This is a genomic window from Streptomyces sp. LaBMicrA B280, assembly GCF_049222185.1.
GTDB classification, from domain to species: Bacteria; Actinomycetota; Actinomycetes; order Streptomycetales; family Streptomycetaceae; genus Streptomyces; species Streptomyces murinus.
Map to the genome: position 1 here is coordinate 57,260 of NZ_JBMJCT010000006.1, position 55,716 is coordinate 112,975.

The 55,716-nt window shown below is 70.7% G+C and carries 53 protein-coding genes and 3 pseudogenes (2 of these 56 only partly in view); 35 read left to right on the forward strand and 21 right to left on the reverse strand.

The features are described 5' to 3' along the window. The 3 genes from ACLF5H_RS05840 to ACLF5H_RS05850 all read left to right on the forward strand — a co-directional run. On the forward strand, positions 1–617 hold the 3' portion of the coding sequence (locus tag ACLF5H_RS05840) for a TerD family protein (RefSeq protein ID WP_421674985.1). 1,246 nt of this gene lie to the left of the window's left edge; the window shows 617 of its 1,863 coding nt (coding positions 1,247–1,863); the start codon falls outside the window, past its left edge; its stop codon occupies positions 615–617. 224 nt (positions 618–841) lie between these two features. Continuing rightward, the gene (locus ACLF5H_RS05845) at positions 842–1,846 is read left to right on the forward strand and encodes a TerC family protein (RefSeq protein ID WP_421674986.1); all 1,005 of its coding nucleotides are present in this window, start codon (positions 842–844) and stop codon (positions 1,844–1,846) included. Positions 1,847–2,038: 192 nt separating this feature from the next. Further along, positions 2,039–3,139 (forward strand): calcium:proton antiporter, encoded by a 1,101-nt coding sequence (locus tag ACLF5H_RS05850; RefSeq protein ID WP_421674987.1) that lies wholly within the window; start codon positions 2,039–2,041, stop codon positions 3,137–3,139. Here ACLF5H_RS05850 and ACLF5H_RS05855 read toward each other — a convergent pair. Continuing rightward, positions 3,129–4,445 (reverse strand): MFS transporter, encoded by a 1,317-nt coding sequence (locus ACLF5H_RS05855; RefSeq protein ID WP_421674988.1) that lies wholly within the window; start codon positions 4,443–4,445, stop codon positions 3,129–3,131. The genes ACLF5H_RS05850 and ACLF5H_RS05855 overlap by 11 nt on opposite strands. 173 nt (positions 4,446–4,618) lie before the next feature. Between ACLF5H_RS05855 and aroQ the strand changes: the two genes are divergently transcribed. Then, positions 4,619–5,092: a type II 3-dehydroquinate dehydratase gene (aroQ, locus tag ACLF5H_RS05860; RefSeq protein ID WP_421674989.1), complete on the forward strand. Its 474-nt coding sequence runs from the start codon at positions 4,619–4,621 to the stop codon at positions 5,090–5,092. Positions 5,093–5,099: 7 nt separating this feature from the next. Here aroQ and ACLF5H_RS05865 read toward each other — a convergent pair whose 3' ends face one another. From ACLF5H_RS05865 to ACLF5H_RS05890, 6 genes are all read right to left on the reverse strand, one after another. Continuing rightward, positions 5,100–5,852, reverse strand: coding sequence for an amino acid ABC transporter ATP-binding protein (locus tag ACLF5H_RS05865; protein ID WP_421674990.1), 753 nt, complete (start codon positions 5,850–5,852; stop codon positions 5,100–5,102). Beyond that, complete coding sequence (locus ACLF5H_RS05870; protein WP_421674991.1) at positions 5,849–6,760, reverse strand: amino acid ABC transporter permease; 912 nt, start codon at positions 6,758–6,760, stop codon at positions 5,849–5,851. The genes ACLF5H_RS05865 and ACLF5H_RS05870 overlap by 4 nt, the downstream gene beginning before the upstream one ends. Then, positions 6,757–7,641: an ABC transporter substrate-binding protein gene (locus tag ACLF5H_RS05875; RefSeq protein ID WP_421674992.1), complete on the reverse strand. Its 885-nt coding sequence runs from the start codon at positions 7,639–7,641 to the stop codon at positions 6,757–6,759. Before ACLF5H_RS05875 ends, ACLF5H_RS05870 begins: the two co-directional genes overlap by 4 nt. Positions 7,642–7,981: 340 nt before the next feature. Continuing rightward, positions 7,982–8,638 carry an MBL fold metallo-hydrolase gene (locus tag ACLF5H_RS05880; protein WP_086807233.1) on the reverse strand — a complete coding sequence of 219 codons (657 nt, stop codon included), beginning with the start codon at positions 8,636–8,638 and terminating at the stop codon, positions 7,982–7,984. A 72-nt stretch (positions 8,639–8,710) separates the two neighbouring features. Beyond that, positions 8,711–9,160: a hypothetical protein gene (locus ACLF5H_RS05885; RefSeq protein ID WP_421674993.1), complete on the reverse strand. Its 450-nt coding sequence runs from the start codon at positions 9,158–9,160 to the stop codon at positions 8,711–8,713. 73 nt (positions 9,161–9,233) lie between these two features. Beyond that, on the reverse strand, positions 9,234–9,920 hold the full coding sequence (locus ACLF5H_RS05890; protein WP_421674994.1) for a maleylpyruvate isomerase family mycothiol-dependent enzyme: 687 nt from the start codon (positions 9,918–9,920) through the stop codon (positions 9,234–9,236). A gap of 224 nt (positions 9,921–10,144) precedes the next feature. Here ACLF5H_RS05890 and uvrA point away from each other — a divergent pair, with 224 nt between their 5' ends. Further along, complete coding sequence (uvrA, locus tag ACLF5H_RS05895; protein WP_421674995.1) at positions 10,145–13,210, forward strand: excinuclease ABC subunit UvrA; 3,066 nt, start codon at positions 10,145–10,147, stop codon at positions 13,208–13,210. 117 nt (positions 13,211–13,327) lie between these two features. Here uvrA and ACLF5H_RS05900 read toward each other — a convergent pair whose 3' ends face one another. Beyond that, positions 13,328–14,239, reverse strand: a complete 912-nt coding sequence (locus ACLF5H_RS05900) for a carbohydrate kinase family protein (protein WP_421674996.1) — start codon at positions 14,237–14,239, stop codon at positions 13,328–13,330. Beyond that, complete coding sequence (locus ACLF5H_RS05905; RefSeq protein WP_421674997.1) at positions 14,236–15,375, reverse strand: LacI family DNA-binding transcriptional regulator; 1,140 nt, start codon at positions 15,373–15,375, stop codon at positions 14,236–14,238. The genes ACLF5H_RS05900 and ACLF5H_RS05905 overlap by 4 nt, the downstream gene beginning before the upstream one ends. A 230-nt stretch (positions 15,376–15,605) precedes the next feature. Here ACLF5H_RS05905 and ACLF5H_RS05910 point away from each other — a divergent pair, with 230 nt between their 5' ends. Next, a complete protein-coding gene (locus ACLF5H_RS05910; RefSeq protein ID WP_421674998.1) occupies positions 15,606–16,031 on the forward strand; it encodes a Rieske (2Fe-2S) protein in 426 nt (141 codons plus the stop codon). Between the two features lie 80 nt (positions 16,032–16,111). On the opposite strand, the gene ACLF5H_RS05915 is transcribed toward ACLF5H_RS05910, so the two are convergent. Next, positions 16,112–17,062 (reverse strand): hypothetical protein, encoded by a 951-nt coding sequence (locus ACLF5H_RS05915; protein ID WP_421674999.1) that lies wholly within the window; start codon positions 17,060–17,062, stop codon positions 16,112–16,114. Between the two features lie 348 nt (positions 17,063–17,410). Between ACLF5H_RS05915 and uvrC the strand changes: the two are divergent. From uvrC to ACLF5H_RS05980, 13 genes and pseudogenes are all read left to right on the forward strand, one after another. Then, positions 17,411–18,838 (forward strand): annotated as a pseudogene (uvrC, locus tag ACLF5H_RS05920) (excinuclease ABC subunit UvrC); the annotation flags it as partial. Between the two features lie 416 nt (positions 18,839–19,254). Next, a pseudogene (locus ACLF5H_RS05925) lies at positions 19,255–19,860 on the forward strand (helix-hairpin-helix domain-containing protein); the annotation flags it as partial. After that, positions 19,857–20,885 carry an RNase adapter RapZ gene (rapZ, locus tag ACLF5H_RS05930; RefSeq protein WP_421675000.1) on the forward strand — a complete coding sequence of 343 codons (1,029 nt, stop codon included), beginning with the start codon at positions 19,857–19,859 and terminating at the stop codon, positions 20,883–20,885. The pseudogene ACLF5H_RS05925 and the gene rapZ, both read left to right, overlap by 4 nt. Then, positions 20,882–21,954: pseudogene (locus tag ACLF5H_RS05935) on the forward strand (gluconeogenesis factor YvcK family protein). Before rapZ ends, ACLF5H_RS05935 begins: the two are co-directional and overlap by 4 nt. Next, a complete protein-coding gene (whiA, locus tag ACLF5H_RS05940) occupies positions 21,945–22,934 on the forward strand; it encodes a DNA-binding protein WhiA (RefSeq protein ID WP_358795072.1) in 990 nt (329 codons plus the stop codon). The pseudogene ACLF5H_RS05935 and the gene whiA overlap by 10 nt, the downstream one beginning before the upstream one ends. 399 nt (positions 22,935–23,333) lie before the next feature. After that, positions 23,334–24,341: a type I glyceraldehyde-3-phosphate dehydrogenase gene (gap, locus tag ACLF5H_RS05945; protein WP_037662715.1), complete on the forward strand. Its 1,008-nt coding sequence runs from the start codon at positions 23,334–23,336 to the stop codon at positions 24,339–24,341. Positions 24,342–24,486: 145 nt separating this feature from the next. Next, on the forward strand, positions 24,487–25,698 hold the full coding sequence (locus ACLF5H_RS05950; protein WP_421675001.1) for a phosphoglycerate kinase: 1,212 nt from the start codon (positions 24,487–24,489) through the stop codon (positions 25,696–25,698). A gap of 6 nt (positions 25,699–25,704) precedes the next feature. After that, positions 25,705–26,481, forward strand: a complete 777-nt coding sequence (gene tpiA, locus ACLF5H_RS05955) for a triose-phosphate isomerase (RefSeq protein ID WP_421675002.1) — start codon at positions 25,705–25,707, stop codon at positions 26,479–26,481. Positions 26,482–26,600: 119 nt separating this feature from the next. Then, a complete protein-coding gene (secG, locus tag ACLF5H_RS05960; RefSeq protein WP_078967713.1) occupies positions 26,601–26,837 on the forward strand; it encodes a preprotein translocase subunit SecG in 237 nt (78 codons plus the stop codon). 210 nt (positions 26,838–27,047) lie between these two features. Continuing rightward, a complete protein-coding gene (locus ACLF5H_RS05965; protein ID WP_003957010.1) occupies positions 27,048–27,383 on the forward strand; it encodes an RNA polymerase-binding protein RbpA in 336 nt (111 codons plus the stop codon). 124 nt (positions 27,384–27,507) lie between these two features. Continuing rightward, positions 27,508–28,776 carry an MFS transporter gene (locus ACLF5H_RS05970; RefSeq protein ID WP_421675003.1) on the forward strand — a complete coding sequence of 423 codons (1,269 nt, stop codon included), beginning with the start codon at positions 27,508–27,510 and terminating at the stop codon, positions 28,774–28,776. Positions 28,777–28,828: 52 nt separating this feature from the next. Next, positions 28,829–30,481: a glucose-6-phosphate isomerase gene (pgi, locus tag ACLF5H_RS05975; RefSeq protein WP_421675004.1), complete on the forward strand. Its 1,653-nt coding sequence runs from the start codon at positions 28,829–28,831 to the stop codon at positions 30,479–30,481. Positions 30,482–30,589: 108 nt separating this feature from the next. Continuing rightward, entirely contained in the window at positions 30,590–31,369 is a 780-nt protein-coding gene (locus ACLF5H_RS05980; protein ID WP_421675005.1) for a hypothetical protein, read from the forward strand. A gap of 79 nt (positions 31,370–31,448) precedes the next feature. On the opposite strand, the gene pgl is transcribed toward ACLF5H_RS05980, so the two are convergent. Genes pgl through tkt form a run of 5 tightly spaced genes read right to left on the reverse strand, consistent with a single transcriptional unit; the run spans position 31,449 to position 38,119 of the window. Continuing rightward, a complete protein-coding gene (gene pgl, locus ACLF5H_RS05985; RefSeq protein WP_421675006.1) occupies positions 31,449–32,231 on the reverse strand; it encodes a 6-phosphogluconolactonase in 783 nt (260 codons plus the stop codon). Further along, the gene (gene opcA / locus ACLF5H_RS05990) at positions 32,228–33,343 is read right to left on the reverse strand and encodes a glucose-6-phosphate dehydrogenase assembly protein OpcA (RefSeq protein ID WP_421675007.1); all 1,116 of its coding nucleotides are present in this window, start codon (positions 33,341–33,343) and stop codon (positions 32,228–32,230) included. Before opcA ends, pgl begins: the two co-directional genes overlap by 4 nt. Further along, positions 33,340–34,878, reverse strand: a complete 1,539-nt coding sequence (gene zwf / locus ACLF5H_RS05995; protein ID WP_421675008.1) for a glucose-6-phosphate dehydrogenase — start codon at positions 34,876–34,878, stop codon at positions 33,340–33,342. Before zwf ends, opcA begins: the two co-directional genes overlap by 4 nt. A 1-nt stretch (position 34,879) precedes the next feature. Then, positions 34,880–35,998 carry a transaldolase gene (gene tal / locus ACLF5H_RS06000; RefSeq protein ID WP_421675009.1) on the reverse strand — a complete coding sequence of 373 codons (1,119 nt, stop codon included), beginning with the start codon at positions 35,996–35,998 and terminating at the stop codon, positions 34,880–34,882. A gap of 33 nt (positions 35,999–36,031) precedes the next feature. Beyond that, on the reverse strand, positions 36,032–38,119 hold the full coding sequence (gene tkt / locus ACLF5H_RS06005; RefSeq protein ID WP_421675010.1) for a transketolase: 2,088 nt from the start codon (positions 38,117–38,119) through the stop codon (positions 36,032–36,034). 423 nt (positions 38,120–38,542) lie between these two features. Between tkt and ACLF5H_RS06010 the strand changes: the two genes are divergently transcribed. The 3 genes from ACLF5H_RS06010 (at position 38,543) to ACLF5H_RS06020 (ending at position 40,793) form a co-directional block, all read left to right on the forward strand. Further along, entirely contained in the window at positions 38,543–39,514 is a 972-nt protein-coding gene (locus ACLF5H_RS06010; RefSeq protein WP_421675011.1) for a heme o synthase, read from the forward strand. Between the two features lie 103 nt (positions 39,515–39,617). Next, positions 39,618–39,938 carry a hypothetical protein gene (locus tag ACLF5H_RS06015; protein WP_421675012.1) on the forward strand — a complete coding sequence of 107 codons (321 nt, stop codon included), beginning with the start codon at positions 39,618–39,620 and terminating at the stop codon, positions 39,936–39,938. 114 nt (positions 39,939–40,052) lie between these two features. Continuing rightward, entirely contained in the window at positions 40,053–40,793 is a 741-nt protein-coding gene (locus ACLF5H_RS06020; protein WP_421675013.1) for a nucleotidyltransferase, read from the forward strand. A 24-nt stretch (positions 40,794–40,817) separates the two neighbouring features. Here the strand turns inward: ACLF5H_RS06020 and ACLF5H_RS06025 are convergent, their stop codons facing one another. The 4 genes from ACLF5H_RS06025 to ACLF5H_RS06040 all read right to left on the reverse strand — a co-directional run bounded on the left by ACLF5H_RS06025 (position 40,818) and on the right by ACLF5H_RS06040 (position 44,466). Then, positions 40,818–41,828 (reverse strand): COX15/CtaA family protein, encoded by a 1,011-nt coding sequence (locus ACLF5H_RS06025; RefSeq protein WP_421675014.1) that lies wholly within the window; start codon positions 41,826–41,828, stop codon positions 40,818–40,820. 97 nt (positions 41,829–41,925) lie between these two features. Next, positions 41,926–42,699 (reverse strand): ABC transporter permease, encoded by a 774-nt coding sequence (locus ACLF5H_RS06030; RefSeq protein ID WP_421675015.1) that lies wholly within the window; start codon positions 42,697–42,699, stop codon positions 41,926–41,928. Then, positions 42,696–43,619 (reverse strand): ABC transporter ATP-binding protein, encoded by a 924-nt coding sequence (locus ACLF5H_RS06035; RefSeq protein WP_421675016.1) that lies wholly within the window; start codon positions 43,617–43,619, stop codon positions 42,696–42,698. Before ACLF5H_RS06035 ends, ACLF5H_RS06030 begins: the two co-directional genes overlap by 4 nt. Before the next feature lie 31 nt (positions 43,620–43,650). Beyond that, positions 43,651–44,466, reverse strand: a complete 816-nt coding sequence (locus ACLF5H_RS06040; protein WP_421675017.1) for an aminoglycoside N(3)-acetyltransferase — start codon at positions 44,464–44,466, stop codon at positions 43,651–43,653. A gap of 182 nt (positions 44,467–44,648) precedes the next feature. Between ACLF5H_RS06040 and ACLF5H_RS06045 the strand changes: the two genes are divergently transcribed. From ACLF5H_RS06045 to dapD, 11 genes are all read left to right on the forward strand, one after another. After that, positions 44,649–45,383 carry a helix-turn-helix transcriptional regulator gene (locus tag ACLF5H_RS06045; RefSeq protein ID WP_421675018.1) on the forward strand — a complete coding sequence of 245 codons (735 nt, stop codon included), beginning with the start codon at positions 44,649–44,651 and terminating at the stop codon, positions 45,381–45,383. Next, positions 45,380–46,801 (forward strand): Fe-S cluster assembly protein SufB, encoded by a 1,422-nt coding sequence (gene sufB, locus ACLF5H_RS06050; RefSeq protein WP_037656716.1) that lies wholly within the window; start codon positions 45,380–45,382, stop codon positions 46,799–46,801. The genes ACLF5H_RS06045 and sufB overlap by 4 nt, the downstream gene beginning before the upstream one ends. Before the next feature lie 57 nt (positions 46,802–46,858). Then, complete coding sequence (gene sufD, locus ACLF5H_RS06055) at positions 46,859–48,043, forward strand: Fe-S cluster assembly protein SufD (RefSeq protein WP_421675019.1); 1,185 nt, start codon at positions 46,859–46,861, stop codon at positions 48,041–48,043. Next, entirely contained in the window at positions 48,040–48,357 is a 318-nt protein-coding gene (locus ACLF5H_RS06060; protein WP_421675020.1) for a bifunctional 3-phenylpropionate/cinnamic acid dioxygenase ferredoxin subunit, read from the forward strand. Before sufD ends, ACLF5H_RS06060 begins: the two co-directional genes overlap by 4 nt. A 7-nt stretch (positions 48,358–48,364) precedes the next feature. Further along, complete coding sequence (gene sufC, locus ACLF5H_RS06065; protein WP_037656713.1) at positions 48,365–49,129, forward strand: Fe-S cluster assembly ATPase SufC; 765 nt, start codon at positions 48,365–48,367, stop codon at positions 49,127–49,129. Then, positions 49,126–50,382, forward strand: coding sequence for a cysteine desulfurase (locus ACLF5H_RS06070; protein WP_421675021.1), 1,257 nt, complete (start codon positions 49,126–49,128; stop codon positions 50,380–50,382). The genes sufC and ACLF5H_RS06070 overlap by 4 nt, the downstream gene beginning before the upstream one ends. A 17-nt stretch (positions 50,383–50,399) precedes the next feature. Then, positions 50,400–50,867 carry a Fe-S cluster assembly sulfur transfer protein SufU gene (gene sufU / locus ACLF5H_RS06075; protein ID WP_037656711.1) on the forward strand — a complete coding sequence of 156 codons (468 nt, stop codon included), beginning with the start codon at positions 50,400–50,402 and terminating at the stop codon, positions 50,865–50,867. Then, the gene (locus ACLF5H_RS06080) at positions 50,864–51,196 is read left to right on the forward strand and encodes a metal-sulfur cluster assembly factor (protein WP_086807134.1); all 333 of its coding nucleotides are present in this window, start codon (positions 50,864–50,866) and stop codon (positions 51,194–51,196) included. The genes sufU and ACLF5H_RS06080 overlap by 4 nt, the downstream gene beginning before the upstream one ends. 188 nt (positions 51,197–51,384) lie before the next feature. Beyond that, entirely contained in the window at positions 51,385–51,708 is a 324-nt protein-coding gene (locus ACLF5H_RS06085) for a DMT family transporter (RefSeq protein ID WP_046417100.1), read from the forward strand. After that, positions 51,708–52,238, forward strand: coding sequence for a TetR/AcrR family transcriptional regulator (locus ACLF5H_RS06090; protein ID WP_421675022.1), 531 nt, complete (start codon positions 51,708–51,710; stop codon positions 52,236–52,238). The genes ACLF5H_RS06085 and ACLF5H_RS06090 overlap by 1 nt, the downstream gene beginning before the upstream one ends. 108 nt (positions 52,239–52,346) lie before the next feature. After that, positions 52,347–53,333: a 2,3,4,5-tetrahydropyridine-2,6-dicarboxylate N-succinyltransferase gene (dapD, locus tag ACLF5H_RS06095; RefSeq protein WP_421675023.1), complete on the forward strand. Its 987-nt coding sequence runs from the start codon at positions 52,347–52,349 to the stop codon at positions 53,331–53,333. 52 nt (positions 53,334–53,385) lie between these two features. On the opposite strand, the gene ACLF5H_RS06100 is transcribed toward dapD, so the two are convergent. Together ACLF5H_RS06100 and dapA are read right to left on the reverse strand one after the other, a co-directional pair. Continuing rightward, on the reverse strand, positions 53,386–53,892 hold the full coding sequence (locus ACLF5H_RS06100; protein ID WP_421675024.1) for a hypothetical protein: 507 nt from the start codon (positions 53,890–53,892) through the stop codon (positions 53,386–53,388). 34 nt (positions 53,893–53,926) lie between these two features. Continuing rightward, positions 53,927–54,826, reverse strand: coding sequence for a 4-hydroxy-tetrahydrodipicolinate synthase (gene dapA, locus ACLF5H_RS06105; RefSeq protein WP_421675025.1), 900 nt, complete (start codon positions 54,824–54,826; stop codon positions 53,927–53,929). 180 nt (positions 54,827–55,006) lie between these two features. Here dapA and ACLF5H_RS06110 point away from each other — a divergent pair, with 180 nt between their 5' ends. Both ACLF5H_RS06110 and ACLF5H_RS06115 read left to right on the forward strand, forming a co-directional pair. Further along, positions 55,007–55,153, forward strand: a complete 147-nt coding sequence (locus tag ACLF5H_RS06110; RefSeq protein WP_421675026.1) for a hypothetical protein — start codon at positions 55,007–55,009, stop codon at positions 55,151–55,153. After that, positions 55,150–55,716, forward strand: the 5' portion of a protein-coding gene (locus tag ACLF5H_RS06115) for a hypothetical protein (RefSeq protein ID WP_421675027.1). It continues 147 nt past the right edge of the window; the window shows 567 of its 714 coding nt (coding positions 1–567); the start codon lies at positions 55,150–55,152; its stop codon lies beyond the right edge, outside the window. The genes ACLF5H_RS06110 and ACLF5H_RS06115 overlap by 4 nt, the downstream gene beginning before the upstream one ends.

Below are 55,716 nucleotides of genomic sequence, written 5' to 3' on the forward strand. Positions count from 1 at the left end.
CGGACTCGGCCGCGCTGCGGCAGGCGGCCATGGAGACGGCGGTGACGCTCGCGGTCCGGCTGCTCGCCGTGCACCCGGCGGGGGAGTTCACCGTGCGGATCATCGACCCGGCCGGCGCGGGGGCCCGCGCGCTGTGGCCGCTGACCGGCGCCGGAGTCCTCGCGGCACCGCCCGCGACCGGGGCGGCGGGTGTCACGGAGGTGCTGGAACGGCTCACCCGGCGGGTCGACCTGGTGCAGATGGCGGTGCGGGGTGGCGCGGCCGGGTCACTGCCGGACGACGTGGGCAGCGCACGGCAGCTGCTGATCGTCAACGACTTCCCGCACGGCTTCGACGACCGGGCCATCACACGACTGCGCTACCTCGCGGACGAGGGCCCGGCGGTCGGCGTGCACCTCGTGCTGGTGGCGGACCGTGCGGACGCCGCCGCCTACGGCCCCCTGCTGGACCCGCTGTGGCGCTCGCTGATGCGCCTCACCCCGGTCCCCGACGAGTACGTCGCCGACCCCTGGGTCGGCCATGCCTGGACCTATGAGCCCGCGCTCGTGCCGGTTGGCAGCCGGATCGTGGAACACGTGCTCGGTGAGGTCGCCAAGGCATTGATCAAGGAAAAGTAAAGCCGCTCTGACCTGGGAGTTTGAGCTTTTCTTTGCGATTCACTTTACCAATGCTTGGTGATTGAGGTACTGTCTTCGAAGCGGAGGGGAGTACTCCCTGACTGCGGCGCACCCGTCAATACGGACCGGTTCCGGTCCCGGGGCGTCGGCCCCGTGCGGGTGGAAGAGACCTCCGGCAGTGACAACGCATCTGTGCTTGCCATCTCGAAATGCCGGAGGTTGCCGTGGACGTTTCCATGACCCTGTGGGTCCTGACCATCGTGGGCCTGGCCGCCCTGATCGGATTCGACTTCCTCATAGGGCGCAAGCCCCATGAGGTGTCGATCAAAGAAGCAGGCATCTGGACCGTCGTCTGGATCGTCCTGGCCGGTCTCTTCGGCCTCGGCCTGTTCCTCTTCGGCGGCGGACAGCCGGCCGGTGAGTTCTTCGCGGGCTACATCACCGAGAAGTCGCTGAGCGTCGACAACCTCTTCATCTTCGTCCTGATCATGACGAAGTTCGCGGTTCCCGCGCTCTACCAACGGCGCGTCCTGCTCGTCGGCGTCCTCATAGCCCTGGTGCTGCGAGCGGTGTTCATCGCCGCCGGAGCCGCGATCGTCACCAGCTTCTCCTGGGTGTTCTACCTCTTCGGCGCCTTCCTGATATGGACCGCCTGGAAGCTCGTCCAGGAGGCCCGGACCGACGACGAGGGCGAGGAGGAGTTCGAGGAGAACCGGCTGCTGAAGGCCGCAGAACGCAGGTTCGGCGTGGCCGACCGGTACTACGGCACCAAGCTGTGGATCCGGCAGAACGGCAAGCGGATCATGACCCCGATGCTGGTCGTGATGCTCGCCATCGGCACCACCGACATCCTGTTCGCCCTGGACTCGATCCCCGCGATCTTCGGCCTGACCCAGGACCCGTACATCGTCTTCACCGCCAACGCCTTCGCCCTGATGGGCCTGCGCCAGCTGTACTTCCTCCTCGGCGGCCTGCTGAAGAAGCTGGTCCACCTCTCGTACGGCCTGTCGGTCATCCTCGGCTTCATCGGCGTGAAGCTGGTGCTGCACGCCCTGCACGAGTCGGGCGTCCCGGCGCCCGAGATCAGCATCCCGGTCTCGCTCGGCGTGATCTGCGCGGTCCTGGTCGTCACCACGGTCACCAGCCTCATGGCCTCCAGGAAGCAGGCGGCCGTCGCGGCGGGCGCCGGTTCCGAAGACGCCGGGAAGAAGGAGTCCGTGGACGTCTGAGGCCACGGCGCGCACGGCGGCTCGTGAGGGCCGCCGCACACGGAGGGTTCTCTGCTTGCGGAGGACCCTCCTTCGGACACGATCGGACACGCGGAGCCCGGCCCGAGCGGGCCCGGCGCGCCGCAGGGAAGGGACGGAAGCATCCGGAACGAACAGAATGCGAACCATGTGACACTCTGCGACGATCGCGGCATGATCACTTGGCTGCGATCGCTCGCCCGGCGATGGACGATCCCCGTGCCGGTGCTCGCGGTCGTCCTGCTGATCCTCACCTGGCACCGTGCCATGCCAGGCCCGGTCATCGCCCTGGTGACGGTGGTGCTCGCCGGGGCCGTCCTCGCGGCGGTGCACCATGCCGAGGTGATCGCCCACCGCATCGGCGAACCCCTCGGCTCCCTGGTGCTGGCCATCGCCGTCACCGTCATCGAGGTGGCGCTGATCGTCACGCTGATGGCCGACGGCGGTGACAAGAGCTCCACCCTGGCCAGGGACACCGTCTTCGCCGCCGTGATGATCACCTGCAACGGCATCGTCGGCATCTGCCTGCTCGTCGCCTCGCTGCGGCACGGCACCGCCGTCTTCAATCCCGAGGGCTCCGGCGCCGCGCTCGCGACGGTCGCCACCCTGGCCACGCTGAGCCTGGTGCTGCCGACCTTCACCACCAGCAAGCCGGGGCCGGAGTTCTCCACGCTCCAGCTGACCTTCGCCGCACTGTCCTCACTGATCCTCTACGGCCTGTTCGTGACCACCCAGACGGTGCGGCACCGGGACTACTTCCTGCCCATCACCCGCCAGGGCGAGGTCATCAACAGCGAGGACCACGCCAGCCCCCCGTCCAAGCGCACGGCCCTGATCAGCCTGGGCCTGCTCGCCCTCGCGCTGATCGGCGTGGTCGGCCTGGCCAAGGGCGTGTCACCCGCCATCGAGACGGGCGTGGCGGCGGCCGGCCTGCGCCAGGCCGTCGTCGGTGTGATCATCGCCCTGCTCGTGCTGCTCCCGGAGACCATCGCCGCGTTGCGGGCCGCGCGCCGGGACCGGGTGCAGACCAGCCTCAATCTCGCGCTCGGCTCGGCGATGGCCAGTATCGGACTGACCATCCCCGCCGTGGCGCTGGCCTCCCTCTGGCTGCCGGGACCGCTCGTCCTCGGCCTCGACCCCGTCCATATGCTGCTGCTCGCGCTGACGGTGGTGGTCGCCTCCCTGACCGTGGTGCCGGGCCGGGCCACCCCCTTGCAGGGCGGTGTCCATCTGGTGCTGTTCGCGGCCTACCTGGAGCTGGCGATCAACCCCTGACCGAGCCGGCCACCGGCTCCACCGCGGGCACCGGCGCCGGATGCGTCTCGGGCAGCAGCGCGAAGCATCCCAGGCTGAGCAGCGCCATGCCGGTCAGATAGCCGCCCACGCCCCAGGGGACGCGCCCGCCGTCCTGTACGAGCGCCGTGGCCACGATCGGGGTGAGCGCGCCGCCGAGCACCCCGCCGAGGTTGTAGCCCACCGCGGCGCCCGTGCAGCGCACCCGGGCGTCGAACAGCTCCGGCAGATAGGCCGAGACCACCGAGAACACGGTGACGAAAGCGAGCAGCGCGCCCAGCATCCCGAGGAACATCAGCAGCGGCTCACCGGTCGCCAGCAGCGAGACCATGGGCAGCATCCACAGGGCGCAGGCCGCGCAACCGGTCATGCACAGCGGCCTGCGCCCGTAGCGGTCGCCGAGCAGCGCCGCCGCGGGGATGAGCGGGGCCTGCACGAGCACCGCCGCCATGACGCAGGTCAGCATGACGCTCCGGCTCACGTCGAGCCGTTCGGTGGCGTACGACAGCGACCAGGTCGTCACCGCGTAGAACACCGCGTACCCGGCGGACAGCGCCCCCGCGGCCAGCAGCACCAGCCGTCTGTGGTGCCGTACGACCTCCATGAAGGGCACGCGCGCGTGGTCGTCGATCTCCAGGAACCGGGGGCTCTCGGCGAGCGACGAACGCAGCCACAGCCCCGCCAGCGCGGGCACCGCGGCCGCCCAGAACGGCACCCGCCAGCCCCACTGCCCGAACTGCGCGTCGGAGAGCCCGGTGGACAGCGCCAGCATCACCCCGTTGGCGAGCATGAAACCGAGCGCCGGCCCCAGCTGCGGAATGCTCGACCACAGGGCGCGCCGTCCGGCGGGCGCGTGCTCGACGGTGAGCAGTACGGCCCCGCCCCACTCGCCGCCGAGGCCGAGCCCTTGGAGGAACCGCAGCAGCAGGAGCAGCACGGGTGCGGCCACGCCGATCGAGGCGTACGAGGGCACACAGCCCACCGCGATCGTCGAGGCGCTGGTGAGCAGCAGCGAGGCGAGGAGCACCGGCCGCCGTCCGCGCCGGTCCCCGAGGTGCCCGAACAGCACCGAGCCGAGCGGCCTGGCCAGGAAACCCACGCCGAACGTCGCGAACGCCGCGAGCGTCCCGGTGGCCGGCGAGAAGGAAGGGAAGAACAGCGGGCCGAGGACCAGCGCGGCCGCGGTCCCGTAGGCGTAGAAGTCGTAGAACTCGACCGCGGTGCCGGCGAGGGATGCGGCGGCCAGGCGCGGCAGAGAGGCGGTGGTGACAGCGCGTACGTCGTGCATGGTGCCTCAACTACCCACCGTGATCACGAGTTACGGGGGCGTACAGGGGTGACCGAGTGGTCGAAGCGCGCGCCCGGGGCGAGTGGGGCAGGGGCCGGAGCGCACGCCGGAGCCGTGATAGACCGGGGCGAGCGGCGGTCGCGGACGCACCGCCCTGAACGACCGGAGGAACCGTGCCCCGCACCCTGGCCAACGCCCCGATCATGATCCTCAACGGGCCCAACCTGAACCTGCTGGGCCAGCGCCAGCCGGAGATCTACGGCAGGGAGACCCTCGCCGACGTCGAGACGCTGTGCGCCGAGGCGGCGGCCGCGCACGGTGGCACGATCGACTTCCGGCAGTCCAACCACGAGGGCGAACTGGTCGACTGGATCCACGAGGCACGCCTGGACCACTGCGGCATCGTCATCAACCCCGGTGCCTACTCGCACACTTCGGTGGCGATCCTGGACGCGCTCAACACCTGCGACGGCATGCCCGTCCTCGAGGTGCACATCTCCAACATCCACCGGCGCGAGACGTTCCGGCACCACTCGTACGTCTCGCTGCGTGCCGACGGCGTGATCGCGGGCTGCGGCGTGCAGGGCTACGCGTTCGGCGTCGAGCGTGTCGTGGCGCTGCTGGGGGCCGCGCGGGCCGACGCGTAGCCGGGAGCTACAGGCGGCCCGCCTCGACGATCCGCCGCAGGAAGCGCCGGGTGCGTTCCTGCTGCGGATCCCCGAACACCTGCTCAGCGGTGCCGTGTTCGAGGACGATCCCGCCGTCCAGGAAGCACACCTGGTCGGCGACGTCCCGCGCGAAGCCCATCTCATGGGTGGCCAGCACCATGGTCATGCCCTCGTCCTTCAGCCCCCGGACCACCTCCAGCACCTCGCCCACCAGTTCGGGGTCGAGCGCGGCCGTGATCTCGTCCAGCAGCAGCAGCCGGGGACGTACGGCGAGGGCCCGTACGATCGCCACCCGCTGCTGCTGGCCGCCGCTGAGCCGGTCCGGGTAGGCATCCGCCTTGCCGTCCAGCCCGAGGCGCTCCAGCAGCCCCCTGGCGCGCTCCTCGGCCTCGGCGCGGGAGACGCCGTGCACCCGGCGCGGGGCGAGCGTGATGTTGTCCAGCACGGTCATGTGCGGGAAGAGGTTGTACGCCTGGAAGACCACGCCGATCCGGCGCCGCACCGCGTCCTGGTCGGCCCGGGGATCGGTGATCTCCTCGCCGTCCAGCCAGATCGCGCCGTCGTCGATCTCCTCCAGGAGGTTGGCGCACCGCAGCAGCGTCGACTTGCCGGACCCGGAGGCGCCGATCAGCGCGGTCACCGTGTGCGGCGCGACCTCCAGGTCGACATCCCGTAGGACCACCGACTCGCCGAAGGTCTTGCGGACCGACTCCATGCGCAGCACGGGTGCGTCGCTCATAGGGATCCCCCCTGTTCCCGCTTCCGGTCCAGCCGGGCCGTCACCCAGTCCGTGAAGCGGGTCATCGGAATGGTCAGCGCCACGAACACGAGGCCCGCCACGATGTACGGCGTGTAGTTCAGGCTGCGGCCCACGATGATGTCGGCCGCCCGTACGGCGTCCACCGCGCCGCCGATCGACACCAGGCCGGTGTCCTTCTGCAGCGACACCAGGTCGTTGAGCAGCGGCGGCACCTGCCGGCGCACCGCCTGGGGCAGCACCACGTAGCGCAGGGCCTGGCGGTTGGTCAGGCCCAGCGAGCGGGCCGCCGCGCGCTGGGAGGGATGGATCGACTCGATACCGGCCCGGAACACCTCGGCGACATACGCCGAGTACGTCAGCGTCAGCGCCGTACCGCCGAGCAGCACCGGATCGACCGTCACGCCCTGGAGCCGCAGCGCCGGCACGCCCAGCACCACGATCATCAGATTGATGATCAGGGGCAGCCCGCGGAAGAAGTCGGTGTACGCCGCCGCCAGCACCCGCAGCGGGAAGAACACCGGGCCGCGCAGCGTGCGCGCGATCGCGATCAGCATGCCGAGGACCAAGACAGCGACACCGCAGATCAGCAGCAGGCGGACGTTCAGCCACAGTCCTTCGAGGACCTTCGGGAGTGCCTCGCGCGCGTACTGGGCGCTGAAGAACGTCTCCTTGGTGCGCGGCCAGCCGGGCGCGTCGACCACGACCAGGTAGAGCACGGCGGCGGTGACCAGGGTGGACAGCGCCGCGACGGCCGTCGCGCGGCGGGTCCGTGCCCGCTTGTGGCGCTCGCGCTCCAGCCGCCGCGCGGAGGGGACGTAGTCGTCGCCGGGCATGCCGTCCTTGTCGTCGGCCCCCTCTCGCGCCGACTCGCCCTTGGTGAAGGTCACTTGAGCACCGGGGCGCCGACGGCGTCGGACAGCCACCGCTGGTCGAGCCGCGCCAGCGTGCCGTCCTTGCGCAGGGCGTCGACGGCGCCGCTCACGCACGGGGTCAGCGCGCTGCCCTTGTCGAGCACCAGGCCGAACTGCTCGGGCGTGCCGCCCTGGTGCTCGAACTGGCCGACGATCCTGGCGTTCGTCACCTCGGCCGAGGTGATGTAGAACGCGGTCGGCAGATCGGTGACGACGGCGTCGACCTGGCCGTTCTTCAAGGCGGACTTGGCCTGGTCGTTCTTGGCGTAGACGGCGGGTTCCTGCTTCGGCTTCACCACGTCGGTGATGTAGTCGAGGCTGGTCGTGCCCACCTGGGCGCCCAGTTTGAGGCCGCGCAGGTCCGCGATGCTCTTCGCCTCGGCCGCCTTGCCGCCCTTGAGCGCGATGACGGCCTGGCGCACGTCGTAGTAGCCGGAGGAGAAGTCGACGGCCTTTTTGCGTTCGGCACTGATCGAAACCTGGTTGATGTCGAAGTCGAAGGTCTTCACGCCGGGCGCGAACGCCTTGTTGAAGGGCACGCTCTGCCAGACCACCTTGTCCTTGCCGTACCCGAGCTGCTCGGCCACGGCGTAGGCGACCGCGGATTCAAAGCCCTTGCCGTTGGCGGGCTTGTCGTCCTTGAACCAGGGCTCGTAGGCGGGTTCGTCCGTCGCGATGGTCAGTTTCCCGGACGTCTTGGTGGCCTGCTTGCCCTTGGCGCAGCTCGCGGCGGCCGAACCGGGCGCGGTGGCCGACGACTTCGCCTCCGGCTGCGGGGCGCAGCCGACGGCGGTGGCGAGCAGGGCGACGGTGGCGACCGCTACCGCGCGGCGCACTGTGCGAGGGACGAGGTGCATGGCGGGAGAGTGGCAGCGAACTCCGCCTTTGTCGAGGTCACGACCATTTTTGTCCGCATAGTGGGAGCGGGTGTTGCGGCCGTGTGAACGCGGGCCGGGGCGGCGGCACATGGGCCCCGGCCCGGGCCGCCGGTCAAGGGCAGGGTGGGCGGACCGGCGGCCCTGCCGCTCGGGAGCCGTCCTCCCGGGCGGGGCCGCGACCAGTTGACCGCGTGTCACTGGGTCGGGGGAGCGTGCGCGGGTGCCGGGCACGTGCGAAGCGTTCACACGGGGCGCGCGGGGCGGTGTTCACGCCGCGCGCGTGCCGGTCGTACGGCATCCCTTTACGGGCGGCCGGAGTTCACCACCCGCGCGCGTGCCACTCCGGCAGATGCGGGCGCTCGGCGCCGAGCGTGGTGTCGTCGCCGTGTCCCGGGTAGACCCAGGTCTCGTCCGGCAGCGCGTCGAAGATCTTCGTCTGCACGTCGTGGATCAGGCTGGCGAACGCCTTCGGGTCCTTGCGCGTGTTGCCGACGCCGCCCGGGAAGAGGCAGTCGCCGGTGAAGACGTGCGGATGGCCGTGCGGGTCGTCGTAGACCAGCGCGATGGAGCCCGGCGTGTGGCCGACGAGGTGGCGCGCGGTGAGTTCCACCCGGCCCACCCGGATGACGTCGCCGTCGTCCACGAGCACGTCGGTGGCCACCGGGATGCCGGGCGCGTCCTCGCGGCCGGCATGCGTGCGCGCGCCCGTCGCGGCCACGACCTCGGCGAGCGCCTGCCAGTGGTCGCCGTGCTGGTGGGTGGTGACGACGGATGCGATGCCGTCGTCACCGATCATCCCCAGGAGCGTCCGCGGCTCGTTCGCGGCGTCGATCAGGAGCTGCTCGTCGGTGGCCCGGCAGCGCAGCAGATAGGCGTTGTTGTCCATCGGCCCGACCGCGATCTTCGTGATCATCAGGTCCTTGAGCTCATGCACATCCGCCGGTCCGCCGACCCTGACCTCGCCCGTGTACGTCATGGTGATCAGCCTATGCCGTTCGCGACGGCGGCGACGCCTCACCGGCACAAGCGGTCCGAACCGCGTACATCCTCACCGGATCACGTGGATATCCGGCAGCACGGAGGCGTCGACACCCTCCCGCTCGAGCACCCGCCGGGCGAGCTCTCGCGCCCGGCCCCACCCGGCGTCCTCGAACAGGGCCGCCGTGGCCCATCGGTCCGGGGAGGGGGCGCGGGTCATCTCGTCGAAGATCGAATCGATCGCCCTCAGATCGGGCAGGGCAGCGGGGTGGAGGAGGCCCTCCTCCACCAACTGCCCGGCCATACGGAAGCCGTGATCGAGATCGAGCGCGATCTCATCCGTCACGACACCGTGTCTCTCCAGCCACGCCGCCTGCGCCGACGCGGACGCGGCGACGACGGTGAGCGCCTCTGTCAGGAGGCGACGGCGAAACGTGGCATCAGGAGTCCTCACGCCTTGATCGTCACACACCTCCGAACCGGAGCGCCCACCTTTTCGCCCGGCGTCTTCGTGCGGCACCTTCGTCCGGCACCTTCGCTCGTCACCTTCGTCCGGCGCGGGCGACCGCCCTGCCGTGCCGCGGGTTCAAAACCTAGAGCGGCGGGAGCTTCGGCAGGGTGTCGCCGTCCGTCGTCAGGGCGGAGCCGTCGCGGCGGCCGGCGAGCCAGCCCACCAGGTCGGCCGGGGTGCCCGTGACCGTGACCTCGGGCTTGTCCGCGGGCCTGCCCGTGGTCCACTCGTGTGTGCCGTCCGTCACGCGGGTCGCGGGGACATCGGGGTCGCCGGAGAAGCGCCGGGTCAGGAAGTCGCTCTCGCGCTCCAGGAACTCGGCCGGGAGGTCCTCCAGGTCGTACCCGATCCCGAGGTCCACATGGTGCAGCTCCACCTCGATCCACCGGCGGAACGGCACCCGGGCCGCGTCGTCGGTGACCCCGTTGCGCAGCTCCACCGTCCGCGTCCAGTCCGCGGGCGCGTCCCCCGCCGCCCGGAACCGCTCCGTGCTCGCGCGCAGGTCGGCGAGCTGGGTCTCCAGGGGGCGCGGGGCGCCGTTGTCGATGTCGGCGTCCCGCGCCTCGGCGCTCGCGTACATGGGACGGCCCTCGAGGACGTTCACGAGCGCGTCCGCGTTGCGGGCGAGATGGGCGAGGACATGGCCGCGGCTCCAGCCGGGAAGCCGTGACGGCTCGGCGAGTGAGGCGTTGTCCAGTTGAGCGACCGCGTTGAGCAGCCGCTCGGTCGCGTCACGTACACATGCCAGGTCATGAGCGTGATCAATCATGGGCTCGACCCTAGCCCTGTCACACATTCGGGTGAAGCTGGTGAAGCTCGTCCGTAATTCGAATGCGCGTGCTATATGGTCGAAGGCGGCGTCGGGCATGCTGGAAGGCCGGGGGTTGTTATGCAACCGAGCAATCCGACCGGCGTTGTCAGTGGCTCCCCCTAGTGTGAAGAGGCACAGGGGCTTCGCCCCTGTCACTTCCCCCAAGAAAGGTGCGGACCGGCGTGGCCGACCGTCTCATCGTCCGTGGCGCGCGCGAGCACAACCTCAAGAATGTCTCGCTCGACCTGCCTCGTGACTCGCTCATCGTCTTCACGGGTCTGTCCGGGTCGGGCAAGTCCTCCCTGGCCTTCGACACGATCTTCGCCGAGGGCCAGCGGCGCTACGTGGAGTCGCTTTCCTCGTACGCACGGCAGTTCCTCGGACAGATGGACAAGCCGGACGTCGACTTCATCGAGGGCCTGTCCCCGGCGGTCTCCATCGACCAGAAGTCGACCTCGCGCAACCCCCGCTCGACCGTCGGCACCATCACCGAGGTCTACGACTACCTTCGGCTGCTCTTCGCGCGGATCGGCAAGCCGCACTGCCCCGAGTGCGGCCGCCCGATCTCTCGCCAGTCGCCGCAGGCCATCGTGGACAAGGTCCTGGAGCTGCCGGAGGGGAGCCGCTTCCAGGTGCTCTCGCCGCTGGTGCGCGAGCGCAAGGGCGAGTTCGTCGATCTCTTCTCCGACCTCCAGACCAAGGGCTACTCCCGCGCGCGGGTGGACGGCCAGACCGTCCAGCTGTCCGAACCGCCGACCCTGAAGAAGCAGGAGAAGCACACCATCGAGGTGGTCGTGGACCGCCTCACGGTGAAGGACTCCGCCAAGCGCCGCCTCACCGACTCCGTGGAGACCGCCCTCGGCCTGTCCGGCGGCATGGTCGTGCTCGACTTCGTGGACCTCCCCGAGGACGACCCCGAGCGCGAGCGCATGTACTCCGAGCACCTGTACTGCCCGTACGACGACCTGTCCTTCGAGGAGCTGGAGCCGCGCTCCTTCTCCTTCAACTCGCCCTTCGGCGCGTGCCCCGAGTGCACCGGCATCGGCACCCGCATGGAGGTCGACGCCGAGCTGATCGTCCCGGACCCCGACAAGTCCCTGGACGAAGGCGCCATCCACCCCTGGTCGCACGGACACACCAAGGACTACTTCGGCCGTCTGATCGGCGCCCTCGCGGACGCCCTCGGCTTCCGTACGGACATCCCGTTCGCGGGCCTGCCGCAGCGCGCCAAGAAGGCCCTGCTGTACGGCCACAAGACCCAGATCGAGGTGCGCTACCGCAACCGGTACGGCCGCGAGCGGGTCTACACCACGCCCTTCGAGGGCGCGGTGCCCTTCGTCAAGCGCCGGCACAGCGAGGCCGAGAGCGACGCCAGCCGCGAGCGCTTCGAGGGCTATATGCGCGAGGTGCCCTGCCCCTCCTGCGAAGGCACCCGCCTGAAGCCGATCGTCCTCGCCGTCAGCGTCATGGGGAAGTCGATCGCCGAGGTCGCGGCGATGTCCATCAGCGACTGCGCGGAGTTCCTGGGCGAGCTGAAGCTGAGCGCCCGCGACAAGAAGATCGCCGAACGCGTGCTGAAGGAGGTCAACGAGCGACTGCGCTTCCTGGTCGACGTCGGCCTGGACTACCTCTCGCTCAACCGCGCGGCCGGCACCCTCTCCGGTGGCGAGGCCCAGCGCATCCGCCTGGCCACCCAGATCGGCTCCGGCCTGGTCGGCGTGCTGTATGTGCTGGACGAGCCCTCCATCGGGCTGCACCAGCGCGACAACCACCGGCTGATCGAGACCCTGGTGCGGCTGCGCGACATGGGCAACACGCTCATCGTCGTGGAGCACGACGAGGACACCATCAAGGTCGCCGACTGGGTGGTGGACATCGGCCCCGGCGCCGGTGAGCACGGCGGCAAGGTGGTGCACAGCGGTTCCCTGAAGGAGCTGCTCGCCAACACCGAGTCGCAGACCGGTGCCTACCTCTCCGGCCGTAAGGCCATCCCGCTCCCGGACGTCCGGCGGCCCCGCGACCCCGCGCGCCGGCTCACCGTGCACGGCGCCCGTGAGAACAACCTCCAGGACATCGACGTGTCCTTCCCGCTGGGCGTGTTCACGGCCGTCACAGGCGTCTCGGGATCGGGCAAGTCGACCCTGGTCAACGACATCCTGTACACCCACCTGGCGCGTGAGCTGAACGGCGCGCGCACCGTTCCCGGCCGCCACACGCGCGTGGCGGGCGACGACCTGGTGGACAAGGTCGTCCATGTCGACCAGTCGCCGATCGGCCGCACCCCGCGGTCCAACCCGGCGACGTACACCGGTGTCTTCGACCACGTCCGCCGCCTGTTCGCCGAGACCACCGAGGCCAAGGTGCGCGGCTACCAGCCCGGGCGCTTCTCCTTCAACGTCAAGGGCGGCCGCTGCGAGAACTGCGCGGGCGACGGCACCATCAAGATCGAGATGAACTTCCTCCCGGACGTCTACGTCCCGTGCGAGGTCTGCCACGGCGCCCGGTACAACCGGGAGACCCTGGAGGTCCATTACAAGGGCAAGTCCATCGCCGAGGTGCTGAACATGCCGATCGAGGAGGCCATGCACTTCTTCGAGGCGGTCCCGGCGATCTCCCGTCACCTGAAGACGCTGCACGACGTCGGCCTCGGCTACGTCCGCCTCGGCCAGTCCGCCACCACGCTGTCCGGCGGCGAGGCCCAGCGTGTCAAGCTCGCCAGCGAACTCCAGAAGCGCTCCACCGGACGCACGGTCTATGTGCTGGACGAGCCGACCACCGGTCTGCACTTCGAGGACATCAGCAAGCTGCTGAAGGTGCTCGGCGGCCTGGTCGACAAGGGCAACACGGTCATCGTCATCGAGCACAACCTCGACGTGATCAAGACCGCCGACTGGCTCGTGGACATGGGCCCGGAGGGCGGCGCCGGCGGTGGCCTGGTGGTCGCCGAGGGCACGCCCGAGGAGGTCGCCGGGGTCCCGGCCAGCCACACCGGCAAGTTCCTGCGCGAGATCCTCGGCGCCGACCGGGTCAGCGACGCGGAGCCCGTGAAGGCGCCGCGCGCCACCAGGAAGACGGCCGCGGCCAGGACACCGGCCAAGAAGACGGTGACGGCCAAGGCCAACAACACGGCGACCAAGAAGGCCGCTGCGGCCACGAAGAAGACGGCCACGAAGAAGACGGCTGCGAAGAAGACGGCCACGAAGAAGGCGACGCCCGCGAAGAAGACGACGCGGGCGAGCAAAGCCTGACATCGGGTCAGAAAAGTGGCGCCCCGCGGGAACTCCCCGCGGGGCGCCGTTCGTTCCACCATCAGCCGCACGAACCGGCGGCCGCTCCTTGACAAGAGCAGACGGAATACGGACGGCTCACACGGCGCCCAGCTCGCCCGCGTACGGCGGCTCGGCCCCCGCCCGAGAACAGGTGATCGCCGCCGCACGCGCCGCGAAGCGCAGCAGCCGCGCCCAGCCCTCCGTCCCGAGGGCGGCCGGCGCCTCCCGTGACAGCGCGTCCAGGGCGGCCAGACCGTGCAGCAGCGCCGCGTTCACCGTGTCACCGGCGCCGATGGTGTCCACGACGTCGACCTTCTCACCGGGCACGGAACACTCCCCGCCGTCCCGGGTGTACACGGTCAGGCCCTCGCCGCCCCGGGTCACCACCACGGCCGACGGACCCTCGGCCAGCCATGCGCGCGGCGTCCCGCCCAGCCACGCCGCGTCCTCCGCGGACACCTTCAGGAGCGTCACCGAGGGCAGCCAGCTCGCGAAACGCGCCCGGTAGGCGTCCGCGTCCGGGATCAGCCCCGCGCGGATGTTGGGGTCGAGCGCGGTGAACAGCCCCTGCCCCGCCGCCCGGTGCAGCAGCTCTTCATAGGCGCTCGCCCCCGGTTCCAGGACGAGCGACAGGGTGCCGAAGGACACCGCGCGAGTGTCCGCGGGGAGCGAGGCGGGCGCGGTGAAGAGACGGTCGGCGGTGCCGTCGACATGGAAGGAGTACGACGCCGAGCCGTCGCCGTCGATCGTGGCCACCGCGAGAGTCGTCGGCTCCGGCCCGCGCTGGACGCCCGCCACCTCGACCCCGGCCCGCCGCAGCCCGTCGAGCAGGGCCTCGCCGAAGGCGTCGTACGACGTCCGGGAGCAGAAGGCGGTGGGGGAGCCGAGCCGCCCGAGGGCCAGGGCGGTGTTGTACGGGCCGCCGCCGGGCGCCGGTTTCAGGGCCGCGAGGGCGCCGGGGCCCTGCGGTACCAGGTCGATCAGTGCCTCACCGGCGACGACGATCACGAGGTGGTTCCCTTCTCGGACGGGGGCTCGGGCGGGATCTCGGACAGGGCGGACGCCGCGGGGTGCGCGGCCGCCTCAGGCCGCTCGGGTTCCTCCGGGCAGCCGCAGGATGTGCGGTGGACGAACGCGCAGGGCAGCCGCACGGTCCGGGACGGCCGGTTGGGCTCGGCCAGGCGTTCCAGGAGCAGTCGTACGGCCCGGGCGCCCAGTTCCCTGCTGGGCTGGGCGATGGCGGTGAGCCGGGGCGAGAAGAGGTCGGCCCAGGGGAAGTCGTCGAAACAGCCCAGGGCGATGTCGCCGGGCACGGACCGGCCGTGTCGGCGCAGGGCGCGCAGAGCGCCGAGGGTCATCGCGTTGTTGGCGGTGACGAGCGCGGTGGGCGGATCAGGGAGCGCGAGCAGGGCGGTGGTGGCCCGCTCGGCACCGGCGGACTCGGAGCTGCCGGACACCAAGAGACGGTCGTCGTGCGCCAGGCCCGCGGCGGCGAGGCCGTCCAGATAGCCCGTGACGCGCTCACGTGTCGTGCTGAGCCCCGGCAGCCCGGCGATCAGGCCGACCCTGCGGTGCCCCAGCCCGGCGAGATGGGCGACGAGGCGGGCCGTCGGCTCGGCGCTTTCCGCACAGACCTGATCGAAGAAAGGGGCGCCCGCGGCCGTGGTGGCCCCCGTCCCGTCGCCGGATCCGGGCGGATCGACCAGCCGGTCAAGGAAGACGGTCGGTACGGCATGGCGGCCGAGGTAGTCGACCAGCTCGCCCGGCCGCGCGGACGGGGCGACGATCATGCCGTCCACCCGGCGCTCATGCAGGAGCTGCGCGACCTCGCGCTCCCGCACGGGGTCGTCGTGCGGATCGGCAAGGAGCAGCCCGTAGCCGGCCTCCAGGGCCGCGGTCTCGACACCCTGGAGGATCTCGGTGAAGTACGGATTGCTGACCGCCGACACCGCGAGCCCGATGGAGCGGGTGCGCGCGGTGACCAAGGAGCGGGCCAGGGTGTTGGGGGTGTAGCCGAGGACGTCCACGGCGTCCAGGACGGCCCGACGGGTGCCGGGCGAGACCGGGCGGGTGCCGTTGAGGACGTGCGAGACGGTCGCCACGGAGACTCCGGCGCTCCGCGCGACGTCCGCCATGGTGGCCATCGTGCCCCCTTCCCGCAGCCCGCCGTACGGGCGCTCGGCCGGGAACGTACCCCATCGGCCGACCCCGCGTAAACGCTTGCGCAAGCGTTTACGCGCTCGATCCCGCCCTACGGGACGCACCTTCCCGCGCTCTGTCGTCCCGCTGCCGTCGCGCACCGCACCCCGCCCCAGGGCCGGATTCCCGCCCCGGTATCGTCGCCGTGTACACCCCTTGACCAGTGGAGTTCGAGATGCCTACGCGTCCTTCCGCGAGCCGTCGTACCGTCCTTCGAGGGGCCGCCGTGGTCCCGGTCGCCGGGCTCGGCCTGGCCGCGTGCTCCGGGCCGGGGGGCGGCGGATCGGCCGCCACCCCGACCGCGCCGGTGGACCTCGGCGCCGAGAGCGACGTCGCCAAGGGCGGGGCCAAGCTGTACAAGGACCACAATGTGGTGGTCAGCCGGGACAAGAGCGGCACGCTGAAGGCGTACAGCACGGTCTGCACGCACGCAGGCTGCCCGATCAACAAGCTCCAGGGCACGACCCTGATCTGCCCCTGCCACGGCAGCGAGTTCGACGCCGTGACCGGCAAGGTGGTCCAGTCACCGGCCACCGAGCCGCTGACGGAGCTGTCGGTGAAGACGCAGAACGGCAGGATCGTCGCCGGCCCGGCCGCCTGATTCCCCCTGCGTCGCCCGGCCTCAGAGCCTGATCGGCCGAGGGGCGACGCGGCCCTGCGCCACCGGGGCCGGGCCCGGGTTCAGCGGGGCCAGTCCCACGCGATGCCCACGATGCCCGGCCGAATGCGCGGCTCGACCACATGGGCGCAGTGGTGCGGCCCGGTGACGGTGAGTTCCTGCCGGGCGCTGCGCGGGGCCTCCGGCGAGTGCTGGGTGAAACGCCGGCAGCGCATGGGCAGCGCGGCCGCGTCGAAGCGCACCTGGAGCGCGTACTGACCGCCGGGCGCGTCGAAGTGGTGCAGATACTCGTGGGCGGCCTCGGCCGTGCCGTCCTCGACGGCGTACCGGAAGAGGAAGGTGTCGCCGGCCCGTAGCCGGGTGTCGAAGAGCAGCTCGGCCACCAGCACTCCGGCGTCCTGATCCCGGCGGACACGGCCCGTGCGGCAGTTCTCCAGGGCCCGCACCCTTGTCTCGTGCGGGGCGCAGCCGGGATCACCCCGGTGGACGACCAGGAAGCGGTCGACGCCGTCGCGGTGGGCGCGCACGATGTGATGGGCCTCGCGGGCCACCAGCTCCCGCCCGGCGCCGATCCGGACGCACTCATGGTGGCCCAGGGTGTGCAGCCCGCTGTCGGCCGGCCGGTCCAGCTCGGCCCTGAGCCGGTCCAGCACGCCCGCGGCCTCGACCAGCGAGCGGTACGAGCGGCCCGCGAGGGTGTCGGCCTCCCCGCGCGGGTCGGACCCGGCGAGCAGCCGGGTCAGGGACTCGTCCGGCAGCTGGAGGATCTCCTCCAGGGCGCGGACGGCGCGCAGCGACTCCGGGCGCTGGGGGCGGCGGGCGCCCTGCTGCCAGTAACTCAGGCTGGTCACACCCACTTTGACGCCGTGGCGCGACAGATGGTGCTGGACGCGCTGGAGCGGCAGCCCGCGCGCGGCGATCGCGGCGCGCAGCGCCACGTGGAAGGGGCCGCCCCGCAGGGCCGTGTCCAGTTCCCCGATGGGGAGGTCCGCGTGCTCTGGGGCATGCCGCATGCCGTGGGGCCTTTCTGTCGGTTTCACTACGGCTGGTCAGACCGTCTGCGCGGATGTGCGGGGCCACCCCCGTGGCGTCGTGGACACCTGTGGCTGCGCGCGCCGCGCCCCTTCCTGCGCGGGCCGGCCCCTCCGAGTTCCCCCGCATTGAAGCGTGTTGACCAGAACCCGACAACACCTTGGGGTCGTACGCCCCGTACTACTGGCCGGACCGTGTCCCTCGGCGGCTCGTCGGCGCCGGCGGGCGGGACCTGAGGCGTCCCGCGCGGGGCCCGCCGGACGGGCCGCGTGGCCGGGGTTATCCACAGGCCCGACGCGGTGTCGGCGCTCGCCAGTAGGGTGTGAGACATGGCCGATCCCTCCAGCTACCGCCCCAGGCCGGGTGAGATCCCGGACACCCCCGGGGTGTACAGGTTCCGTGACGAGCACCGCCGGGTGATCTACGTCGGAAAGGCGAAAAGCCTGCGCCAACGCCTGGCGAACTACTTCCAGGACCTGGCGAACCTGCACCCGCGCACCCGGACGATGGTGACCACCGCCGCGTCCGTGGAATGGACCGTGGTGTCCACCGAGGTCGAGGCGCTGCAGCTGGAGTACTCCTGGATCAAGGAGTACGACCCCCGCTTCAACGTCAAGTACCGCGACGACAAGAGCTACCCGTACCTCGCGGTGACGATGAACGAGGAGTTCCCGCGCGTCCAGGTGATGCGCGGTCACAAGAAGAAGGGCGTGCGGTACTTCGGGCCGTACGGACACGCGTGGGCCATCCGGGACACCGTCGACCTGCTGCTGCGGGTCTTCCCGGTCCGCACCTGCTCGGCGGGCGTGTTCAAGAACGCCGCCCGCACCGGCCGCCCCTGTCTGCTCGGCTACATCGGCAAGTGCTCCGCCCCCTGCGTCGGCCGGATCAGCCCCGAGGACCACCGCGACCTGGCCGACGAGTTCTGCGACTTCATGGCCGGCCGCACCGGCACCTACCTCCGCCGTCTGGAGAACCAGATGACGGAGGCGGCCGAGGACATGGAGTACGAGCGTGCCGCCCGGCTGCGCGACGACATCGGAGCCCTGAAGAAGGCCATGGAGAAGAGCGCGGTCGTGCTCGCCGACGCGACCGACGCCGACCTCATCGCGATCGCCGAGGACGAACTGGAGGCGGCCGTGCAGATCTTCCATGTGCGCGGCGGCCGGGTGCGCGGCCAGCGCGGCTGGGTGACCGACAAGGTCGAGGAGATCACGACCGGCGCCCTGGTCGAGCACGCCCTCCAGCAGCTGTACGGCGAGGAGACCGGGGACGCCGTGCCCAAGGAGGTGCTGGTCCCGGCGCTGCCCGAGCCGGTCGAGCCGGTCCAGGAATGGCTGACCGGCCGCCGCGGGTCGAATGTGTCGTTGCGCATCCCGCAGCGCGGCGACAAGAAGGCGCTCATGGAGACCGTGCAGCGCAACGCCCAGCAGACGCTCGCCCTGCACAAGACCAAGCGCGCCTCCGACCTCACCACCCGTTCGCGCGCCCTGGAGGAGATCGCCGACGCCCTCGACCTGGACAGCGCCCCGCTGCGCATCGAGTGCTACGACATCTCGCACCTCCAGGGGGACGACGTGGTCGCCTCCATGGTCGTCTTCGAGGACGGCCTCCAGCGCAAGGGCGAGTACCGCCGCTTCCAGATCAAGGGCTTCGCGGGCCAGGACGACGTCCGCTCCATGCACGAGGTGATCACCCGCCGCTTCAAGCGGTACCTCGCGGAGAAGGAGCGGACGGGGGAGTGGGCCGACGGCCAGGAACCGGGCACCGACGGCGAGGCCGTCCGCATGGATGACGGGGCGGCGCCCGCCGAGGCCGGCGTCACCCTGGCGGGCGAGGGAGCCGCCCCCGCGAACACCGGGATCCCGCTCACGGACGAGAGGCCCGCGCCGACCGGCGCCGGGGCCACGCCCGTCGACGCCGGCACCGCGCCGGAAGACGCCCCGGAGATCGGAAGAGCGTCGCCGGGCACGGAACACTCCCCGCCGTCCCGGGTGTACACGGTCAGGCCCTCGCCGCCACCGTGCCCGACCCCCTCGCCGACACGATGCTCGGCGCGCCCGTCGACACGGCGTCCCGCGCGCCCGCCACCCCGGAACCCGCCTCGCCGCCCGCCCCCCACCCCACCACGCCCGACCCTCTCGACGACCCCCTCGCCACCCCCCTCAACGGCTCTCTCAAGGACGACGACGGCCGGCCCCGGAAGTTCGCCTACCCGCCCCAGCTGGTCGTGGTCGACGGCGGTCAGCCGCAGGTCGCGGCGGCCCGGCGGGCGCTGGACGAACTGGGGATCGACGACATCGCGGTGTGCGGCCTGGCCAAGCGGCTGGAGGAGGTCTGGCTGCCCGGCGAGGACGACCCCGTGGTGCTGCCCCGCACCAGCGAGGGCCTGTATCTGCTCCAGCGCGTCCGGGACGAGGCGCACCGGTTCGCGATCACCTACCAGCGCACCAAGCGCGCCAAGCGCTTCCGCGCCGGCCCCCTGGACGACGTCCCCGGCCTCGGCGAGACGAGGAAACAGGCGCTCATCAAGCATTTCGGCTCGGTGAAGCGGCTGCGGTCCGCCACAATCGAACAGATCCAGGAAGTGCCCGGGATAGGCCGCAAGACGGCCGAGACCATCGCCGCGGCCCTCGCCCAGGCGGCCCCGGCCGCACCCGCCGTGAACACGGCGACCGGAGAGATCATGGAAGACGAGGAACCCGAGACGACGGCGGGTTCCTCGGGGGAGCCCGTGACCGCGGGCCCCCCGGACGAACGACGGGGGCAGGAGACATGAGCGAGAACGACGCACAGCCCACCCAGCGCCGAGATCAGGCGCACGCGGACCCGGGCGGGGCGACCGCCCCCCAGCCCACCGGCCAGGAGAGCGGCCAGGACACGGGCGACGACAACGGAGCACAGGTGAGTACGGGCGGCGAGGCACCCGGGGTCCCCGAGGCGGCGATCCCCGAGCTGGTGATCATCTCCGGCATGTCCGGAGCGGGCCGCTCGACGGCCGCCAAGTGTCTGGAGGACCTCGGCTGGTTCGTCGTGGACAACCTGCCGCCCGCCCTCATCCCCACCATGGTCGAACTGGGTGCCCGCTCCCAGGGGAACGTGGCGCGGATCGCGGTCGTGGTGGACGTCCGCGGCCGGCGCTTCTTCGACAATCTGCGCGAGTCCCTGGCGGACCTGGAGGCCAAGCACGTCACCCGGCGGATCGTCTTCCTGGAGTCCTCCGACGACGCCCTGGTGCGCCGTTTCGAGTCGGTGCGCCGCCCGCACCCCCTCCAGGGCGACGGCCGCATCGTGGACGGCATCGCCGCCGAGCGGGAGCTGCTGCGCGAACTGCGCGGCGACGCCGACCTGGTGATCGACACCTCCAGCCTCAACGTGCACGAACTGCGGGCCAAGATGGACGCCCAGTTCGCCGGCGAGGAGGAGCCCGAACTGCGGGCCACCGTGATGTCCTTCGGGTTCAAGTACGGCCTCCCGGTCGACGCCGACCTCGTCGCGGACATGCGGTTCCTGCCCAACCCGCACTGGGTCCCGGAACTGCGCCCCTTCACGGGCCTCAACGAGGAGGTCGCCGCCTATGTCTTCAACCAGCCCGGCGCCAAGGAGTTCCTGGACCGCTACGCCGAGCTGCTGCGGCTGATCGCGGCCGGCTACCGGCGTGAGGGCAAGCGCTATGTGACCATCGCGATCGGCTGTACCGGGGGCAAGCACCGCTCGGTCGCGATGTCGGAGAAACTCGCCGCGCGCCTCGCGGCCGAGGGTGTGGAAACGGTGGTCGTACACCGGGACATGGGACGGGAATGACGGAACGTACACCGCGGCTGGGCCGGCTGCGCCGGATGGTGCCCGAGGCGCGCTCCGGCCGCTCGGGCGAGGACAGCAGCGTCCCGGTCAGCGGATCCGACTCCGGGAAGAACACCCGCCCGAACACGAGCGCGGCGGCATGGGCCTGTCGGCCTCGCTGGCCGCGCTGCGCCGGATCACCGGCGATCTCACCGCCGTCGTCACCGTGGCCGACGACGGCGGCTCCAGCGGACGGCTGCGCGACGAGCTGGGCGTGCTGCCGCCCGGCGATCTGCGCAAGGCGCTGGCCGCGCTGTGCGGGGACGACGACTGGGGCCAGACCTGGTCCCGCGTCATCCAGCACCGCTTCCAGTCCCAGGGCGATCTGCACGACCACGCGGTGGGCAATCTGCTGATCGTCGCCCTGTGGGAGCAGCTCGGTGACCACGTCCAGGCGCTGGACCTGGTCGGCAAGCTGCTCGGCGCGCACGGGCGGGTGCTGCCCATGTCCGCCGTGCCGCTGGAGCTCCAGGCCCTGGTCAAGGGGCACGATCCGGAGCACCCGGAGGACGTGGACACCGTGCGCGGGCAGGCCACCGTGGCGCTGACGCCCGGCGAGGTGCAGTCCGTGCACCTGGTGCCGAACGACCCGCCGGCCGTCCCGGAGGCCCTCGCGGCGGTCCTGGACGCGGACTGGGTGGTGCTCGGCCCCGGGTCCTGGTTCTCCTCGGTGATCCCGCATCTGCTGGTGCCCGAGCTGCTGGACGCGCTGACCGAGACCAAGGCCCGTAAGGTCCTGTCCCTGAACCTCGTTCCGCAGCCGGGGGAAACCGAGGGCTTCTCACCGCAGCGTCATTTGGAGGTTTTGGGGCGACACGCCCCTAAACTCGCCCTGGACGTGGTGCTGGCCGACGAGGCCGCCGTGCCCGACCGCGACTCGCTCACCGAAGCCGCCAAGCGGCTGGGAGCCGCGGTCGAGCTGGCCCCGGTGGCCCGGACCGACGGAACACCCCGGCACGACCCGGAGCTGTTGGCCGCCGCGTACGACCGTATTTTTCGGATGCATGGAAGGATCGGCCCATGGCGATGACGGCAGCGGTGAAGGACGAGATCTCCCGGCTCCCCGTCACCCGGACCTGCTGCAGGAAGGCGGAGGTCTCCGCCATTCTGCGGTTCGCCGGCGGCCTGCACCTGGTGAGCGGGCGCATCGTGATCGAGGCGGAGCTGGACACGGCGATGGCGGCCCGCCGCCTCAAGCGGGACATCCTGGAGATCTTCGGCCACAGCTCGGAGCTGATCGTGATGGCGCCCGGCGGACTGCGCCGCGGCTCGCGCTATGTCGTCCGGGTCGTCGCGGGCGGGGATCAGCTCGCCCGGCAGACCGGCCTGGTCGACGGCCGCGGCCGGCCGATCCGCGGGCTGCCCCCGCAGGTGGTCTCGGGGGCCACCTGTGACGCGGAGGCGGCCTGGCGCGGGGCGTTCCTCGCGCACGGCTCGCTGACCGAGCCCGGTCGCTCCTCCTCCCTGGAGGTGACCTGCCCGGGTCCGGAGGCCGCGCTGGCGCTGGTCGGCGCCGCCCGCCGGCTGTCGATCGCGGCCAAGGCCCGGGAGGTGCGCGGGGTGGACCGCGTGGTCGTCCGGGACGGTGATGCGATCGGCGCGCTGTTGACGCGGCTCGGCGCGCACGAGTCGGTGCTGGCCTGGGAGGAGCGCCGGATGCGCCGCGAGGTGCGAGCCACGGCCAACCGGCTCGCCAACTTCGACGACGCGAACCTGCGGCGTTCGGCCCGCGCGGCGGTGGCCGCGGGGGCGCGGGTGCAGCGGGCGCTGGAGATCCTCGGCGAGGAGGTGCCCGAGCACCTCGCGGCCGCCGGACGGCTGCGCATGGAGCACAAGCAGGCCTCGCTGGAGGAGCTGGGCGCGCTCGCCGACCCGCCGCTGACGAAGGACGCGGTCGCGGGCCGGATCCGCCGACTGCTGGCCATGGCCGACAAGCGCGCCTCGGATCTGGGCATCCCGAGCACGGAGGCCAATCTGTCGGACGAACTGGCGGACAACCTGGTCGGCTGACCCGACCCACTCCGACACGCCGGTGCCGTCCCCCGTCCGAGGGGGTTCGGCACCGGCTTTCGTCTGTCCGCGTCCGGTGAACCGGAGTGCTCATACCACAGGTGAGCGGAGCCCCCATCAACGGTGCGGAATCGGGGTAGTCAACAGGTGAGCCGACCCGCTCACGAACGAGTGACACTGACGTCAACAAGGGGCGACATTCGATAGCAAAAACGGGTGAATCAACTGCCGATCCGAGACGGTCCGTACCTCTACTGCCAGGTACGGAAGGCCTGCCCATGTATGCGTCATCTCGATGTCACCGAGGGGGTCGCGGAGAGGTAGGGTCGGTGGTGGTCGGGGACATCCCAAACAGAGCTCGCCGGCTCGCATGCCGGCGTACCACGAGGAGATCGGTTCGTGACGATCCGCGTAGGCATCAACGGCTTCGGCCGCATCGGTCGTAACTACTTCCGCGCACTGCTGGAGCAGGGTGCGGACATCGAGGTTGTGGCTGTCAACGACCTGGGTGACACGGCCACCACGGCCCACCTGCTCAAGTACGACACGATTCTGGGTCGCCTCAAGCAGGAGGTGTCCCACACCGCCGACACGATCACCGTCGACGGCCACACCATCAAGGTGCTGTCCGAGCGCAACCCGGCCGACATCCCCTGGGGTGAGCTGGGCGTCGACATCGTCATCGAGTCGACCGGCATCTTCACCAAGCGCGAGGACGCCGCCAAGCACCTGGCCGGCGGCGCCAAGAAGGTCCTCATCTCGGCTCCGGCCAAGGACGAGGACATCACCATCGTGATGGGCGTCAACCAGGACAAGTACGACGCGGCCAACCACCACGTCATCTCGAACGCCTCCTGCACCACCAACTGTGTGGCCCCGATGGCGAAGGTCCTGGACGAGAACTTCGGCATCGTCAAGGGTCTGATGACCACGGTGCACGCGTACACCAACGACCAGCGCATCCTGGACTTCCCGCACAAGGACCTGCGCCGCGCCCGCGCCGCCGCCGAGAACATCATCCCGACCACCACCGGTGCCGCCAAGGCCACCGCCCTGGTCCTGCCGCAGCTCAAGGGCAAGCTGGACGGCCTGGCCATGCGCGTCCCGGTCCCGACCGGCTCGGTCACCGACCTCGTGGTCGAACTCAGCCGCGAGGTCACCAAGGAAGAGGTCAACGCCGCCTTCCAGAAGGCCGCCGAGGGCGAGCTGAAGGGCCTCCTCGACTACACCGAGGACCCGATCGTCTCCTCGGACATCGTCAACGCCCCGGCGTCCTGCACCTTCGACTCCTCCCTGACCATGGTCCAGGAGGGCAAGAACGTGAAGGTCATCGGCTGGTACGACAACGAGTGGGGCTACTCCAACCGTCTCGTGGACCTCACGGCCTTCGTCGGCAACCAGCTCTGATCGCCGAAGACCGCAGCAGTACGACCGTGACATGAGAGCAGGGCTCGGCCAGCGCACCGTCGCGCTGACCGGGCCCTGTCTCGCGCACGGACCACGTCCTCATACGATCAAGGTGCACCACGAGCCCTCCTCAGGAGTCCACTCAATGAAGACGATCGACGAACTTCTCGCCGACGGCGTAAGCGGCAAGCGGGTCTTCGTCCGCGCCGACCTCAATGTGCCGCTGGCCGACGGGACGATCACCGACGACGGCCGCATCCGCGCCGTGCTGCCCACCGTCAAGGCGCTCGCCGACGCGGGCGCCAAGGTGATCGTCGCCTCGCACCTGGGCCGCCCCAAGGGCGCCCCGGACCCCGCCTTCTCGCTGCTGCCCGCAGCCGAGCGCCTCGGTGAACTGCTGGGCGCCCCGGTCGCCTTCGCCCAGGACACGGTCGGCCCCGCCGCCCACGACGCCGTCGACGGCCTTCAGCCCGGCCAGGTCGCCGTCATCGAGAACCTGCGTTTCAACCCCGGCGAGACCGCCAAGGACGACGCCGAGCGCGGCGAGTTCGCGGACCAGTTGGCCGCCCTCGCCGATGTGTACGTCGGCGACGGCTTCGGCGCCGTGCACCGTAAGCACGCCTCCGTCTACGACCTCCCGGCCCGGCTGCCGCACTACGCCGGCTACCTCATCGCCACCGAGGTCGGCGTCCTGAAGAAGCTCACCGAGGACGTCAAGCGCCCCTACGTCGTCGCGCTCGGCGGTGCCAAGGTCTCCGACAAGCTCGCCGTCATCGACCAGCTGCTCGGCAAGGCCGACCGGCTGCTCATCGGCGGCGGCATGGCCTACACCTTCCTCAAGGCCAAGGGCTACGAGGTCGGCATCTCCCTCCTCCAGGAGGACCAGATCCCGGCCGTCATCGAGTACATGGAGCGCGCCGAGAAGCTCGGCGTGGAACTGCTGCTCCCCGTCGACGTCCTGGTCTCCCGGGAGTTCCCGGACCTGAAGACCAAGGCGCCGAGCCAGTACAACACCGTCGACGCGGACAAGATCCCCGCCGACCAGGAGGGCCTGGACATCGGCCCGAGGACCCGGGAGCTGTACGCCTCGAAGCTCGCCGACGCCCAGACCGTGTTCTGGAACGGCCCCATGGGCGTCTTCGAGCACCCGGACTACGCCGAGGGCACCAAGGCGGTCGCCCAGGCGCTCGTAGACTCGAACGGTTTCACCGTCGTCGGCGGCGGTGACTCCGCCGCGGCCGTGCGCACGCTCGGCTTCGACGAGAACGCATTCGGCCACATCTCGACCGGTGGCGGCGCCTCCCTCGAATACCTCGAGGGCAAGACGCTTCCCGGTCTCGCCGCACTGGAGGACTGACCCCGTATGACCACCCGCACGCCGCTGATGGCGGGCAACTGGAAGATGAACCTCAACCACCTCGAGGCCATCGCTCACGTCCAGAAGCTCGCCTTCGCCCTGGCCGACAAGGACTACGAGGCCGTCGAGGTCGCCGTCCTGCCGCCCTTCACCGACCTGCGCTCCGTACAGACGCTGGTCGACGGCGACAAGCTCAAGATCAAGTACGGCGCCCAGGACATCTCGCAGTACGACTCCGGTGCCTACACCGGCGAGATCTCCGGCCCGATGCTGTCCAAGCTGAAGTGCGCCTATGTGGTCATCGGCCACTCCGAGCGCCGCCAGTACCACGCCGAGACCGACGAGATCGTCAACGCCAAGGTCAAGTCCGCCTACAAGCACGGCCTGACCCCGATCCTGTGCGTCGGCGAGGAACTGGACGTCCGCGAGGCGGGCAACCACGTCGCCCACACCCTCGCCCAGGTCGAGGGCGGCCTCAAGGACCTCCCGGCCGAGCAGGCCGAGACGATCGTGATCGCCTACGAGCCCGTGTGGGCCATCGGCACCGGCAAGGTCTGCGGCGCCGACGACGCCCAGGAGGTCTGCGCCGCCATCCGCGCCAAGATCGCCGAGCTGTACTCCCAGGAGGTGGCCGACCAGGTCCGCATCCAGTACGGCGGCTCCGTGAAGTCGGGCAATGTCGCCGAGATCATGGCCAAGGCCGACATCGACGGCGCCCTGGTCGGGGGCGCCTCGCTGGACACCGACGAGTTCGTCAAGATCGTGCGCTTTCGCGATCAGTGACGGGTCGGCTACGCAGGCCATGAGTAGGCGGTAGCCGCGATACGTCGTACTCTTGCGGGGGCACGGCCCAGGTGCTGTGCCCCCGTCGTCCATCCGAATCCGAGGAAGTTGGTCCAGCCGTGGTTTTGGGGTTCTCGATCGCCCTGATCGTCTTCAGCCTGCTGCTGATGCTGCTGGTGCTGATGCACAAGGGAAAGGGCGGCGGCCTCTCCGACATGTTCGGTGGCGGCATGCAGTCCTCCGTCGGCGGCTCCTCGGTCGCCGAGCGCAACCTCGACCGGATCACCGTCGTGATCGGCGTGCTGTGGATCGCGTGCATCGTGGTCCTCGGCATCCTGATGAAGACGAACAGCTGATCCCGGCCTTCCAGGCACACTCATTCCGTACGTTGAGCCCCATGTTCGGTACGCGCTCCCGAGCGCGGCCTATCATGGGGCTTGCGTCTGCGTGCGGGGGCGGTAACTCCCACCACTGGACGCGCGTTGGGCCTTACGTAGACTGAGGCGCTCGCAGCGAAGCGGTACGCCGACTCGCTTCGCGGCACCATCACGCAGGGAGTTACGACCGTGGCAAGTGGCAACGCGATCCGAGGAAGCCGGGTCGGGGCGGGGCCGATGGGCGAGGCCGAGCGCGGCGAGTCCGCACCGCGGCTGCGCATCTCCTTCTGGTGCTCCAACGGGCACGAGACCCAGCCGAGCTTCGCCAGCGACGCACAGGTCCCCGACACCTGGGACTGCCCGCGCTGTGGCTTTCCGGCCGGCCAGGACCGGGACAACCCGCCGGACCCGCCGCGCACCGAGCCGTACAAGACGCACCTCGCGTATGTACGGGAGCGGCGCAGCGACGCGGACGGCGAGGCGATCCTCGCCGAGGCACTCGCCAAACTGCGCGGTGAGATCTAGACGTTGAGGCCCGGCCGGGCACCCTCGGGTGCCCGGCCGGAGCCGTATCCGCCGCTCGCTCCCGATCGATTGTCAGTGGCACCCTCTACGGTTCTCGTGAAGGCGACGACCGCGAGGGGGAGTTGTGACGACGGTGGCGGCGGGGGAGATGCGGGCGCCCGCGTGGCGCGGGGGTTTCGGGCGGCTGTGGAGTGCCGCCGTGCTGTCCCGCTTCGGTGACGCGCTGCGCACCGCCGCCCTGCCGCTGCTCGCCGCCTCGCTGACCGACCGGCCCCTGCTCATCGCCACCGTGTCCGCCTGCGGCTATCTGCCCTGGATCCTCTTCGGGTTGTGCGGCGGGGCGATCGCCGACCGGGTCGACCAGCGGCGCGCCATGTGGACCGTGGACACGGTACGAGGAGTGCTGGTCGCCGCCTTCGCGGTGGCCGTCGCCCTCGGACACGCCTCGATCGCGCTGCTCGTCGCGCTGGCCTTCACCCTGACCACGCTCCAGACCCTCTTCGACAACGCCTCCACCGCCCTGCTGCCCGCCTTGGTCGGTCCCGAGGCCCTGGGTAGCGCCAACGCCCGGCTGATGACCGGGCAGATGATCGCGGGCGGGCTGTTCGGGGCGCCCGTCGTGCCGGTGCTGCTCGCCGCGGGGGCCGCCGCGCCCTTCCTGGCCGACGCGGGCACCTTCCTGCTGGCCGCCGCGCTGGTCGCCTCCCTGCGCACCGGTGCGCCCGAGCGGGCCTCGAGGCCGGCGGGCAGCACCCTGCGCCGGGAGATCGCCACCGGAGTGCGCACCCTGTGGCAGGACCGGCCGCTGCGCGGACTGTGTGCCGCCACGGCGCTGTGCAACATCGGAATGGGCGCCCTGATCGCCACCCTGGTCGTCCTCGTGACCGGCTGGCTGCACGCGGGCACCGCCGGTTATGCGGCGGCCACCACCGCGTACGCCGTCGGCGGCCTGGCCGGAGGCGCGGCGAACCGGCGGCTCACGGCCGCGCTCGGCCCGGTGCGCACCGTCCTGCTCGCCGGTACGGCACAGACCGCGACGCTCGTCGTCATGGGCTCCGTGCCCAGCCTGACCGCCCTGATGGCGGCCATGGCGGCCTTCGGGTTCATGGGGATGCTGTGGAACGTCAACAGCACCACCCTGATGCAGCAGCGCAGTCCGGCCGGCGCCCTCGGCCGGATCAGCTCCGCCTTCCGCACCCTGGGCGTCGCCGGGGCCCCGCTGGGCGCCCTGCTCGGCGGGGCCGCGGCCACCGCCTGGGGCCGGGGCACACCGGCCCTGCTCGCGGCCGCCTTCTTCGTCCTCTCCGTCCTCGCCCTGATACCGGCCGCCCGGCCGGACGCACCCGTCGCCGCGCCGGGGGACGGCGCCACGACGGCTCGTGTCCCCGGGTGATCAATTAGGTTGGAACAGCTGGGACAGGCACGAAAGAAGGCGGAAGTCGGAAATGAACGCAGACGGCCGTACCAGGCTCGACCAGACGCCCGAGTGGACCGCTCTCGCGGGGCACCGGGAGGAGCTGGCCGACACCCATCTGAGGGATCTGTTCGCCGCCGACCCCGAGCGCGGCACCGGGTACACGCTGCGGGCCGGTGATCTCTACATCGACTACAGCAAGCACCTGGTCACCGGCGAGACGCTGCGGCTGCTGCGCGAGCTGGCCGCGGCGACGGACGTGTTCGGGCTGCGGGACGCCATGTTCCGCGGCGAGAAGATCAACGTCACCGAGGACCGGGCGGTGCTGCACACCGCGCTGCGCGCGCCCCGGGACGCGGTGATCGAGGTCGACGGCGAGAACGTGGTGCCGAAGGTGCACGCCGTCCTCGACAAGATGACCGACTTCGCGGAGCGGGTGCGCTCCGGTGCCTGGACCGGGCACACGGGCAAGCGGATCCGCAATGTCGTCAACATCGGTATCGGCGGCTCCGACCTCGGGCCCGCGATGGCGTACGAGGTGCTTCGCAGCTTCGCGGACCGTGATCTGACGGTCCGTTTCGTGTCGAACGTGGACGGGGCCGACCTGCACGAGGCCACCCGCGACCTGGACCCGGCCGAGACGCTGTTCATCATCGCCTCCAAGACCTTCACCACCATCGAGACGATCACCAACGCCACCTCCGCGCGCACCTGGCTGCTGGCCGCGCTCGGTGACGACGCCGCGGTGGCCAGGCATTTCGTGGCGCTGTCCACCAACGCGGAGAAGGTCACCGCGTTCGGTATCGACCCGGACAACATGTTCGAGTTCTGGGACTGGGTCGGCGGCCGCTACTCGTACGACTCCGCGATCGGCCTCTCCCTGATGATCGCCATCGGCCCGGACCGGTTCCGGGAGATGCTGGACGGCTTCCGGCTGATGGACGAGCATTTCCGCACCGCGCCCGCCGAGGCCAACGCCCCGCTGCTGCTGGGCCTGCTGGGCATCTGGTACGGCAACTTCCACGACGCCCAGTCGCACGCCGTACTGCCGTACAGCCACTATCTGTCCAGGTTCACCGCGTACCTCCAGCAGCTGGACATGGAGTCCAACGGCAAGTACGTGGCGCGGGACGGCAAGCAGGTCGACTGGGGGACCGGGCCGGTCGTGTGGGGTACGCCGGGCACCAACGGGCAGCACGCGTACTACCAGTTGATCCACCAGGGCACCAAGCTGATCCCGGCCGACTTCATCGGCTTCGCCGAGCCGGTGGCCGAGCTGAGCGGTGAACTGAAGGCGCAGCATGATCTGTTGATGGCCAACTTCTTCGCCCAGACCCAGGCGCTGGCCTTCGGCAAGAGCGCCGAGGAGGTCCGTGCGGAGGGCGTGCCCGAGGAGCTGGTGCCGCACAAGACCTTCCAGGGCAACCGGCCCACGACCACCGTCCTGGCGAGGAAGCTGACCCCGTCCGTGCTGGGCCAGTTGATCGCGCTGTACGAGCACAAGGTGTTCGTCCAGGGCGCCGTGTGGGACATCGACTCCTTCGACCAGTGGGGCGTGGAGCTGGGCAAGGTCCTCGCCAAGCGCGTCGAACCCGCCCTCACCGAGGGCGCGGAGGTGCCCGGCCTCGACGCCTCGACGAAGGCGCTGGTCGCCACGTACCGGGAGCTGCGCGGCCGCGGCTGAGACGGCCGCGGCTGACAAGCGCGGGGAGCGCGGGGCATCGGGCGGTCCGCCGACCGGTGTCCCGTACACTCCGATGATCATGAAAGACGCTACTCGGGGGAGTGTGCAGTGGCACGGGGGAACCGGGCGCCGGGCGCCCAGGGCGGGCGCAACTATCTGAAGGCCCATCACGCGGCCTGGGCGGTGTTCCATCCCGCCTGGATACCGGAACCGCTCGATCCGGGCGTCGAGCGGCTCAAGCGGATCCGGGTGGCCGCGGGCACGGTCGCCGCCGTCGGCGTCTACACCTTCGTGGAGGGTGGTTTCGCCGTCGCGGAGATGCTGGAGAACCTGCTGGTCGCCTGTGGGGTCCTGCTGGTGATCGCCCCGCTGACGGCCGGGGTGATGCTCTGGATCTGGCGGCGCGGCGGGAGCCTGCGCACCCTGCGCCCGCCGCTGCTGCGGGCTCTGGGACTGCTGCTCACCTTCGTGGCCGCGGCCGTCCTGACCCTGTTTCTGCTCCAGAACAGCGGCCGGACGGACATGGGTCTGCTGGTCCTCCCGGTGGGCCTGCTGACGCTGTGGCTGATCTGGTTCGTCGGCGCCGGGGCCCTGCGTGTCACCGGGAACTTCTTCGGCACGGCCGCCGTGCACCGCGGTCTGCCGCCGCTGCTCGCCATCGTCACCACCTGGCTGATGGCCCTGCCCGACCTGTTCACCGGCGATCTGCACGGCCTCGGGCTCACCCTCGGCATCGTCTTCATCCTCGGCGCTCCGCTGACGGTCACCGGTATCGCGCTGTACGAACTGGCCGTCCTGAGGCGGCGGTTCGGCATACGGCTGGCGGACCATCCGGCGCTGCACCTCGGCGGGACACCGTACGACTCCCGGTACGCGTACGGCCGCTGAGCCCCGAAACGGGAGACGGCGGGGAACATCGGCCCCCGCCGTCTCCTCCGCCTACCCGTCAACCGACGTCACACCGACGTCACGGGGACGCCGGTGGATACAGCGAGCGCGGCAGCTGGGAGGCCGCCGCCGAGTCCAGCAGCCACAGGGTGCGGCTCCGGCCGCGGGCGCCCGCCGCCGGGGCCTGGATCTCACCCGCGCCGGACAGGGCGATGGCCGCCGCCTCCGCCTTGTCCTCGCCCGCCGCGAGCAGCCAGACCTCACGGGCCGAGCGGATCGCGGGCAGGGTGAGCGAGATCCGGGTCGGCGGCGGCTTGGGCGCGCCGTGCACGCCCACCACCGTGCGCTCGGTCTCCCGTACGGCCGGCAGCTCCGGGAAGAGCGAGGCCACATGGGTGTCCGGGCCGACGCCCAGCATCAGCACGTCGAAGGTGGGCACCGAGCCGTGGTTCTCCGGCCCGGCCGCCTTCGCCAGCTCCGCCGCGTACGCCTCGGCCGCCGCCTCGACGTCCGTGCCGTACGGCCCGTCGGAGGCGGGCATGGCGTGCACGCGCGCCGGGTCCAGCGGGACGGAGTCCAGCAGGGCCGCGCGTGCCTGGGTGACATTGCGCTCCGGGTCGCCCTCGGGCAGATAGCGCTCGTCGCCCCACCAGAGATCGAGCCGGGTCCAGTCCACCGCGTCCCGGGCCGGTGCCCCGGCCAGCGCGGCCAGCAGACCGTTGCCGTTGCGGCCGCCGGTGAGGACCACGGACGCGGTGCCCCGGGAGGCCTGCGCGTCCACGATCTTCGTGATCAGGCGGGCCGCGGCGGCCTGGGCCATCAGTTCCTTGTCGCGGTGGACGACCAGCTGAGGGGTGCTCACTTCGCCGACGCCTTCCTGGAGGGTGCCTTCTTCGCGGCCCGGGACGACGTCGTCTTCTTCGCGGGCGCCTTGGCCGCCTCGGCGGAGGCCGGCTTCGTCCCGTCCGAGGAAGCCGAGGCCCGGGTCGAACCCGAACCCGAAGCCGAACCCGAATCCGGGGTCGAAGCCGAAGCCTCCTGCTCCGGAACCGTGTCCAACCGGTCCACCCCGTACCGCAGCGCCGACGCGTAGGTGTCGTCCGGGTCCAGCCGGCGCAGCTCCTCCGCGATCAGCTCGGCGGTGTCGCGCCGCTTGAGCGCCACCGCGCGGGCCGGCTGCCCCTTGATGGACAGGGTGGCCAGCGAGCCGTCCGCGCGGTCCAGGGTGATCGGGCCGCAGGTGGTGTCCATGCGGACGCCGGTCAGACCGGGCCCCGCGGACGGAGAGCGCCGGACCGGTACGTCCAGCCGGTCCGCGAGCCACATCGCCAGCAGCTCGCAGCTCGGGTTGAACGCCTCGCCCTCCACCTCGACCGCCTGCACCCGGCAGTCGACCTGGTCCAGGGCGGCCGCCAGCATCGAACGCCAGGGCGTGATCCGGGTCCAGGACAGATCGGTGTCGCCGGGGGTGTAGGCGTCGGCGCGGGCCGCGAGTTCCCGCACCGGCTCCTCGGCGGCGTAGGTGTCGGTGACCCGGCGCTGGGCCAGCGCGCCCAGCGGGTCCTTCGCCGGGTCCAGCGGGGCGTTCACCGGCCACCACACGACGACCGGGGCGTCCGGCAGCAGCAGCGGCAGCACGACCGAGTCGGCGTGCTGGGACACCTCGCCGTACAGCCGCAGGATGACCGTCTCGCCGGTGCCCGCCTCCGCGCCCACCCGCACCTCGGCGTCGAGGCGCGAGGTGGTGCGGTCGCGCGGGCTGCGGGAGATCCGCTTGATGACCACCAGCGTGCGCGAGGGGTGCTCGCGCGAGGCGTCGCTGGCGGCCTTCAGGGCGTCGTACGCGTTCTCCTCGTCGGTGACGATGACGAGGGTCAGGACCATGCCGACGGCGGGGGTGCCGATGGCCCGACGCCCCTGCACGAGCGCCTTGTTGATCTCGCCGGCGGTGGTGTCGGTCAGGTCTATCTTCATGGCCTGCGCCAGCTCCGTCCGTCTCGTGCCAGCATCTCGTCCGCCTCGGCGGGGCCCCAGGTGCCCGAGGGGTACTGCGCGGGCCTGCCGTGCCTGTCCCAGTACTGCTCGATCGGGTCGAGGATCTTCCAGGACAGCTCGACCTCCTCCGTGCGCGGGAAGAGGTTGGCGTCGCCGAGCAGCACGTCCAGGATGAGCCGCTCGTACGCCTCCGGGCTGGACTCCGTGAACGACTCGCCGTAGGCGAAGTCCATGGACACGTCCCGGATCTCCATCGAGGTGCCCGGCACCTTGGAGCCGAAGCGGACCGTGATGCCCTCGTCCGGCTGGACGCGGATCACGATCGCGTTCTGGCCCAGCTCCTCCGTCGCCGTGTGGTCGAAGGGGGAGTGCGGGGCCCGCTGGAAGACGACGGCGATCTCCGTCACCCGGCGGCCGAGCCGCTTGCCGGTGCGCAGATAGAAGGGGACGCCCGCCCAGCGGCGGTTGTCGATGCCCACCTTGATCGCCGCGTACGTGTCGGTCTTCGACTTCGGGTCGATGCCCTCCTCTTCGAGGTAGCCGATGACCTTCTCGCCGCCCTGCCAGCCCGCCGCGTACTGTCCGCGCACGGTGCCCTTGCCCAGGTCCTTCGGCAGCCGTACGGCGCCGAGCACCTTGGTCTTCTCCGCGGCCAGCGCCTGCGCGTCGAAGGAGGCGGGCTCCTCCATCGCGGTCAGCGCGAGCAGCTGGAGCAGGTGGTTCTGGATGACGTCACGGGCGGCGCCGATGCCGTCGTAGTAGCCGGCCCGGCCGCCGATGCCGATGTCCTCGGCCATGGTGATCTGGACATGGTCCACGAAGGAGCGGTTCCAGATCGGCTCGAACATCGTGTTGGCGAAGCGCAGCGCCAGGATGTTCTGGACGGTCTCCTTGCCGAGATAGTGGTCGATCCGGAAGACCTGGTCCGGGGCGAACACCTCGTGCACGATGGCGTTCAGTTCCTCGGCCGACTTCAGATCGTGTCCGAACGGCTTCTCGATGACCGCGCGCCGCCAGGAACCGCCGGACTGGTCGGCGAGTCCGTGCTTCTTCAGCTGCTGGATGACCACCGGGAAGGAGCGCGGCGGCACCGACAGGTAGAAGGCGAAGTTGCCGCCCGTGCCCTGCGCCTTGTCCAGCTCCTCGATGGTGGAGCGCAGCCGCTCGAACGCCTCGTCGTCGTCGAAGGTGCCCTGCACGAAGCGCATCCCCTGGATGAGCTGCTGCCAGACCTCCTCGCGGAACGGCGTACGGGCGTGCGCCTTGACGGCGTCGTGGACCTCCTGCGCGAAGTCCTCGTTGGCCCACTCGCGGCGGGCGAAGCCCACCAGCGAGAAGCCCGGCGGCAGCAGACCCCGGTTGGCGAGGTCGTACACCGCGGGCATCAGCTTCTTGCGCGACAGGTCGCCCGTGACCCCGAAGATGACCAGACCCGACGGCCCCGCGATACGCGGGAGCCGTCGGTCGGCCGGGTCACGGAGCGGGTTCGCTCCGGATCCCGAAACGGGTGACAAGTCAGCCCTCCGAAGGGGCGAGGCGCTCGAGCTCCGCCTGGGTGGACTTCAGCAGGTCGTTCCAGGACGTCTCGAACTTCTCGACGCCCTCGTCCTCCAGCACCTGTACGACCTCGTCGTACGAGATGCCGATCTTCTCCAGCGCGTCCAGGTCGGCGCGGGCCCCGGCGTAGGTGCCGGTGATCGCGTCGCCGCGGATCTCGCCGTGGTCGTCGGTGGCCTCCAGGGTGGCCTCCGGCATGGTGTTGACCGTGTTCGGCGCGACCAGTTCCTCGACGTACATGGTGTCCTTGTACGCCGGGTCCTTCACACCGGTGGAGGCCCACAGCGGACGCTGCTTGTTGGCGCCCGCGTTCTCCAGCGCGTTCCAGCGGTCGGAGGAGAAGACCTCCTCGTACGCCTGGTAGGCGAGGCGCGCGTTGGCCACACCGGCCTTGCCGCGCAGCGCCTTGGCCTCGTCGGTGCCCATCTCGTCGATACGGCGGTCGATCTCGGTGTCCACCCGGGACACGAAGAAGGACGCCACCGAGTGGATCTTCGACAGGTCCAGGCCGCGCTCCTTGGCCTTCTCCAGACCGGAGAGGTAGGCGTCCATGACCAGGCGGTAGCGCTCCAGGGAGAAGATCAGCGTGACGTTGACGCTGATGCCCAGGCCGATGACCTCGGTGATCGCCGGCAGACCGCCCTGGGTGGCCGGGATCTTGATCAGGGTGTTGGGGCGGTCCACCAGCCAGGCCAGCTGCTTGGCCTCGGCGACGGTCGCCTTGGTGTTGTGCGCGAGGCGGGGGTCCACCTCGATGGAGACCCGGCCGTCCTGGCCGTCCGTGGCGTCGAAGACCGGGCGCAGGATGTCGGCGGCGTCGCGGACGTCCGCCGTGGTGATCATGCGGATGGCCTCTTCGACGGTGACCTTGCGGGCGGCGAGGTCGGAGACCTGGAGGTCGTATCCGTCGCCCCCCGAGATCGCCTTCTGGAAGATCGTCGGGTTCGTGGTGACGCCCACGACGTGCTGCTGGTCGATCAGCTCGGCGAGGTTGCCGGACGTGATCCGCTTGCGCGACAGGTCGTCCAGCCAGATCGCGACGCCTTCGTCGGAGAGGCGCTTGAGTGCGTCTGTCATGGAATTACATCTCCTACGTGTCGTATATGAGCGTCAGCGCTGGGCGGCGGCGATGGATTCCCGGGCCTTCGCGGCCACGTTCTCGGCGGTGAAGCCGAACTCCTGGAAGAGCACCTTGCCGTCGGCGGACGCACCGAAGTGCTCCAGGGAGACGATGCGGCCGGCGTCCCCGACGTACTTGTGCCACGTCAGCCCGATGCCCGCCTCCACAGAGACACGGGCCTTCACGGACGGCGGCAGCACGGAGTCCCGGTACCCCTGGTCCTGCTGCTCGAACCACTCGACCGAGGGCATGGACACGACGCGCGTCGGAACGCCGTCGGCCTGGAGCCGCTCACGCGCCTCGACGGCCACGTGCACCTCGGAACCGGTGGCGATCAGGATGACCTCCGGCTCGCCGCCCTCGGCCTCGAACAGGACGTAACCGCCCTTCGCGGCGTCCTCGTTCGGCTCGTACGTCGGCACGCCCTGGCGGGTCAGCGCGAAGCCGTGCGGCTGGCCCTTGCCGAACTCCTTGGTGTAGCGCTTGAGGACCTCGCGCCAGGCGATCGCGGTCTCGTTGGCGTCGGCCGGGCGGATGATGTTCAGGCCCGGGATGGCGCGCAGCGAGGCCAGGTGCTCGACCGGCTGGTGGGTGGGGCCGTCCTCGCCCAGGCCGATGGAGTCGTGCGTCCACACGAACGTCACCGGCAGGTGCATCAGGGCCGACAGGCGCACGGCGTTGCGCATGTAGTCGGAGAAGACGAGGAAGGTGCCGCCGTAGACACGGGTGTTGCCGTGCAGCGTGATGCCGTTCAGCTCGGCGCCCATGGAGTGCTCGCGGATGCCGAAGTGGATCGTACGGCCGTACGGGTCGGCCTCCGGCAGCGGGTTGCCCTCGGGCAGGAAGGAGCTGGACTTGTCGATCGTGGTGTTGTTCGAGCCGGCGAGGTCGGCTGAGCCGCCCCACAGCTCGGGGATCACCGGGCCGAGCGCCTGGAGCACCTTGCCGGAGGCGGCACGGGTGGCGACCGACTTGCCGGGCTCGAAGACCGGGATCTTCTCCTCCCAGCCGGTGGGCAGCTCGCCCGCCGCGATGCGGTCGAACTCGGCGGCGCGCTCGGGGTTGTCGTCCCGCCACACCTGGAGGGCCTTCTCCCACTCGGCCTTCGCGCGGGCGCCGCGCTCCAGGGCCTTGCGGGTGTGCGTGATCACGTCGTCCTCGACGGCGAAGGACTGCTCCGGGTCGAAGCCGAGGACGCGCTTGGTGGCCGCGACCTCGTCCGCGCCGAGCGCCGAGCCGTGCGCGGCCTCGGTGTTCTGCGCGTTCGGGGCCGGCCAGGCGATGATCGAGCGCATCGCGATGAAGGAGGGCCGGTCGGTGACCTGCTTGGCCGCCTGGATCGCGGCGAAGATCGCCGCCGGGTCCAGGTCGCCGTCCGCCTTCGGCTGCACGCGCTGCACATGCCAGCCGTACGCCTCGTAGCGCTCGGCGGTGTCCTCGGAGACGGCCGTCTCGGTGTCGCCCTCGATCGAGATGTGGTTGTCGTCCCACAGCAGGATCAGATTGCCGAGCTTCTGGTGGCCGGCCAGCGAGGACGCCTCGGCGGAGATGCCCTCCTGGAGGCAGCCGTCACCGGCGATGCAGTAGATGAAGTGGTCGAACGGCGACTCGCCCTGGGCGGCCTCCGGGTCGAACAGACCGCGCTCGTAGCGGGCGGCCATCGCCATGCCCACCGCGTTGGCCACACCCTGGCCCAGCGGGCCCGTGGTGGTCTCGACGCCCTTGGTGTGTCCGTACTCCGGGTGACCCGGGGTCTTGGAGCCCCAGGTGCGGAAGGACTCCAGGTCCGCCAGCTCCAGGCCGAAGCCGGCCAGGTAGAGCTGGGTGTAGAGGGTCAGGGAGGAGTGGCCGGCGGACAGCACGAAGCGGTCGCGCCCCACCCACTCCGGGTCGGCCGGGTCGTGCCGCATCACCTTCTGGAAGAGGGTGTAGGCGGCGGGGGCCAGGCTCATCGCCGTACCGGGATGGCCGTTGCCGACCTTCTGTACGGCGTCGGCGGCCAGGACTCGGGCGGTGTCCACGGCCCGCTGGTCCAGGTCGGTCCACTCAAGGTCTGTGGTGGTCGGCTTGGTGCTCACCCTGGGTCAGGGCTCCTCTCCACATGTCGGTCGCCGGTCTTCGGGGCACGTGCCCACCCGGCCGCCCGGCGTGCTTCTGCCCGCCGGACGTTGTCGAGCCTACCCTCGTAAGGACGTGCGTTTTCGCGGGTGATTCCAGACTGCCGGGCATCGACGGGATCCGCCTCCCGACTGGGCGAGACGGCATTTGGCACATGAATAAAGAGGCGCTCATCTGACCGCTCAAAAGAGTGGTGGGGGCCCTCTTCTGCGATCTTCGGCGAGCGGTGTTCCGAGAGGTACCGGGGACGCCCCGCGGGGGCCCGTCCGTGTGACCGCCAACACGACCCCACCCCCGCGAAGGCCGGGGTATGGGCAACGTCTAAAGTGGCGTGGTACGCGCGAGCCCTTCATGAAAACCTCATCCGGGGGAGGCTCGCTGGGATGTCTCTGTCAGGGGTGTGCGTGACGGCCGTCGAATCCCGTCCAGCTGCCGTGCTCGGTGGTACGAGCCCGAGCCCGGCCCACCGGCCGTTCGGGGCCCGTGCCAAGGCATTCGTGGCGCTGACCAAGCCGCGGATCATCGAGCTGCTGCTCATCACCACCGTGCCGGTGATGTTCCTGGCCCAGCAGGGCGTGCCCGATCTGAAGCTGGTGCTGTTGACCTGCCTCGGCGGTTATCTCTCCGCGGGCGGCGCCAACGCGCTCAACATGTACATCGACCGCGACATCGACGCCGTCATGGACCGCACCGCGCAGCGGCCGCTGGTGACCGGCATGGTCAGCCCGCGCGAGTGCCTGGCCTTCGGCATCGCCCTCGGGGTCGTCTCCACGCTGCTCTTCGGGCTGACCGTCAACTGGCTGAGCGCCTGGCTTTCGCTCGGCGCGCTGCTCTTCTATGTCGTCGTCTACACGATGATCCTCAAGCGCCGCACCGCGCAGAACATCGTGTGGGGCGGCATCGCGGGCTGTCTGCCGGTGCTGATCGGCTGGTCCGCGGTCACGGACTCGATGTCCTGGGCGCCGATCATCCTCTTCCTGGTGATGTTCTTCTGGACGCCGCCGCACTACTGGCCGCTGTCCATGAAGGTCAAGGACGACTACGCGCGCGCCGGTGTGCCGATGCTCCCGGTGGTCGCCTCCAACAAGGTCGTGGCCCGGCAGATCGTCGTCTACAGCTGGGTGATGGTCGTCGTCTCGCTGCTGCTCACCCCGCTGGGGTACACGGGCTGGTTCTACACGGTGGTGGCCCTCGCGGCCGGCGGCTTCTGGCTGTGGGAGGCGCACGGGCTCCAGAACCGGGCGAAGGCCGAGGTCACCGGCGCGAAGCTCAAGGAGATGCGGCTGTTCCACTGGTCGATCACCTATGTGTCGATCCTCTTCGTCGCCGTCGCCGTGGACCCGTTCCTGCGCTGACGCACCTTCTTCTTCCGCAGGCGTTCTCGACGGGAGGGGCGCGTGGTCAAGGCCACGCACCCCTCCCGTCGCCGTTTGATCTACTCGTCGGTAGCATCCAGGCATGGCAGACACGCAGCAGGTTGACGCGAAGGCGGAGCGCACGGTGGCCCGGCTCGCCCAGAGGATCAGCGCCTTCTCCAAGGCCCACGGCGGTGCGGAGGGGCAGGTGGCGTACATCGGGGAGCGCGGGGCGCGGATCGTGCTCGTCGGTGAGGACGGCGGCTGGGGCGATGTGGTGGCCCCCTCCTACGCGATCGCCGAGCAGGCGGTGGCGAAGGCCGGGATCACCCGGCACGAGGCGTTTGACGGGGAGTTCGCGGCGAAGGTGACGACCGGGCCGTACGAGTGGAAGCGGATGGCGGGGATCCAGCTCGGAGGCTGATCCCCCCGGTCACGGGAGCGCCGCGGCGCGCGCCCGCGCGGCGGGGCCGTATGCCTCGGAACCGTATGCCGAATACCGCCCCGCGCGCCCGGGGCAGGCGCCACACTGAGCGGCATGCGGACGGAAGCCCTGATCGGATGTTTTCTCGATGCCCTCACACCGTTGCGCCCCCGTGCCGTCTGGGCGCACGGCTCGCTCGCCGGCGGTGACTACCAGGAGGGCCGCAGCGATCTCGATCTGATCGCGGTGCTTCCGGCGCCGCCGGGCCTGCAGACCGCCCGAAAGGTCGTGTCCCTGCATTGGCGGCTGCGCCGGGAGCCGCTCGCCGCGAAGCTGCACTGCAGCTATCTCGCCCCGGCCGATCTCGACGATCCGGGCCGGGCGCATCTCACCTGGGCGCACGGCCATGTGCTGCGCCGCCCGGTCACCCCCGTCACCCGGCGCGAGCTGCACGCCTTCGGCCGGGTGCTGCACGGGGAGACACCGGCGCGCCTCTTACCGCCGGTTCCGGATCAAAACCTGCGCGCGTTCGTCGTGGCGGACCAGCGGGACTTCTGGCGGCCCGCCGTGGACAAGGCCCGGCTGTGGCGCCAGGACGTCTGGGTCGACCTCGGGCTGCTGACCTTCGCCCGGGCCACCGTGACCCTGCGCGAGGGACGGCTGATCTCCAAGCGGGAGGCCCTGGCCGAGCTGCCGGACCTCGGCGCGCCCGGCGAGGTCGTCGAGGACATCACCCGCAGGCGGTACGAGGACCCGGCTCCGGTGGGTGACGACGCCTGGCTCACCCGGCGCGCCGCGCTGACCCGGGCCTACCTGGGCCCGGCGATCGACGCGCTGGTCGCCGGGCACGGGTGAGCGAGGCGCCCGCAGGGGGGCGCGTCAGGCGTTCGTGACAACCGTGGCCCCGGCCGCGGGCTCGGGTACATCCAGCTCCGTCTCCGGGCGCTCGCGGAGCGCCAGCAGGACCCGCAGGACGCCGATCCACACCAGGCAGGAGCCGAGCATGTGGACGCCGACCAGCAGCTCGGGCAGGTGCGTGAAGTACTGCACGTAGCCGATGACGCCCTGGCTCAGCAGGATCAGGAACAGCTCCCGGGTGCGGGCCAGCGGGCCGTGCGGGGCGTCGACGGCCTTGAGGATGAACCACAGGGCGAACGTCAGCGTCACCACGATCCACGCGAGCACCGCGTGCAGCTTGGCCACGGTCTCCCAGTCGATCGGGATCCGCTGCACATCGCTGGAGTCGCCCGCGTGCGGGCCCGCGCCGGTGACCACGGTGCCGACCGCGATCAGCAGCACGGCCGCGACCACCAGGAACCAGACCAGCTGCACCACCGCCTTGCCGACCAGCGGCCGGGGCGCGGCGTCGCCCTCCCGGGTGCGCTGCCACATCACCACGGCGACCGCGATCAGCGCGGTCGCCAGCAGGAAGTGCGCGGCGACGGTGTACGGGTTGAGGCCGACCAGCACCACGATCCCGCCGAGCACCGCGTTGCCCATCACCAGCCAGAACTGCGCCCAGCCGAGCCGGGTCAGACTGCGCCGGTACGGCTTCTCGGAGCGGGCGGCGGTGATCGCCCAGCCGACCGCCGCGCACAGCACGTAGGTCAGCATGCGATTGCCGAACTCGATGGCGCTGTGATAGCTCAGCGCCTGTGTCGGCGTCAGGGAGCCGTTGGTGCACTCGGGCCAGGTCGGGCAGCCGAGGCCCGAGCTGGTCAGCCGTACGGCGCCGCCGGTGACGACGATCACCACCGACATCACGAGCGCGATGAGGGCCGCCCGCTGCGCGGTCCCCGGCTCCGGGGTCCAGCGGTCGGCGATGAAGGCGAGCGGATTACGCAGGGCCGCTACGGCGTCGGCGCGGTTCAGCTTTGGCACGCCCACCATCGTAGGCCGCCGCTTGTGCACGCTTTCACGAGGGTCCCGTACCGGCGCCGTGTCGCCGCTCACCTCCCGGCCGCCCGCCCCTGCGGACGGCCCCCGCTCACTCCCAGCGGAAGAACTTCCCCGCCGCCGCGAGCCCCACGACCGCCCACACCGCGAGGATCCCCAGATCGCCCCAGGGCATCCCGGCGCCGTGCTGGAGCACGTCCCGCAGGCCGTCGGAGAGGGCGGAGATGGGCAGCAGGCCGAGGATGTGCTGTCCGGCCGGGCCGAACTTGTCCAGCGGCACGATGACCCCGCCGCCGACCAGCAGCAGCAGGAACACCAGGTTGGCCGCGGCCAGCGTCGCCTCCGCCTTCAGGGTGCCGGCCATCAGCAGGCCGAGCCCGGAGAAGGCGGCGGTGCCGAGGATCAGCAGGAGGAGTACGGCGGCCGGGTCGCCGTGCGGGGACCAGCCGAGCGCGAGCGCGATCACCGTCAGCAGGATCACCTGGAGCACCTCGGTGACCAGCACGGACGCGGTCTTCGCGGCCATCAGGCCCCAGCGCGGCAGCGGCGAGGCGGCGAGCCGCTTGAGCACGCCGTAGCGGCGCTCGAAGCCGGTGGCGATGGCCTGCCCGGTGAACGCGGTCGACATCACGGCGAGGGCGAGGACGCCCGGCGCGAGGAAGTCGACGGCCTTGCCCTTGCCGGTGTCCACGATGTCCACGGAGCTGAACAGCACCAGCAGCAGGGTCGGGATGACGACCGTCAGCAGCAGCTGCTCGCCGTTGCGCAGCAGCATCCTGGCCTCCAGGGCCGCCTGTGCCGCGATCATGCGGGGCAGGGGCGCGGCCCCCGGCTCGGGCGCGTACGTACCGGGCGCGGTGGTCATGAGCGCAGCTCCTTGCCGGTCAGCTCGAGAAAGACGTCTTCCAGGGTGTGCCGTTCGACCGAGATGCGGTCCGGCATCACCCCGTGCTGGGCGCACCAGGAGGTCACGGTGGCCAGCAGCTGCGGGTCGACCTTGCCGACGACGCGGTAGGCGCCCGGGGTCAGCTCGGCGGCCGTGCAGCCGTCCGGGAGCGCCTTGAGCAGCGAGCCGACGTCGAGTCCGGGGCGGCCGGAGAAGCGCAGGGTGTTCTCGGCGCCGCCCTTGCACAGCTGCTCCGGGGAGCCCTGGGCGATGACCTTGCCGCCGTCGATGATCGCGACGTCGTCGGCGAGTTCCTCGGCCTCGTCCATGTGGTGCGTGGTGAGGATCACCGACACGCCGTCGGTCCGCAGGTCCCGCACCAGGTCCCAGGTGGCCCGGCGGGCCTGCGGGTCGAGGCCCGCGGTCGGCTCGTCCAGGAAGACCAGTTCCGGGCGGCCGACGACGGCCATGGCGAGCGCGAGGCGCTGCTGCTGGCCGCCGGAGAGGCGGCGGTAGGAGGTACGGCCGCAGCTGCCGAGGCCGAGCCGTTCGATCAGGGCGGCCACGTCCAGCGGGTGGGCGTGCAGCTTGGCGACGTGGCGCAGCATCTCGTCCGCGCGGGCGCCGGAGTACACGCCGCCGGACTGGAGCATCACGCCGATCCGGGGCCGCAGCTCGGCCGACTGCCGCACGGGGTCGAGGCCCAGGACTCGCACCGTGCCGGAATCCGGCTTCCGGTACCCCTCGCAGGTCTCGACCGTCGTCGTCTTGCCGGCGCCGTTGGGTCCGAGCACGGCGGTCACACCGGCCGCGGCCTCCAGGTCGAGGCCGTTCACCGCGGTCTTCGTGCCGTACCGCTTCACCAGGGCCCGGACCTGGACGACAGGCTCACTTCGCATGGGACCTGAGTCTAGGGAGAGCGCGCGCCGATCAGTCGCGGGGGTGCGGGAACTCCCGTACGGGGGGCCGTCGCGCCGCCAGCCACCCCTCGGCGTAGGCCACGGCGTCCGCCACCGGGAACAGCCGGGCGTCGGCCGCGCCCACCGCGCCGCGCAGGACGGGACGCTCCCGCTCGAAGTCGCGGCCCAGCTCCTCGAAGGGCTCGGAGCTGATCGACACCTCGGTGACCGTCTCCCAGCCGCCGCCGGGCGCGGGCCGGCCGACCCGGACGAGCGGACCGGGCGGCCGGTACTCGGCCAGGTGGAAGGCGGTGCAGGCGCCGTAGCCCGCGCCGAGCAGCAGCACCCGGGCGCCCAGCTCCTCCAGGCGGGCCAGGGGGCTTCGCTCGCCGAGCCGGCAGTCGGGGGCGTGGCCGCCGGTGATCTCCCGCGCGCGGGGGCCGACGGCCGCGAAGGAGGTCTGCGGATGGGCGCTGCGCAGGGCACCCGGCCAGGTGCGCACCGTCTCCGGGATCACCCCGACGCCGAGGGTGGGGGTGATCAGGGGGTCGTACGGCGGCATGGTGGCCCGGATCCGGTCCCACCACTCCTCGGGCACCGGCGGGTTCCCCCACTCGGCCGGATCGGAGAGGTCGGAGGACTGGGCCGGGACGACCAGGGTGCCGTGCGGACCGAGCGCGTCGAGGAGTGCACGGACGACCGCCACGGCCCCGCCGTTCACCCACCCGAGGGAACTTAGGGACGAATGTACGAGGAGTGTCTCGCCGCTTTCGACACCGAGCCGCCGCAGTCCGGTGACGATGCCGTCCCGGGTGACAAGAGGCCCGGTCGGAGGGGGTATGGCCATGGCCGGGGAGTCTTGCGGACGGGTGGTCGGGGCGCCACCGGATTCCGTGCCGACCGGCCTCCGGATGATCGATCAGAGATCATTTCCGCAGGTCAGATTAGGTATACCTAAGTGATGCAGGGCACCGTCGATGATCCCGAGGGCGCTTGTCAGGCCCGGATGAATTACGCAACAATGGCGTTGTGAAAAACGTCGACGAGGCTCGGGAGGCCCTCACGGGGGCCCCGCAGGAGGAGCTCGCGACCGGTGAGCGCTCCACGCGCAACCGCGTCGTGCGCTCCATCCTGGACCACGGGCCCTCGACCGTCGCCGAACTCGCGGGCCGGCTGGGACTGACCCAGGCGGCCGTCCGGCGCCATCTGGACGCGCTGGCTGCGGACGACGTCGTGGAGGCCCGCGAACAGCGGGTGTACGGCACGCGCACGCGCGGCCGTCCCGCCAAGGTCTTCGCGCTCACCGACTGCGGCCGCGACGCCTTCGACCAGTCGTACGACAAGCTGGCCGCGGACGCGCTGCGCTGGATCGCCGAGCACGAGGGCGGGCCCGGCGCGGTCTCCGCCTTCGCCCGCGCCCGGATCGCCTCGCAGGCGAGGGCGTACCGCCGGGCGATCGAGAGCGTGAGCCCCGACAAGCGCGCGGAAGCGCTGGCCAGGGCCTTGAGCGCGGACGGGTACGCTGCTACGGCGCGCAGCGCACCGGTCGGCGAGCAGCTCTGCCAGCACCACTGCCCGGTCGCCCATGTCGCGGAGCAGTACCCACAGCTGTGCGAGGCGGAGACGGAGATCTTCGCCGAGCTGCTGGGTACCCACGTCCAGCGACTGGCGACCATCGCGCACGGCGACGGCGTCTGCACGACGTTCATTCCCAAGATTTCCACTGACGCACCTGCAAGCACGGCCGGGAGGAACCCCGCATGACTCTCCCCACGGAGACTGCCCACCCTGAGCTGGAGGGCCTGGGCAAGTACGAATACGGCTGGGCCGACTCCGACGTGGCCGGTGCCTCCGCCCGGCGCGGTCTGAACGACGACGTCGTCCGCGACATCTCCGGCAAGAAGTCGGAGCCGGAGTGGATGACCAAGCTGCGCCTCAAGGGCCTCCGGCTCTTCGAGAAGAAGCCCATGCCGAACTGGGGCTCCGACCTCTCGGGCATCGACTTCGACAACATCAAGTACTTCGTGCGCTCCACGGAGAAGCAGGCGGAGTCCTGGGAGGACCTGCCCGAGGACATCAAGAACACCTACGACAAGCTGGGCATCCCCGAGGCCGAGAAGCAGCGCCTGGTCGCCGGCGTGGCCGCCCAGTACGAGTCGGAGGTCGTCTACCACCAGATCCGCGAGGACCTGGAGGAGCAGGGTGTCATCTTCCTGGACACCGACACCGCCCTCAAGGAGCACCCGGAGCTCTTCAAGGAGTACTTCGGCACCGTCATCCCGGCCGGCGACAACAAGTTCGCCGCGCTGAACACGGCCGTGTGGTCCGGCGGCTCCTTCATCTACGTGCCGAAGGGCGTGCACGTGGAGATCCCGCTCCAGGCCTACTTCCGTATCAACACGGAGAACATGGGCCAGTTCGAGCGGACCCTGATCATCGTCGACGAGGGTGCCTACGTGCACTACGTCGAGGGCTGCACCGCGCCGATCTACAAGTCGGACTCGCTGCACAGCGCCGTGGTCGAGATCATCGTCAAGAAGAACGCCCGCTGCCGCTACACGACCATCCAGAACTGGTCGAACAACGTCTACAACCTGGTCACCAAGCGCGCCGTGGCGTACGAGGGCGCGACCATGGAGTGGATCGACGGCAACATCGGCTCCAAGGTGACGATGAAGTACCCGGCCGTCTACCTGATGGGCGAGCACGCCAAGGGCGAGACCCTGTCCATCGCCTTCGCGGGCGAGGGCCAGCACCAGGACGCCGGCTCCAAGATGGTCCACATGGCGCCGAACACGTCGTCCAACATCGTCTCGAAGTCCGTGGCCCGCGGCGGCGGCCGCACCTCGTACCGCGGCCTGGTCGAGATCGGCGAGGGCGCCCACGGCTCCAAGTCGAACGTGCTGTGCGACGCGCTGCTCGTCGACACCATCTCCCGCTCCGACACGTACCCGTACGTCGACGTCCGCGAGGACGACGTGTCCATGGGCCACGAGGCGACCGTCTCCAAGGTCTCCGAGGACCAGCTCTTCTACCTGATGAGCCGCGGTCTGACCGAGTTCGAGGCGATGGCGATGATCGTGCGCGGCTTCGTCGAGCCGATCGCCAAGGAGCTGCCCATGGAGTACGCGCTCGAACTCAACCGGCTGATCGAACTGCAGATGGAAGGCGCGGTCGGCTGACCGCCCACCGCCCCACCATCACGCCACTGACCTGAGAAAGCGAGCAATACGACAGCCATGGCTGAGGCCCAGAACATCCCGGTGGGCTCCACCACCGCCGGCCAGATCGCGGTGGCCGCGGAGTCGACCGTCGCCACGCGCATGAGCGTGCCCCCGTCCTTCGACGTGGCGGACTTCCCCGTCCCGCACGGCCGCGAGGAGGAGTGGCGGTTCACCCCGCTGGAGCGCCTGCGCGGGCTGCACGACGGCACCGCCGTCGCCACCGGTGACGGCGTCAAGGTCGACGTGCAGGCCCCCGAGGGCGTCGTCGTCGAGACCGTGGGCCGCGAGGACGCGCGCCTCGGCCGGGCGGGCACCCCCGTGGACCGGATCGCCGCCCAGGCGTACTCCGCCTTCGAGCTGGCCTCGGTCGTGACCGTCCCCAAGGAGACCGTGCTCACCGAGCCGGTCCGCATCGCCGTGCACGGCCAGGGCGGCACCGCCTTCGCCCACCAGGTGATCGAGCTGGGCGCCTTCGCCGAGGCCGTCGTCGTCATCGACCACACCGGCGACGCGGTGCTCGCGGCCAACGTCGAGTACGTGCTGGGCGACGGCGCCAAGCTGACCGTCGTCTCCGTCCAGGACTGGGACGACAAGGCCGTCCACACCGCCCAGCACAACGCGCTGATCGGCCGGGACGCGTCCTTCAAGTCGGTCGTCGTCACCTTCGGCGGCGACGTCGTGCGGCTGCACCCGCGTGTCTCCTACGCGGGCCCCGGCGGCGAGGCCGAGCTGTACGGCCTGTACTTCACCGACGCGGGCCAGCACCAGGAGCACCGCCTCCTGGTCACCCACAACACCCCGCACTGCAAGTCGAACGTCGTCTACAAGGGCGCGCTCCAGGGCGACGACGCGCACGCGGTCTGGATCGGTGACGTGCTCATCGAGGCCAAGGCCGAGGGCACCGACACCTACGAGATGAACCGCAACCTGGTGCTCACCGACGGCGCCCGCGTCGACTCGGTGCCGAACCTGGAGATCGAGACCGGCGAGATCGTGGGCGCCGGCCACGCCTCCGCCACCGGCCGTTTCGACGACGAGCAGCTGTTCTACCTGATGGCCCGCGGCATCCGTGAGCAGGACGCCCGCCGCCTGGTGGTCCGCGGCTTCTTCGCCGAACTCGTCCAGCAGATCGGCGTCGCCGACATCGAGGAGCGCCTGCTCGCCAGGATCGAGCAGGAGCTGGAGGCCTCGGTCGCATGAGTTTCGTACGCGCCTGTGGGCTGAGCGAGCTGGCGGAGGGCACCCCCAAGCGGGTGGAACTCGACGGCACGCCGGTCTCGGTCGTCCGTACCGAGGGGGAGGTGTTCGCGATCTACGACATCTGCTCCCACGCGAACGTCTCGCTCTCCGAGGGCGAGGTGGAGGACTGCCAGATCGAGTGCTGGCTGCACGGCTCCGCGTTCGACCTGCGCACCGGCAAGCCGTCCGGCCTCCCCGCGACGCGCCCCGTACCCGTATACCCCGTAAAGATCGAAGGGGACGACGTGCTCGTCTCCCTCACCCAGGAGTCCTGAGGCATCCATGGCAACGCTTGAAATCCGAGACCTGCACGTCACCGTCGAGGCCGACAACGCCACGAAGGAGATCCTCAAGGGCGTCGACCTGACCGTGAAGCAGGGCGAGACGCACGCCATCATGGGCCCCAACGGCTCCGGCAAGTCGACCCTCGCCTACTCGCTCGCGGGTCACCCGAAGTACACGATCACCGAGGGCACCGTGCTGCTCGACGGCGAGGACGTCCTGGAGATGTCCGTCGACGAGCGTGCCCGCGCCGGTCTGTTCCTGGCCATGCAGTACCCGGTCGAGGTCCCCGGCGTCTCGGTCTCCAACTTCCTGCGCACCTCCGCCACCGCCGTGCGCGGCGAGGCCCCGAAGCTGCGCACCTGGGTGAAGGAGGTCAAGGAGGCCATGGAGCGTCTCCACATGGACCCCGCCTTCGCCGAGCGCAATGTCAACGAGGGCTTCTCCGGCGGTGAGAAGAAGCGCCACGAGATCCTCCAGCTCGAACTGCTCAAGCCGAAGATGGCGATCCTGGACGAGACCGACTCGGGCCTGGACGTCGACGCGCTGCGCATCGTCTCCGAGGGCGTCAACCGCGTCCGCGAGACGGGCGAGGTCGGCACCCTGCTGATCACGCACTACACGCGCATCCTGCGCTACATCAAGCCCGACCACGTCCATGTGTTCGCCGGCGGCCGCATCGTCGAGTCCGGCGGTCCGGAGCTCGCGGACAAGCTGGAGAACGAGGGCTACGAGGCATACGTGAAGGGTGGCGCATCCGCGTGACACAGCTGTCGGGCCTCCTCGACACCGAGGCGATCCGCAAGGACTTCCCCGTCCTGGACCGTGTCGTCCACGACGGCAAGAAGCTCGTGTACCTGGACAACGCGGCGACCAGCCAGAAGCCGCGCCAGGTACTGGACGCCCTCAACGAGTACTACGAGCGTTACAACGCCAACGTCCACCGTGGCGTGCACGTCCTCGCCGAGGAGGCCACGGCACTCTACGAGGGCGCGCGCGACAAGGTGGCGGAGTTCGTCAACGCGCCGAGCCGCGACGAGGTGATCTTCACCAAGAACGCCTCCGAGTCCCTCAACCTCGTGGCCAACATGCTCGGTTGGGCCGATGAGCCCTACCGGGTCGACCACGAGACCGAGATCGTCATCACGGAGATGGAGCACCACTCCAACATCGTGCCGTGGCAGCTGCTGGCGCAGCGCACCGGCGCGAAGCTGAAGTGGTTCGGCCTGACCGACGACGGCCGCCTGGACCTGTCGAACATCGACGAGGTCATCACCGAGAAGACGAAGATCGTCTCCTTCGTGCTGGTCTCCAACATCCTCGGCACCGTCAACCCGGTCGAGGCGATAGTGCGTCGCGCCCAGGAGGTCGGCGCGCTGGTGTGCGTCGACGCCTCCCAGGCCGCGCCGCACATGCCGCTGGACGTGCAGGCCCTCCAGGCCGACTTCGTGGCCTTCACCGGCCACAAGATGTGCGGTCCGACCGGCATCGGCGTGCTGTGGGGCCGCCAGGAGCTGCTGGAGGACCTGCCGCCGTTCCTGGGCGGCGGCGAGATGATCGAGACCGTCTCGATGCACTCCTCGACGTACGCCCCGGCGCCGCACAAGTTCGAGGCGGGCACCCCCCCGATCGCGCAGGCGGTCGGCCTGGGCGCGGCGATCGACTACCTCCAGGCGATCGGCATGGAGAAGATCCTCGCGCACGAGCACGCCCTCACCCAGTACGCGGTGGAGCGCCTGGCCCAGGTCCCCGATCTGCGGATCATCGGCCCGACCACGGCCGAGGACCGGGGCGCCGCGATCTCCTTCACCCTGGGCGACATCCACCCGCACGACGTGGGTCAGGTCCTGGACGAACAGGGCATCGCGGTCCGCGTCGGCCACCACTGTGCCCGCCCGGTCTGCCTGCGCTACGGAATTCCCGCGACCACGCGAGCGTCGTTCTATCTGTACTCCACGCCGGCCGAGATCGACGCTCTGGTCGACGGTCTGGAGCACGTACGGAACTTCTTCGGCTGAGAGGCGTGTCGAAAACCGTGAAGCTGGACTCCATGTACCAGGAAGTCATCCTGGACCACTACAAGAACCCGCACGGGCGTGGTCTTCGGGATGGCGACGCCGAGGTGCACCATGTGAACCCGACGTGCGGCGATGAGATCACCCTCCGTGTGAAGTACGACGGCACGAAGATCGCGGACGTCTCGTACGAGGGCCAGGGCTGCTCCATCAGCCAGGCCTCGGCCTCCGTGCTGAACGAACTCCTCGTCGGCAAGGACCTGCCCGACGCGCAGAAGATCCAGGAGACCTTCCTGGAGCTGATGCAGTCCAAGGGCAAGATCGAGCCGGACGACGCGATGGAGGAGGTGCTGGAGGACGCGGTCGCGTTCGCCGGTGTCTCCAAGTACCCCGCGCGGGTCAAGTGCGCCCTCCTGAGCTGGATGGCGTGGAAGGACGCGACGGCCCAGGCGCTGGGTGGCGCCGAAGCCGAAAGGAAGACCGCATGAGCGACACCGTCGAGATGAAGCCGGCCTCGGAGGAGGAACTCCGCGAGGCCCTGATGGACGTGGTCGACCCCGAGCTGGGCATCGACGTCGTCAACCTCGGCCTGATCTACGGTATCCACGTGGACGACTCCAATGTGGCCACCATCGACATGACCCTGACCTCGGCGGCCTGCCCGCTGACGGACGTCATCGAGGACCAGGCCAAGTCCGCCACGGACGGCATCGTCAACGAGCTCCGGATCAACTGGGTCTGGATGCCGCCGTGGGGCCCGGACAAGATCACGGACGAGGGCCGCGAGCAGCTGCGCGCGCTGGGCTTCAACGTCTGAGGACGGTCTGAGAGGACGGCGGCCTGAGGACGGTCTGAGGACGTCCGCACAGGGCTTGTGCGAGGGGCCATGGCAGGGATGCCGTGGCCCCTTTCGCATGCCCGTCGCCGGTCTCGACGCCCGTCGTTCGCCGACTCGTCGCACAGTCGTTATGTACGACCGTACACACCCTATGTACGCTCGTACACATGGGATATCTGACGCTCGCCGGTGCCATAGCCGCCGAGGTGACCGCCACGACGGCGATGAAGTACAGCCATGGCTTCAGCAGGCTCGGGCCCTCGCTGGTGACGGCGCTGGGGTATCTGGTGTCCTTCCTGCTGCTGGCGCAGACGCTGAAGACGGTGCAGATCGGTACGGCGTACGCGATCTGGTCCGGGGTGGGGACCGCGGCCATCGCCGTGCTCGGGCTGCTGCTGTTCGGGGAGGGGCTCGACGCGGTCAAGGTCGCGGGGATCCTGCTGATCATCGGGGGAGTGGTGGTGCTGAACCTCGGCGGGACGAGTCACTGATGGCCCGGCGCTACGACCCCGACCGGCGCCAGCGGATCATCGACGCGGCGATCCGGGTGGCCGGGCGGGACGGGCTCGCCGGTCTGAGCCACCGCACGGTCGCGGCCGAGGCAGACGTACCGCTCGGCTCCACCACGTACCACTTCGCCACCCTGGACGATCTGCTGGTGGCCGCCCTGTGCCAGGCGAACGAGGGGTTCGCCGCGGTGCTCGACGCCAGTGGGGCACTGGCCGACCGCGACCTCGCGGCCGGGCTCGCCCGGGTCCTCGGCGACTGGCTGAACGGCGACCGCCCGGGCGCGGAGCTGGAGTACGAGCTGTACCTCGCCGCGCTGCGCCGCCCGGCCCTGCGGCCGGTCGCCGCCCGGTGGACCGAGGAGACGAGCGCGCGCCTGTCCGCCCGGGTCGACGCGGTGACGGCGCGGGCGCTGCTCGCGCTGATGGACGGGATCTGCCTCCAGGTGCTGCTGACGGGCGGCTCGTACGACGAGGCGTACGCGCGGGAGGCGCTCGGGCGGGTGATCGGCTGACCGGGAGGCGTCCGGCCGGGGCGGGCGGATCGGGTGCAGGCGGATCCCGCGACCGGCACATGAGACACGGTTCGCCCCCGCACCCCGCGCCACGTTAGGTTTTGTCCCATGACCGACACTGCTTCCCGTACCACCGGCGCCGTCGCCGCCGGCCTCGCCACGATCGCCTCCGACGGCACCGTTCTCGACACCTGGTTCCCCGCGCCCGAGCTGGTCGCCGAGCCGGGCCCGGCCGGCACCGAGCGGCTGACCGCCGAGCGCGCGGCCCAGCTGCTGGGCGGCGGCGCGACCGCGGCGATCGGCCCGGACGCCCGCAGGGGCGTCGAGGTGGTCGCGGTCCGTACGGTCATCGCCTCGCTGGACGAGAAGCCGCTGGACGCGCACGACACCTATCTGCGGCTGCACCTGCTCTCGCACCGCCTGGTCAAGCCGCACGGCCAGAACCTGGACGGCATCTTCGGCCACCTCGCCAACGTCGCCTGGACCTCGCTCGGCCCGGTCGCCGTGGACGACATCGAGAAGGTGCGGCTGAACGCCCGCGCCGAGGGCCTGCACCTCCAGGTCACCTCGATCGACAAGTTCCCCCGCATGACGGACTACGTGGCCCCCAAGGGCGTCCGCATCGCCGACGCCGACCGGGTCCGCCTGGGCGCGCACCTGGCCGAGGGCACCACCGTGATGCACGAGGGTTTCGTCAACTTCAACGCCGGCACGCTCGGCACCTCGATGGTCGAGGGCCGGATCTCCGCCGGTGTCGTCATCGGCGACGGCTCGGACATCGGCGGCGGCGCCTCCACCATGGGCACCCTGTCCGGCGGCGGCAATGTGATCATCTCCGTCGGCGAGCGCTGCCTGGTCGGCGCCGAGGCGGGCGTCGGCATCGCCCTCGGCGACGAGTGCGTGGTCGAGGCGGGTCTCTACGTCACCGCCGGTACCCGCGTCACCATGCCCGACGGCCAGATCGTCAAGGCCCGCGACCTGAGCGGCGCCTCCCACATCCTCTTCCGCCGCAACTCGGTCACCGGCACGGTCGAGGCCCGCCCGAACAACGCGGTCTGGGGCGGTCTGAACGACATCCTGCACAGCCACAACTGACCTGCCCGGCCCGCCCGGAGCGCCCCTCGCCCGTGTGGTGGGGGGCGCTCGGTCATGTCGGGGACAGGCCGGCCGCGAACTCCGCCAGGGTGGTGAAGTCGCCCGCGCGCAGGCCGATGCGGGGGTTCACCGGGTGCAGCAGGGCCGGGCCGGGGTGGTGGTCGGCCACGAACACCGCGTCCTCGGTGCCCTGTTCGTCGTCGACCCAGGCGAACGGGCGGCCCCCGGCGTACGAAACGATCGTCTCCGTCTTCCAGTGCACCCCGTCGGGGCGATGCGCGAACAGGCCCGCGCCGAAGTCGACGTACGGCAGTTCGGGCAGTCCGAGGACGGGGGCGATCCAGCGGTTGGCCTCGGCCATCCAGGTCGTCGCCCAGCACAGCTCGTAGCCGAGGGCCAGCAGCGCGGGGCCATGGGCCGGGTTCAGCCAGACCCGCAGGGGGCGGCGGGAGGCCAGCGGCACCCGGATCGTCGTATATCCCTCGGGCCGGCGCTCCCGTTGGGCCGCGTACGGGTTCAGCGGACCGTCGACGTCCAGGAAGAGCAGGGGGCGGCTCACGGGGACACCGTACGGCAGGCGGGGGGAGCGCGGATCAGGATTCGGTCAGTTCTTCGAAGCGCGTGTGCAGTTCGGCCGTCGTCCCGGGGGAGGCGGGCAGCAGCGGGGCGCGGACCGGGCCCGCGGGCAGGCCGAGCCGGTTCAGCAGGGCCTTCGCGGTGACCGTGCCGGGCAGGCCCGCGGCCGTCATCGCCTCGATCAACGGGGTCGCCCTCAGCTGGAGTTGCCGCGCCCGCGCGGTGTCGGCCGCGTCGAAGGCGTCGAGGACGGCGCGGATGTGGCGCGGGACGGCGTTGGCGACGGTGCTGATACAGCCGGCCGCGCCGATGGCGTAGAAGGCGAGGTTGTGTTCGTCGCAGCCCGCGTAATAGGTCAACTCCGCCTGGGCCAGCACCTTCTGGGTGCCCAGCAGATCGTAGGAGCAGTCCTTGACGCCGACGATCCCGGGGTGCTCGGCGAGGCGCAGGATCGTCTCCGGGGCGATACGGGTGCCGGTGCGGCCCGGGATGTCGTAGAGCAGGACCGGCAGTCCGCTCGCGTCGGCGACGGTGCGGAAGTGCGCGGCGACGGCCTCCTGCGGGGGCCTGCTGTAGTAGGGGGCCACGACCAGGACGGCGTCGGCGCCCGCCTTCTCGGCCGCCAGGGCCAGTTCGGTGGTGTGCCGGGTGTCGGCGGTGCCGATGCCCGCGATCAGCGGGATCCGCGCGCCGACCGCCTCCCGTACGGCCGTGATCAGCTCCGCCTTCTCGCCGTCGGTGGTGGTCGGCGACTCGCCCGTGGTGCCGTTGAGGACCAGCCCGTCGCAGCCCTCCGCCACCAGATGGGCGGCCAGTTCCTGGGCGCCGGCCCGGTCCAGTGCCCCCTCCTCGGTGAAGGGGGTGATCATCGCGCAGAGGACACGGCCGAAGGGTGAGAAGCCTTGTGTGATCGTCATACCCGTTAGTGTCGGCGGGTCCTCGATGTAGCTCTACTTAATTTTTCTTCAGAGTATCGGTAAGTTTGCTTACCTGTTCGCCTGCCTGTTCAGGTGTGGCGCAAGGTCGTGTGTCCAACTCGGCCGTTCATGGGTCACTATGGGCGAAGGGTCATCACCGACGTCAGCCATGGAGGCACCATGAAGCTCGGCAAGGCACTGGCCACCGGGGTCGCCGAGGAGCGGCCGGACATCCGTGACGAGGAAGAGACGGTCCGGCGGCCCGCCGAGGCCGCCCGTACCGCACCGGCCGAACCGGCCCGCGAAGAGGTCCCGGCCGGCCGATGAGGCCCCGGCTCCCGGCGGAACGCCCCACGGAGCCGCCGACCGGCTACAAGATCGCCCACCCGGTGCTGTCCCAGGACGGCACCCGGGCGGGGTTCACCGGGGTGTCGCTCGGCGGTGCGCTTCCCTACGGGGCGCTCGACCAGGCGTCCTGTGTCTACGGGCGCAGGCACCGCCCTCCCGCGCGCCTGTGCGACTGCGGTTTCCACTGCGTCCACGAGCGCACCGCCGCCGACGCCCTGCGCTGCACCGCCGAGCACCGCACCGCGCTGCTCCTCGAAGTCTCCGTGCTCGGCGCCTACATCCGCTTCGAACGCGGATTCCGCTACGCCCGCCAGCGGGTGCGCACCGCCACCGCGGGCCCCTGTGCCTGCGGCGCCACCGCGACCCTGCTGGCCGACGCCGGCTGGGGCCGCCCCGGCTGGCGTGCCCTGGCCCCCGGCTGCGCGGGCTGTACGCGCGGCCGTACGTCCGTCACCCTCGCGGAGTTCGCCCGGCTCGCCGGGGAGGGCCTGCGGGTACGGGCGGACGGCGGCGTCCCGGCCGGAACCGTCACCGAGACGGCG

What these genes read in the sequence shown, in the direction of transcription:
- ACLF5H_RS05850 (WP_421674987.1), top strand. Translation starts at nt 2,039, where the DNA reads ATGATCACTTGGCTGCGATCGCTCGCCCGGCGATGGACGATCCCCGTG.
- ACLF5H_RS05855 (WP_421674988.1), bottom strand. Translation starts at nt 4,445, where the DNA reads ATGCACGACGTACGCGCTGTCACCACCGCCTCTCTGCCGCGCCTGGCC.
- ACLF5H_RS05865 (WP_421674990.1), bottom strand. Translation starts at nt 5,852, where the DNA reads ATGAGCGACGCACCCGTGCTGCGCATGGAGTCGGTCCGCAAGACCTTC.
- ACLF5H_RS05875 (WP_421674992.1), bottom strand. Translation starts at nt 7,641, where the DNA reads ATGCACCTCGTCCCTCGCACAGTGCGCCGCGCGGTAGCGGTCGCCACC.
- ACLF5H_RS05880 (WP_086807233.1), bottom strand. Translation starts at nt 8,638, where the DNA reads ATGACGTACACGGGCGAGGTCAGGGTCGGCGGACCGGCGGATGTGCAT.
- ACLF5H_RS05890 (WP_421674994.1), bottom strand. Translation starts at nt 9,920, where the DNA reads ATGATTGATCACGCTCATGACCTGGCATGTGTACGTGACGCGACCGAG.
- ACLF5H_RS05905 (WP_421674997.1), bottom strand. Translation starts at nt 15,375, where the DNA reads ATGGCCACCATGGCGGACGTCGCGCGGAGCGCCGGAGTCTCCGTGGCG.
- ACLF5H_RS05910 (WP_421674998.1), top strand. Translation starts at nt 15,606, where the DNA reads ATGCCTACGCGTCCTTCCGCGAGCCGTCGTACCGTCCTTCGAGGGGCC.
- ACLF5H_RS05915 (WP_421674999.1), bottom strand. Translation starts at nt 17,062, where the DNA reads ATGCGGCATGCCCCAGAGCACGCGGACCTCCCCATCGGGGAACTGGAC.
- rapZ (WP_421675000.1), top strand. Translation starts at nt 19,857, where the DNA reads ATGAGCGAGAACGACGCACAGCCCACCCAGCGCCGAGATCAGGCGCAC.
- whiA (WP_358795072.1), top strand. Translation starts at nt 21,945, where the DNA reads ATGGCGATGACGGCAGCGGTGAAGGACGAGATCTCCCGGCTCCCCGTC.
- ACLF5H_RS05950 (WP_421675001.1), top strand. Translation starts at nt 24,487, where the DNA reads ATGAAGACGATCGACGAACTTCTCGCCGACGGCGTAAGCGGCAAGCGG.
- tpiA (WP_421675002.1), top strand. Translation starts at nt 25,705, where the DNA reads ATGACCACCCGCACGCCGCTGATGGCGGGCAACTGGAAGATGAACCTC.
- pgi (WP_421675004.1), top strand. Translation starts at nt 28,829, where the DNA reads ATGAACGCAGACGGCCGTACCAGGCTCGACCAGACGCCCGAGTGGACC.
- opcA (WP_421675007.1), bottom strand. Translation starts at nt 33,343, where the DNA reads ATGAAGATAGACCTGACCGACACCACCGCCGGCGAGATCAACAAGGCG.
- tal (WP_421675009.1), bottom strand. Translation starts at nt 35,998, where the DNA reads ATGACAGACGCACTCAAGCGCCTCTCCGACGAAGGCGTCGCGATCTGG.
- ACLF5H_RS06010 (WP_421675011.1), top strand. Translation starts at nt 38,543, where the DNA reads ATGTCTCTGTCAGGGGTGTGCGTGACGGCCGTCGAATCCCGTCCAGCT.
- ACLF5H_RS06015 (WP_421675012.1), top strand. Translation starts at nt 39,618, where the DNA reads ATGGCAGACACGCAGCAGGTTGACGCGAAGGCGGAGCGCACGGTGGCC.
- ACLF5H_RS06020 (WP_421675013.1), top strand. Translation starts at nt 40,053, where the DNA reads ATGCGGACGGAAGCCCTGATCGGATGTTTTCTCGATGCCCTCACACCG.
- ACLF5H_RS06025 (WP_421675014.1), bottom strand. Translation starts at nt 41,828, where the DNA reads ATGGTGGGCGTGCCAAAGCTGAACCGCGCCGACGCCGTAGCGGCCCTG.
- ACLF5H_RS06030 (WP_421675015.1), bottom strand. Translation starts at nt 42,699, where the DNA reads ATGACCACCGCGCCCGGTACGTACGCGCCCGAGCCGGGGGCCGCGCCC.
- ACLF5H_RS06035 (WP_421675016.1), bottom strand. Translation starts at nt 43,619, where the DNA reads ATGCGAAGTGAGCCTGTCGTCCAGGTCCGGGCCCTGGTGAAGCGGTAC.
- ACLF5H_RS06040 (WP_421675017.1), bottom strand. Translation starts at nt 44,466, where the DNA reads ATGGCCATACCCCCTCCGACCGGGCCTCTTGTCACCCGGGACGGCATC.
- sufB (WP_037656716.1), top strand. Translation starts at nt 45,380, where the DNA reads ATGACTCTCCCCACGGAGACTGCCCACCCTGAGCTGGAGGGCCTGGGC.
- sufD (WP_421675019.1), top strand. Translation starts at nt 46,859, where the DNA reads ATGGCTGAGGCCCAGAACATCCCGGTGGGCTCCACCACCGCCGGCCAG.
- ACLF5H_RS06060 (WP_421675020.1), top strand. Translation starts at nt 48,040, where the DNA reads ATGAGTTTCGTACGCGCCTGTGGGCTGAGCGAGCTGGCGGAGGGCACC.
- sufC (WP_037656713.1), top strand. Translation starts at nt 48,365, where the DNA reads ATGGCAACGCTTGAAATCCGAGACCTGCACGTCACCGTCGAGGCCGAC.
- ACLF5H_RS06080 (WP_086807134.1), top strand. Translation starts at nt 50,864, where the DNA reads ATGAGCGACACCGTCGAGATGAAGCCGGCCTCGGAGGAGGAACTCCGC.
- ACLF5H_RS06085 (WP_046417100.1), top strand. Translation starts at nt 51,385, where the DNA reads ATGGGATATCTGACGCTCGCCGGTGCCATAGCCGCCGAGGTGACCGCC.
- ACLF5H_RS06090 (WP_421675022.1), top strand. Translation starts at nt 51,708, where the DNA reads ATGGCCCGGCGCTACGACCCCGACCGGCGCCAGCGGATCATCGACGCG.
- dapD (WP_421675023.1), top strand. Translation starts at nt 52,347, where the DNA reads ATGACCGACACTGCTTCCCGTACCACCGGCGCCGTCGCCGCCGGCCTC.
- dapA (WP_421675025.1), bottom strand. Translation starts at nt 54,826, where the DNA reads ATGACGATCACACAAGGCTTCTCACCCTTCGGCCGTGTCCTCTGCGCG.
- ACLF5H_RS06110 (WP_421675026.1), top strand. Translation starts at nt 55,007, where the DNA reads ATGAAGCTCGGCAAGGCACTGGCCACCGGGGTCGCCGAGGAGCGGCCG.